The organism is Hassallia byssoidea VB512170 (assembly GCF_000817785.2).
In the GTDB taxonomy this organism is placed as follows: domain Bacteria; phylum Cyanobacteriota; class Cyanobacteriia; order Cyanobacteriales; family Nostocaceae; genus Hassallia; species Hassallia carrinoi.
Map to the genome: position 1 here is coordinate 172344 of NZ_JTCM02000001.1, position 57671 is coordinate 230014.

Here is a 57671-nt window from a genome sequence, read left to right on the forward strand (position 1 = left end):
TAAAGCCGCAGCTTTGACATCTATCGACGCGCCAGTTTTATCAACGCAGTAACGCCCATACACCAGCTTATCAACCAAGCTTACCCCAGGACCCAGGCGCGAGTATTCAAAAATCACGCTGTTGTCTACGGTTGCCCCACTACATACCCAGCAATTCGGACCAATCATCGTCGGTCCGACAATTTTTGCGCCGTCTTCTATCCTGGTCATGCCACCGATGTAAACAGGACCTGTGATATCCACTTTGTCCCAATTTACGGCAACATTTAAGCCAGTGTAGATTCCTGGAGCAACTTCGTGACCGGGAATTTGCACGTTTTTAATTTCGCGTAGCAGCACACCGCGAATCGCTCGCCAATAGTCTGGTACTTTACCAATATCTACCCATTCAAAGTCCATCGGAATGGCGTAGAAGGGGGCAGCTATTTCTACCAATTTGGGAAACAATTCGCCACCGATGTCGTACTCTACGCCGGAGGGGATATAATTAAATACCTCTGGCTCAAAGATGTAAATACCCGTATTGATATTGGTACTCTTAGCTTCTTCTACTGACGGTTTTTCTTGGAATGCTTTGACGCGACCATCTTCATCGGTGACGACCACACCGTAACTAGAAACTTCTTCGAGTGGGACAGATTTGGTAATAATGGTAGCGATCGACCCTTTGGATTTATGCCACTTAACCGCAGCTGATAAATCTAGGTCAATCAAAGCGTCGCCGCACAACACTACAAAGGTATCGTCAAAAAACGGCGAGAAGTCTTGGATACGCCGCATTCCGCCAGCCGAACCAATAGCTTCCCCTACCAGTTTACCTTCGTCATCAATTCGCCCTTCAAAGGAATATGCAATCTGCACGCCAAACCGCTGACCATCACGGAAATAGTTTTCAATTTCTTCAGCCAAATGGCTAACGTTAACCATAATTTGGTCAAAGCCATGCTGACGTAACAGTTCTAGTAAAAATTCCATCACTGGCTTTTGCAGGATGGGAATCATCGGTTTGGGAGTTGTGTAGGTAATCGGACGCACGCGAGTACCTTTACCCGCAGCGAGAATCATCGCCTTCATAAAAGTTTATTCCTCAACCACAAGCCAGTTTACTTTGATCGAATGATACTTAATCATCAGTTTAATTTTGCTCTAAGTCATCCTTAAAAGCACTCGATACACGAATGTTCGCTTTAGGTGTAAGCATAGGCTCTCGCAAGATGACAAGCGATCGGTTATCTTTTCAATTTACTCGGATTTTGGGGTTTGCATTTATCAAAATCTGTAAATCATCTATGTTCCTCCCCTTACACTTGCACCAACTAGTCCTGAAAGAACTGCGTACACCTGTAATTATGAAAATCCCTTCTTCCCAATCATAGGCAGGTGCAGATAGCGCATCACGCGCCAGCTTTTCGCTCTTAAGCTTAAAAGCGAAAACGGTAGAAGTGGAAAATACGCAACGCACTGCCTCCCCTTTCCCCTTTTTCCTTTCCCCTTTCCCCTTTCCCCTTTTTCCTTTCCCCTTCCCCCTTCCCCCTTTCCCCTCTTTCTGCGTCAGGTACATTCGATCAGGTATTGGGAGAATTTGAGAGTAAGCGAATTTTAATTTCCTGGTAGAATTCTTCTTGACATAGCTCTACCTTAGATTGAGCCGACAGCAATAGTAATGCCCAGAAAACGCTGACTAGATGACTGTGTTTTGATTTATGTGCCGAACTGTTGTGATATGGTTTCTTTGTCTGAGTCCACAATTCTACTAACTGTTCCAAATTCAACCAATTTTCTGACAAGCACAATTTTGTGGCTGACAGATGCAATACTTCCTCCAGTTCTTGTGCCACTTCCGTCAGATTTTCCTGGTGAGCTAACTCTAGTGCTGCCCGCATACTTTGGATGCTGGGCTGACGCCGGGGACGGATAGGTTTGCTGACTTTCTGTACAAGTTTGAGTTGATTCTCCATGATCTGCAATTGCTCGATCAACTCTTGCAGAGTCACGCGGCGTTTTGGCGGTGGCATCGCTGCCGGACGACGGCGCAATGCCCGTTCTAATGGCAACCGATGAAGAGAATATACTAACCCCGGATCGTTGTCTTTTTGTACATCATCTAGTACAACGTCTGGTTCATCTGCTGCTGCTTGCATTTGGATCAAGGTGTTTGCCTTGAACAACACCAGCATCGATGCTGACAAAAAAGCCTGCCCGGATTGCGATAAATCAGCTTCATAGCCTATGCGTGTTGTCTCCGGTGCCATTAATTCTAAGTAACGGTCAATTACCTCAATTACCTGCACATCCCAAGGGTCAATTTCCCCTTGTTCGGCTTGGTGAATCAGGTGTGCAATTGTTTCCAATAGCTCGCGTAGATCCATCAACAAGTCCTAAGTAAGTCGGTGTTTTAGTGGATAAATAGTCCCTGTAGACTTATTGGACGTTGCTAGAGCGCGTGTTCGGCACATTCGTCTCTGTTTCTTTTGTTGAGGAATCAGACGAAGGAGGTAGCGCAAGTTGTAAAGATTGAACTTCGGCTTGGTACTGTTCAATTTTCGACTCTAGTTCTTGAATTCGGACATTTTGTTTGCGTTGTGGACTAGACAATAGTTGTCGCTGCAATTGTGTCCACATACTAAATAGCCACGCAAAAACTGCGCCTAAGCCAGTCGCTAGTAGCAACTCAACTGCTATCGGTGCTTGTACCTGTACTCCAGGAACAATATAAATTGTTGCTAGTTTGGTGTTCTCTATAGTAAATAAAGCCAAAGCTAAACAAAAGATAAAAATTATTAAAAAGTTTACTTGTTTCATTTTTGACTGATTTCTACGTAATTAATGAGCTGCTAATACTGCCTTGACATTGGCAATCAATATTATTCTGAATTGTCAGTGGCGATTGTGCAACTTTTGATTGGTGGCATTTTTAATAATTGCTTTCGTTGCACGTCTACAATTTTCTGGGGATACAAATAAATCAGTATAACATGCTATTTTTATACTATTATTTGGAGAAAATGCAGTAACTTAAATAACCTAATTTACTAGTTATAGGTGTTTTTAGCAAGGTAGATAATAAAATACCCACTATACTTAGTTTTATGCGTGAGAGCGCCTCAAGAGAGGAAATTTTACCTTAGGGTAGGTAAAATTGTAGATAAAGTATAAAATATAACTTTTATACGCAGATTGCTTCAAGCGATCGCGCAAGTGCCAGAAAAAATTCTACCAAAAGATAGTAGTTTAGGGAGCGAAAGCAATGATACCTTTAATATGGGCAATATTAGCATTTTTTCAGATTTCGGCTAAATGTTAATAATTTTACAAAGAATATTTCAGCGATAAAAACATTTTCATCGGTAGGGGGCTGGGAACCTCCTTCGTTTATTGCTACTTACTCGGTATTGTTTGCTTGCAATCCTACTCTCAAGTAGACCACATCAGGAAAGAGTAAAACAGGAGTAAACGTAATTAAGCGCGTCTTCTCTTGAGAATTCTTCTTTTTTCTAATGCTCCTGGTATCGGCTTTGTAAAAGAGCGAAAATCAAATCAGATGAATATATAAAGTTTTTGTGTATTTTCTGGTTGATTGAGCGTTATAGATTGTATTGGTGCTTTGTTAATTAAGCTTATGTTTGATAGTCATTCATACAATCATGTTAGAATTACTTACCAATATTAATAAAAGGCTTATTGGGTAGATCTACGATAGTGGATTCATATGAACTTAATAATTCTCTGAGAAACAGACGGGCTATTTAAAGAGTAAATAAAGAATCTATCTAAACATTGGTCATTTTTACAGTATCTTATATTCTAGATATTGAATCCTCCTCCAAAAAGCTAGAACAAAAAAGTGGAGTTATTTTTTTAGATTTATCTAAGAACTAGCATTGTTACTTTTTTGTACATTTTTTAGAAAAAGTTTTGAAAGATGTGCATTTGCCTATAAAGCAAGTTATAGTTTCATGTTTTCCACCTAATTAACATCACCTTTTTGGAGCATAAAGCAAGATTTGGCAAGAGTATTTGGCATTGATAGTCCTATGATGTCAGGTCGGCAATCTACCACTGTATAAGCTCAAAAACATATGACAATTTCGATAATTCCGCCTTTAGAGAATTACTATACTGTGACCAAGCAAGACCAGGATCGTAGTTCATACTGCACACTCCAGTGGCGAAGGGGTCAATTGTTGGTGAAAGCTCCTGGACAAGTTTTGCAGCCATATCTGCCTTCACTGGATAAAGAGCAATCCTTGGTAAAGTGCTTAGAACATTCGCCAGTAAGTTTGGTTCGCATAGATCCAAAGCTGGGTGAGTACTGGCTAAAAGTTTGGGCAAGTGCGTGTGAACAAGCGTCGAAGCCAATATTTTTACGCATACCCTCTGCCGAACAGCTGTCCAAACAAGGTAGTCCGTGGAGATCGTTGCAACGGCTATTTGACTGGATTGTTGCCTTAGTATTTTTGCTTGCAGTCAGTCCCGTAATGCTGATATTAGTTTTGCTGATGCGTGTTTACTCCCCAGGAGCATTTTTTGAGCGTGAGTGGCGCGTAGGAAAACGCGGTAAACTGTTTCGGGCGATCAAGTTTCGCACAACTGCGGTAAACAAAAAAACCCTAGAAGATAAAGCGATGTCTGACTCAAGTCCGCTTTGCGTTTACGCTTGCGCCAACAATTTCTCTCTCACAGAAGATGAGCAAAACGTCACACGCCTAGGGCATTGGATGCGTAAATACAATATAGATAATCTACCACAGTTATTTAATGTTCTCCAGGGCGAAATGAGTTTAGTCGGACCGCGTTGCTGGACTTTGGAAGAAGCTGTGCGGTTAAGTTCGGAAAAACAACGAGAACTCAATAAACTGCCAGGAATTACAGGTTCTTGGGAGGTAGAGACATCAAACAAGTTGCATTTGGATAGTCAAACATCGTGATTTACTTATGATGTAAGACGTTTACGTAGGATACTAGTTATTCAATGTGTAAAGTTTTCAATCCATGCGGGTCGGATCGTAAAGCAAATGTGTCAAAAATTAATTGATGGCAGTTATAGTGGTTGCTTCCACAAATTCACACCCTGCAACTTTATTCTTGTCCTGACATATCCAAAGCTTTCTGTACCAATGTGCGGTAATTGATGACTTCATTTGCCGCGCTATTTCCTAAGCAAGTTTTTTGTATAGTACTGAGATCGCTTTGTCTACCTTGATAAAATATTGTATAAAAAATACTTATGATTTTAAAACTTTCGCAATCATTTCGCAATTTGTTTAAGACTACCAAGTTTTGGGAGAAAAACTATTTAATCTTGCGAGAGTTTAAACACTTTCGTAAAATCACCATTCTGGCTTTAGTTTTTTCATTTTTGGGTGCAACATTTGAGGGTTTTACTATCGGTTTTCTGTTGCAGTTTTTGCAAGGGTTAACGACTCCAAATGCCAAGCCAATTCAGACAGGAGTTGCCTGGTTTGATATCTGGGTTCTGGCTTCTAATGCATCACCGATTCATCGTCTATACCAAATATCTATTTTAATTTTATTGAGTACCTGGATTCGGGCAGGATTCAATTATTTGGCACAGGTATACACTGAGTTAGTACAGTTACATCTGGGCGATCGCTTGCGGAGGCGAATTTTTGAACAGCTGCAATCCTTGCCACTCAGTTACTTTTCTAAAACTCGTACTGGCGAACTTCTTAATACCATTACAACAGAAATTGAGAGGATAAAGCAGTGGTTTAGTGGTGCAGCTTTTCTGCTAACCAGAGCAATAACAGCTACTGTCTACTTTATCTCAATGTTTGTGCTGTCCTGGCAGCTTTCTATTATTTCATTGTTACTATTTACCTTGGTGGGAGTGGGATTGTCAACCCTGAATGCCAGAGCGCGAGAAACAAGTTTTGCAGTTTCGACTGCTAACGGTCAATTTACTTCAACAGCAATGGAATTTATTAACGGTATTCGCACCGTGAATGCATTTGCTACTCAAGAATTTGAGCGCCGGCGCTTCCAGAAAGCTAGTGATAATGTAGTAAGTGCCTCAACGAAAGTTGTATTAACTTTTGCAATGGTGAGACCTCTGGCAGAAGGTATAGCCAGCACGATTCTCATCGGTATGATTATTTTTGCGTTTACTATTTTTGTTGTTAATGGAACACTACAAGTTGCTTCATTACTGACATTCTTCTTTGTATTGTTTCGGATCGTGCCAATCGTCCAGGATTTTAATGGAGTCAGAGCCGGTCTTAGTACACTGCAAGGTTCAGCAGATAATATTAAAGAGCTTTTGAGAACTGACAATAAACATTATTTGCAAAACGGTACAATTCAATTTGCTGGCTTAAAGCATTCCATTGACATAGTATCTGTGGATTTTGGCTACGATCCCAGTCATCTAGTGCTGAACAATGTTACCCTTACCATTGAACAGGGAAAAACCACAGCGTTGGTAGGAGCAACCGGTGCTGGTAAAAGTACGCTGATTGATTTAATTCCCCGATTTTACGATCCTACAGAAGGTCATGTGCTGATTGATGGAGTTGATTTGCGGCAGTTTGAAATCAACTCACTGCGGAGCAAAATGGCTGTGGTCAGTCAGGATACATTTATTTTCAACACTTCTGTCTGGAATAATATTGCTTACGGTACACAAGGGGCAACTCAAGCTGAAATCAAAGAAGCAGCTCGACTAGCAAATGCATTGGAATTTATTGAAGAGATGCGAGAAGGTTTTGAGACACAATTAGGCGATCGCGGAGTTCGATTATCTGGAGGACAACGGCAGCGGATTGCGATCGCTCGTGCTTTATTGCGCGATCCAGAAATTCTGATTTTGGACGAAGCAACCAGTGCCTTAGATTCTATGACCGAGCGCTTGATTCAGGAGTCTTTAGAAAAACTTTCTCTAGGTCGAACAGTAATTGCGATCGCTCACCGTCTCTCCACCATCGCTCAAGCAGATAAAGTCGTAGTACTCGAAGGAGGACGTATAGTAGAGCAAGGCAAATATCAAGAATTACTACAGCGACACGGCAAGCTTTGGGAATATCACAAAACACAATATGAAATGGGTCAAGTAGAGTAGCTACCTTACAGCTCTTTGGGCAGCCTGCCAAATCGAGAAATTGACGTTCTCTAAAATGCAGAACCTTTATCAAACAAGGTTCTGCATTTCCCAAAGTCCTCGTCCCCAAGCGAATAAATTTAAATAATACTTAGATCGCATTCCCCAAAACAGGGTGTTATTATATTTATCAAAAATTAGTAATAATAGTTATGACAAAATCAATTTCTTCTAAAAACAATACTTATTTTACTACATCCAATGTCGCTTCAAAATCGCCACATGCTCAAACACTTTTCTGTATAGCCCATGACCTACCACCCTTGAGGGAACCGATTGCCATCAGAGCAAAAAAATTGTTAACACAATTCCAAAAACATTGGCAAATTAATATATTAACTGGGACAGAAAATGGTTATTTGAATGAAGCAGCTAGCGTCGAATTTGTTAAAAGCTGGTATCCAAAACGTTTAATTGAATTTATCGGCAAGCTGAAACTAGATAAATTATTAATGTTCTTGATATGGCCAGATAGCAAAATTTTTTGGTTTATTCCGGCATTAATAAAAGGGTATCAGTTAATTAAGCGGCAGAAGTGTAGCGCTATTTTTGTATTTATGATGCCTTACTCAGCCGGTTTAGTAGGAATTGCTCTGAAGTGGCTTACAGGTTTGCCTTTAGTGTTGAGCTTGGATGACTCGCTTAGTTGCACTGATATGCATCCAGTTTCTGCTAGTTGGCTGCATCATCAGCTAGAACGATGGTTAGAAAATTTTTATGTGCGTCAAGCTGATGCAATAGTTTACGTTTCCCAATTTAATCTGGAACTTGTCAAAAAACGACAACCGAAATCCCAACAATCAAAGTTTCACTTGATTCGTTGCGGTGCCGATCCGTTAGATTTTTCCACCCCCGTTGATTCGGTAGTTAGCGAATCGTTCAAAATTGTTTATACTGGCGGCATGAATGGCTGGTATGACTTTTATCATCGCCCTGAAGAACACACACTACCTAAAAAACTTTACAGAGCTTGGATGAAGTTAGGCAGCTATGAAAGGATAAAAATCGATTACCGCAGTTCGAGTCCGATTTTTATTGGCAAAGCAGCGCAGCAAGCGATGTCCCAAAATCCTAACTGGGAGAACAAGATTCATGTAAAAATCTACGGAAACAGCTTCCCGGAATCTGTAGTACAAAAGGTATTGCAAAATCAAAATCTGACAGATGTCGTTTCTGTTTTCGGTGCTTTACCCCACTCCCAAGCAATTCAAAATGCCAGACAAGCAGACCTTTTACTGATAACTTTGCCCAATCGAGCAGACGGATCTTCTGGAGGACGGATTTCATGTAAAACTTACGAATATCTGATGAGCGATCGCCCAATTTTAGCAGCAGTACCTAAAGGTGAAAACTGGGATTATTTAAAGGATAAACCAGGAGTTTGGCTAGTTGAACCAACAGATACAGAAGCAATGGCTCAAGTAATTGCCCAAGTAGCCGCAGCAAAATTTTCAGGTAGTCCCCTGACATTCGATCGAACTGCTCTTCAACAAGAACTTAGCTACATAAACTTAGTTGAAAATTACTTCCAAATTTTAGACAAACTTTGCTCAAATTCAACCGTTACTAACTAACTGACAATGTAAAAAGTTAATCATGAAAGTTATTCTCACTTGCAACACAGGCTTAGGTACAGGAGGACAGGGAGTTTGTTTAGCAAATGCAGCAGCAGGTTTTAACGAACTAGCAGATTTAACTGTAATTTGTGCAGATGTTAAAACACCTCAAACCGATTTCTCAGTTTATCCCGTCGGTTATTCTGCATCGAGCAGACGATTGCTTGCCACCCCCCTGCTACGTCGTCGCAATGATTGGGCTGTACTGTTGAGCGATTTATATTTTGACAAACAAGTAAGCAAAAAATTACAACTCCTTCCCTGCGATTTAATTATGGGGGTAGCAGGTCAAACTCATCTAGCTTTTAAAACAGCTAAAGCAAAAGGTGCGAAGGCTTGGCTATATTGCCTCAATAATTATCTTCCCTTCATGCAGGAACAAATTCAGCAAGAACTACAGTTTCTCGGAGAATCTACTGTAGCAACCATGAATCCAAAGATGCTGCAACGATTTTCACAGGAGTGCAAACAAGCTGATTTAATCGTCGTTCTTTCAAAGGTTGCCAAACAAACATTTATTGATGCAGGGTTTTCGGCAGATAAGATTACTGTTCTTCCTCCATTTATTAATACTGAAAGGTTTTATCCCTCTCTTAAAACGGACTCCACTTTTCGCGCACTTTATGTAGGTACTATTGAACCGCGTAAAGGTGTTCAGTATTTAATTCCTGCCTTTTTGCAAGCTAAAATACCTAATTCGGAATTGTTATTAGTTGGAGGTACATCGACTCGTAAAATGCGACTTTTAGTAGAGAAAACACTAAGTCAAAATTCTCATATTAAACAGGAGTTTTGGAATTTTAATAGCCAAGATCCCCAACAAGTCTTTAGTCGGTGTTCAGTATTCATTTTGCCTTCTGTTGAAGATGGTTTTGGATTGGTAGCACTCGAAGCAATGGCGTGCGGACTTCCTGTAATTGTTACTTCTCATTGCGGTGCTGCTGACTTGATTGAAGATGGCGTTAATGGATTTATTGTACCACCCAGAGACGAAAAAGCTATTACCGAAAAACTAGATTTTTTAGCTGCTAACGAATCGATTCGCATAGAAATGAGTAAAGCAGCGAGAAATACTGCCGTTACATATACCCAGGAACTTTACAAACAGAATTTATGTCAAATATTTGACAATTATTTATAGCTAGTGCAAAAAAGTAAGTTTTAGTGAAAAATAAGGAAATATAAGTGCTTAAAAGTGATGGTATTAACTAATAGTGCGGAGCCAAATAAAAAAAAATTGAGCCAGGAAAATTTTGATAAAAATCTAATTTATCAATGCTCTAGTTTTCATGTAGGTGGCAAAGGAGGAGCAGAAACTTATTTAACTTCTCTGATGAATTATCAGATACCTGGTGTGAGCGATCGCGTAATTAAAAACTTAAAAAATATTGACCAGAGTCAGTTCAAATTGCTCCACCTACATAGTCCAGATTTCCTATTAGATCTTACAGGTGAATGTCCCGTTATATTTACAGTTCACAATCACTCTTTCTACTGTCCTAGTGGCACAAAATATTTAGCAGAACAAAACACTATTTGTCAACGAAAATTTTCTTATTTAGGATGTACCTGGGGCAAGCTAATAGACAAATGTGGTAGCCGCAAACCGTCAAGAGTTATTGATGAATTTAAAGAAACTCAGCGTCTACAAAATATTTTAAAAAACATAAAAGTTACTTTCATTGCTAATAGTGATTATGTAAGGCGAGAGTTAATTAAAAATGGTGTGCCAGCCAAGCAAACTGTAACTCTGCGGTGTGGTATACCCATTCCGCAAACTGCCACTGCACCGCTAACTTTAGAAACACATAAAAATCAGAGAATGTTGTTTGTCGGACGCATTGTTCCTGATAAAGGGTTAGAATGGTTGCTGAAAAGTTTAGTACATACAAATCCGCGAATTCAGCTTGATATTGCAGGTGAAGGATGGGATAGACCCCGCTTGGAAAGGTTAGCTGAAAAACTCGGATTAACTAACCGTATCGTTTGGCATGGCTGGTGTGATAGTGACAAATTAAATAGACTGTATCAAGAATGTTTTACGGTAATTTTTCCCAGTGTCTGGCCCGAACCTGCTGGTCTTGTAACTCTTGAAGCTTATGCTCGTTATCGACCTGTAATTGCAGGTGCAGTAGGAGGTATACCAGAACATTTACAAGATGGAAAAACAGGTATTCTTGTGACAGCAAATGATATTAAAAAGCTTTCCGATGCAATTACTGATTTATCTACAAATTATCAAAAGTGCGTTTGTCTAGGCGAACAAGGTCATGCTTTGTTTATGAAAGAATTTACAATGGATGTTCATGTAAAGCATCTGCAAAAAATTTATGAAAATACTATATTGGAGTTCTGATTTGACTTAATTTAATTAGACAATAGAAATCATACCAAATATAGTGCTTTGGTATGTACTAAAATACTTCATTATTAAGTGTATTGCTTTGACTAATTAAAGAAAATTAGGTAAAACATGTTACATACTACCGAAACTTATCAGCCTTTAGTCAGTGTTATTATCCCAACATATAATCGTCCAGAATATCTTAAGCAAGCGATCGCTAGTGCAGTTCAACAAACTTATCAAAATATTGAAATCATTGTTTGTGATAACTGTAGCAGCGTAAATCCCCAACCAATAGTTGATGCTTTTGATGATTCACGAATTCGCTTTTGGCGAAATTCTCAAAACTTAGGAATGGTCGCTAATATTATCAACGGCTTTAAAATGGCACGAGGAAAATATGTTGCCAGTCTGCACGACGATGATATCTGGGAAAAGAACTTTTTAGAAAAGCTTGTTCCTCCTCTAGAAGCTGATTCTAATCTGGCTTTAGCTTTTTGCGATCACTACATGATGAATGCTGATAGCGAAATAGATTATGCTCACACAGAATATTGTTCGCAGGTATTTAAAAGGGACAATTTAAAAGAAGGTGTTTACCAACCTTTTTATGAGCAGGGAATAGTAGATATGTCTGTAGCAAGCGTTGTTGCTGCGGTTATTCGTAAAGATGTTGTGGACTGGGATGCATTTCCAGTTGAGGCTGGGGGTTGCTACGATTTGTATCTAAATTATCTCTGTTGCCGTTCTGGTCTTGGAGCTTACTATTATCCAGAGAGACTGGCGCGATTTCGCACACACGCGCAATCGGATACAAGGACTGACGATGCACAAGTGAGAATTCGCAAAGCAAATAATCAGATATTTTGCTACGAGCAATTTATCAAAGATGCAAGGTTACATGAATTGCATCCATATTTTCACCGCAGATTGTTAGAAGCAAGATACAGTTTGGGGATGAGTTTGCTGCAAGCTAAACAACCAATAGCTGCACGTTCTCATTTTTGGCATGTGATAAAGAATAAAAAACGGAGTCTAAGAAGCATAGGGGCAATGTTATTAACTTTTATGCCACAGTCATTTACAAATCGAGCGCTAGATACAAATAAGATTGAATTATTTGTTTATAAATAAGTGGAATTAATCTATATTAATCGCATTTTAATTATGAACAATTGCTGTGATTATTGAATGTTAAACTTTAAAAAACCATCAACAGTGAAAGCGTTAAAAGCTCATAAAGATACATATAAAGGAAAAAAATAATTCTATCAGATAAATGCAAAATAGGTCACTTGGGTGCAGAATAATAAATTAAATACTGTTTTTAGCAAGAAAAGACCGGGAGTAAATATGTTAAAAGACGAATCCCAACAACCTTTAGTTAGCGTTATTATTCCTACCTATAATCGACCAAATTATCTGAAGCAAGCAGTTGCTAGTGCTATTAAACAAAGTTATCAAAATATTGAAATTATTATTTCTGATAATTGTAGTACGGATAATACTCAAGAAATAGTTCAATCTTTTCGTGACACACGCATTCGATATTGGAGACAACCGGAAAATAAAGGCATGTTTGCTAATCAAATGCACGCATTCAAAATGGCACGAGGAAAATACGTTGCTAGTCTCCACGACGATGATATGTGGAATGAAGACTTTTTAGAAAAGCTTATTCCGCCGTTAGAAGAACATCCAGATTTAATTTTAGCTTTTTGCGATCAATATATTATAGATGCAAATGGCGTAATTGATTATGCTGGTACCCAAGGAAATACACGCAGTTATAAACGTGACCAGCTTGCACAAGGAGTTCATCAAAATTTAGCCAAAATCGGGTTAGTAGATAAAAGTATACCCACTGCCGCAGCTTGTGTGATTCGCAATGATTTTGTTGATTGGGATAGTATTCCTCCTGAAGTTGGCGGTATGTGGGATATATATTTAACATACATCTGCTGTATTTCTGGTCATGGAACTTATTATTATCCAGAACGACTAACTCGTTATCGTGCTCATGAGCAAACTGATACTATGCAAAGTGGTAGTCGAAATGCTCAAGCAAAAATCGGCAAAGCCAAAAATGAAATATTCTGTTACAAACGGTTTATGGAAGATAGCAGGCTAAAAGAGTTTAAGTCATACTTTAAGCAAAAATGGTTAGAAGCTAATACAACTTTGGCTATTGGTTTGATGCGAACTAAACAGGTAGCAGAAGCACGTTCTTATCTTTGGTGTGCAATTAACGAACAAAAGTTTAACTTGCGAACTATAGCAGCACTTACTCTTAGCTTTACTCCGCAACGTTTAGCCAATCAATTATTAGGAGGAGCGAAATAATTAAGTTGATTAGAGTTAGAAATTTCTAACTTGGTGAAAAAAGAACTGCACGGTCATCAATTAATTTTAAAGGAAGGTGGTTTGTGAAACTTTGTATTGTTACGCCATATGTGATTAAAGGTGATGGTCAAGGTCGGGCAAACTATGAGATTGTCTGGGAAGCGATTCGTCGCGGACACCACGTCACTTTAGTAGCAAGAAAAGTAGCTCCGGAACTACAGGAAAATAGCCAGGTTAATTGGGTTTATTTTCCCGTTGAAGGTTTTCCAACGCAACTTGTGCGGGAAATGATGTTTTCTCGGCACAGCGCTGCTTGGTTGCGTAAACATCGCCATGAATTTGATGTAGTACAAGTTTACGGTGCGATTACTTCGGAGAAAGGAGATGTAAATACATCGCAGTTTGTACACAGTTCTTGGTTGCGATCGCCTGTACATACATCACGAGTAAATCGTAATATTTATGGTGTTTACCATTGGCTCTACACAAATTTAAACGCCTATTGGGAAAAAAAGGCATTTCGTCAAGCGAAAGTGTCAGTGGCAGTATCTGAGAAAATCAAAAATGAATTGGTAGAAGACGTTGGAATCTCAAGCGATCGCATTCGCGTGATTTTGAATGGTGTGGATGTGGAAGAGTTTGTTCCAGGTGCTACAGAAAGGCAAAAATTCGGTCTACCAGAAGATGTAACTTTAGCGCTTTTCGCAGGAGATATCCGTACCAATCGCAAAAACTTGGATACAGTATTACATGCCTTAGTACAAGTTCCAGAGGTACACTTGGCAGTTGTCGGTGATACCGCCGGTAGTCCTTATCCTCAACTAGCAGCATCGCTATCCTTAAGTGAGCGAGTACACTTTTTGGGATTTCGGCGCGACATTGCCCAAATTATGCAAACAGCGGATTTATTCGTATTTCCGTCACGTTACGAAGCTTGCACCCTAGTTATGATGGAAGCAATGGCATCAGGACTACCTGTAATTACCGCAACCACAGCAGGGGGTGCAGAAATAGTCACACCAGATTGTGGATTTGTTTTGGCAGACTCCGATGATACCAACGCTTTGGCGCAGGCACTGAGTATTTTAAAAAGCGATCGCCATCTCCGGCAAAAAATGGGTCAAGCTGCCCGCACCATAGCAGAACAAAATACTTGGACTAGTAAAGCTCAAAGCTATGTCGATTTATTTGAGGAGTTAGTAAATGACCAGTATCACCGTTCTCATACCCACCTATCGCCGACCTCTAGACCTGATGCGTTGCCTGGAAGCGCTGAAAAAGCAAACTCGGCAAGCAGATGAAGTATTGGTGACGGTGCGTGATATTGATGCGGAAACTTGGACATTTTTGCAAACCTTTAACTCTGATTCGCTGCCACTACGCACCGTAACCGTGAAAGTTCCGGGAGTAGTAGCAGCGATGAATGCAGGTTTGGATGTAGCGCAGGGAGATATCGTTGCCACAACCGACGACGATGCGGCACCACACGCTGATTGGCTGCAACGTATCGAAGCTTACTTTTTGTCAGATAGCAGCATCGGTGCTGTAGGTGGACGCGACTGGCAGTATATAGGTACTCAAATCAAAGAAGTAGGCGATCGCTTCTGTGTCGGTCGGGTACAGTGGTTTGGACGGGTGATTGGCAATCATCACTTGGGTGTCGGACCAGCCCGCGAGGTAGACGTACTCAAGGGAGTGAATATGAGTTTTCGCTTTTGCGCCCTGAAAAAAATGCGCTATGATGAGCGGATGCTAGGTACTGGTGCCCAAGTACATTTTGAATTAGCATTCACCCTGCCGTTGAGACGAGCGGGGTGGAAAATTATTTTCGATCCGTTAGTCGCAGTAGATCACTATCCCGCACAGCGTTTTGATGAAGACCAGCGAGATAATTTTAATCACATCGCTTGGAGCAATGCCGTACATAATGAAACCTTAGCTTTACTAGAATACTTTTCATCAGTGCAACGTATTGTATTTGTAGTTTGGGCAATATTAATCGGTACGCGAGAAGCGCTCGGTTTTGTACAGTGGTTGCGATTGCTACCCAGTGAAGGAAAATTGGCATCTAAGAAGTGGCTGGCATCTCTACGGGGACGAATTCAGGGTTGGCAGACATGGCAACAGCACTATAATTTGAAAAACTTCTCAACAAACTACCTGCACCCTGGAGATGTACAGTGACTTCCAAGCAGATACTTTTTAATCCTTTTTTGAAACAAAATTATTCTCCAGAAGAGCGATCGCTACAAGGTTGGATAGTAATTTTTGGCTTTTTACTGATTTGTTTAGCGTGCTACGTTGGTCCTACTGCCAGTCTGCGCTTAATCTATCCGATAGCAGCTTTTGTAACAGCCATATTCCTCTATTTGCGGCATCCGATTCTCTATCTAGGCTTTACGTGGTGGATGTGGTTTCTCTCGGCGTTATTTACCCGCTTAGTTGACCTTCAAGTTGGCTGGGACTTTACTCGTCAGATGCTCGTAGCACCTTATTTAGTGGTGTTCGTTTCCATAGCCACCTTATTCCGTTACCTTCCTAGTGCCTATCGTCAAGGTGGCTTACCTTTTATTTTGGCTTTTGCAGGGGTGTTCTATGGCTTTCTCATTGGACTGGTTCACAACCAACCGGTTCCGGTGGCACGCAGCCTTTTGGATTGGCTAACTCCCCTCCTCTTCGGTTTTCACTTATTTATTAACTGGCGAGATTATCCTAGTTATCGCCAAAACATTCAGCGCACATTCCTTTGGTGCGTATTAATTTTAGGAGTTTACGGTATATATCAATTCGTGGTAGCTCCGGAGTGGGACAGGTACTGGCTCGTCAAATCACTACAGACTAGCAGTTCTGGAAACCCTGAACCTTTCGGGATGCGCGTCTGGAGTACAATGCACTCGATTGGTCCGTTTGGTGCGACAATGCAGGCTGGTTTGCTGTTATTGTTCACCAGATCGGGACCTTTAATTTTTCCTGCCTCAGCAGCTGGCTACTTGTCGTTTCTACTTGCACAAACACGTACCAATTGGGGGGGCTGGTTATTCGGAATGATTATGATTATGGGTTCGGTAAAAGCGCGGATTCAAATGCGCTTAATTACCATAATTTTGGTGATGATAGTGTGTGTTGCGCCATTGCTGACTATTGAGCCAATTTCCTCTGTTGTATCAAAACGTGTTGAAACTTTTGTCAATCTTCAAGAAGATGGCAGCTTTCGGGATAGATCGAGCAGCTATGACAGAAACTTGAGTGTAGCCCTTTCTAACACTCTGGGTAATGGGTTTGGAAATACTTGGAAAGTCAACGAAAAAACTGGTCAAATAGAAGTATTTGTCATTGATAGTGGCATTTTAGATATGTTTTTCACCCTAGGCTGGTTTGGAGCCATACCTTATTTGGGTGGGCTAATATTGATAATTTATCAAGTTTTCAAATATACAGAGTCCCGTTTCGACAGTTTTCTGAGTGCTGCCCGCGCCATTGGTTTTACTGCCTTTGCCCAGTTAATTATTGGTAGCGGAATGCTAAGTATAGCAGGGATGATTCTTTGGGGATTTTTGGCTATGGCTATGGCAGCGCATAAGTACTATCAGCATCAAGGAATTACTACGCCGAATCAATCTCAAGGCATGACTGTAATTAATCAGAGGTCAATTACATGAAAGTTGCTATCCTAATGCCACTGGCTGAACAACGCGGCGGAAGTGAAATGACTTTCTGGGACTTGCTGCAACAAGGACGACATGCGGATGTCGAATGGTTGGTAATTTTTAACGAAGACGGTCCGTTGGTAGAGCAAGTGCGATCGCTTGGTATTTCCGCTATAGTTGTGCTTGGTAGTCGCGTGCGCGAATTGCACCGTTTAGTCGCTACCGCAGCCAAGATAGCTTCTATAATCAAGCGCGAAGGTGTAGATGTTATCGTCAGCTGGATGTGGCTATCTCACCTCACGGGAGGGCTGGCAGCGCTGCTGGCTGGCATACCTGCACTGTGGTATCAGCAGGAAATTCCAGATAATAAAAGCTTTTTAAAGCGCCTGGTCAATTTGATGCCAGCGCGTGGTGTAGTCACAATTACTAAAGCTATTCAAGAGGCGCAGTCACAAATCTTACCGAAAACCCCAGTATATTTAGTGCATCCAGGGGTGGCGCTAGACCGTTTCGATCCGGCTGTTCTGCCAACTCCAGCCACGATGCGCTCAAAGCTGGGTTTGCCGTTGTCTGGACCTTTAATTGGAATTGTCGGGCGATTGCAACGCTGGAAGGGAATGCACGTTGTTGTGGAGGCAATGCCGAAAGTCTTGCAGAAGTATCCCGATGCCCATTGCGTGGTAGTTGGGGGTAAGCACGACTTGGAACCGGATTATGGGGAGTTTTTAAAAGAGAAAATCACAGCGTTAAACTTAAGCGATCGCGTTCTGGCAGTCGGGCTACAGCGCAATGTCCCAGAATGGATGCAAGCAATGGACGTATTTGTTCATGCTTCTGATAACGAACCGTTTGGTTTGGTGGTGATCGAGGCGATGGCGTTAGGCAAACCCGTGATTGCTGGCAATGCTGGCGGACCGACTGAGATAATTACCGACGGCTTAAATGGGCTGTTAACGCCTTACGGTGACGCGGATGCATTAGCGATCGCAATTCTCCGTTATCTTGACGACCAAGAATTTGCCCGTAATGCCGCAGTCGCAGCGCGACAACGTGCCCTCGATTTTTCTACCCAACGTTACGCCCAAAACTTTATAAATGCCGTTCATGCGGTGTCAAATGTTTCTGAAGTTAATGCTTTGCCTTTAACTTAGACAAAAAACAAGGCATATTTCCAGACGTTAATAAACAAATTAGACGTGAGAAAAGTATTTCAAATAAATTTCCTACGTCTATTTTTTGTGCGCGTTTCCATATTTTATTTACCGCTAGTGAATGCGCTATTGAAAAATTTATAATTCATAATTTATAATTCATAATTATGTTAACCATGTGGATTTCAAGCCCCCATATAACAGGAAAGCTTATAGAAGGCAGGGGAATTAAACCCTTTTTAATTATGAATTATGAATTAATAATTATTAATTAAGTTAATGCAGTTTTTTTCATAAATGTTAATAGAAACGTAAAAAAATATACGGTAATATATATATATATATTAACTAATGGAGACGCTGATATGCTTACTGTGCGTAACAACAATTTTCGCGAACATGAAGGAATTTTATATTATTTAAACGACGCTATTCTCACAGAAAGCGATCAAAAAGAAATTGTAGCCCATAAGAATTTTGAGGAATTTAGAGCTGTTCAGAATCATAAAGGAGATGACATATTCGATGCGATCGCCTTCAGATCGCCTTCTATTAATACCTTTAGCAAACTTATGTCGCGGCTGCAACTGTCTGGGAATGAAACTGTATTGGAAATGGGAGGTGGCTTCTGTTGGGCAAGTGCCTTAATTAAAAGAGAGTATCCAAATACCTATGTAGTTGGCAGCGACCTGATACTTTCAAATTTGCAATATACAGAAAAATTTGAAAAAATTTTGAATACTCACCTTGATGAAAAGTGGGTTTTTCACTGCTGTGAACTTCCATTTGAAGCAGAGCAATTTGATAGGATTTTCGCCTTTGAAGCATTTCATCACTTTGGCGAAAAAAATGATTTTAGTAAAACTCTTAATGAAATGATAAGGGTGCTAAAACCTCAAGGAAAAATCATATTGCTCCACGAACCAACATCACCCAAGTATTTGTATAACTGGGCTTATAAGCGAGTAAACAGCAATCCTTATGCTGAAGAAGATGTATTGGTACTCTCAAAAATCAAACAGCATGTAACTTCTCAAAAATGCAATTTTTCTGTAGAATTCTATCCAGATTATGAACATCGTGGATTTACAGAATCAATATATTATTACACTCTCTCAAAGCTAGGCATACTACAAAAGTTGCTTCCTTGCAGTGTCAACATATTTATAGAAAAGAATTAAGCGGCAGTAGGGTGGTGTTGTGCAACGCAACGCACCATCAATGATCTTTGGTGCGTTAGGACGTTACGTCCATAACGCACCCTACTAGCGTGACTGCAAAAGTTGCTTCCTTGCAGTGTCAATATATTTATAGAAAAGAATTAAGCGGCAGTAGGGTGGTGTTGTGCAACGCAACGCACCATCAATGATCTTTGGTGCGTTAGATCGCTTGGGAATGTCGCTTATATTCAGCAAAACGCCCGCTTGCAAATATCTACCTATTTTTCCACAGTTCCTTTCAACGCCAATCGTTGTGGCTTTACATAGGGTACATAGGTACTGCTAGAATTAGATACTCCATTTGCGACAACCCCAACCAAGTTTAACTTGCTCAACATCGTTGTAGCCTGTGCCAGTTGAGTTCGAGTTACCCTACCGATACTTGCCACCATGACCACGCTGCGACAAGATGATGCTGTGAGTATAGCATCCACCATGCCCAGAACCGGAGAAGCATCAATGAGTACTAAATCGTAGTTTTCCTCAAATGCTTTCATCAATTGCGTCATGCGCGGGGAACTCAATAAATTAGCTGGATCGCCAGGTGCAGGTCCTGCGGTCAAAATATCAATGTAAGATGAACCTGAAGATTGAATACTAATTTGGTTGGGTAGAGCAACATCACTTGACAGCAGAGATGAAAGCCCCTGTTCATTTGGCAGATTAAGTTGTTTGTGCAGGCTGGGATCGCGTAAGTTTGCATCAATTAGCAATACTCTTTTGTGTAAACGAGCAGCACTCATCGCTAGACCCAACGCAAGAGCGGACTTACCCTCATCCGGCAAAGCCGAAGTGATCATCAAAGATTTGAACGTAGCAACAGTATTTACCAGTTCAATATTTTTATAAATCAAATCTAGCGATTCCCAACGCGGTGGAGATTGCAGTACCTGAATTGTCCAGGGAGCTAGTACTTCTGGCTTGCCAAAAGGCAACTTGATCACCGATTCTCTGGGTTTGGCTGGGGGCAACTTAGGAGTAGTTCCCAACAACGGCAAGGCAACCTGCTTCTCCAACTCAGCAGTAGTATGAACAGAATCATCACCGGCTTCTCGGACAAAGGCAGCAATTCCTCCCAACATTAACCCTACCACTGCACCTAATAAAAGGTTTTGCTGAAGGTTGGGACCCATCCGTTCACCTTTATCGGGTGGTTCCAAAATTTGCCAATTAAATCCACCCTTGTCAAGTTCCTGCCGCAATTCCTGCTCAGATTTCAAAAGATTTTGCAACGTTTCACGGCTAAGTTGTATCTGCGGTTGTAAGCGATTGTACTCAGCCAAGAAAGCTGGGTATTGTTTGAGCTGTTCGCGCAATTGAATCTCTTTTGGTGCCAGAGTTTGATCGCGAGCACTTAAAGTAACTATATTTGTTTGTGTTTCTGCTAGCTGACCAGCAAGGTTGAGGTCAATTTGACCAAGCTGTCCTTGTTGTAATAAAGTATCTCCAACAGCCTTAACAGTAGCACTGCTTCCGCCTAAAGTCCGTCCTACCTCTTGTTGCAATAATTGCTTCTGGCTTTGAAGCTGTTCTATCAGTTTTTGTACGCTGGGAGTCTCATCAGTGAAACGCAAGCGTTCCTGTGCTAAAGCCAGTTCGGTTTTTTGGATTTCGTTCAGTAACCCTTGGTAGCGAGTAGACTGACTCAGACGAGAAGCAACTAAAGCGTTTTGTGGAGTACGCTTTAGTTGTTCTTCTAAAGATTTTTGCCGAGCCAAAGTTTCCTCATAAAGAGAACGGGTTTCGCGTCGTACCTGGACAATCTTGTTCAAATCGTCTTCTAGAGTTTTTGCCTGTTGTTCTGGGTCGATAAAATTCTTAGTACTGCGGAACTGTTGAAGTTTTCTCTCAGATGCTGTCAGATCTTCACGTACCGTTTTTAACTGTTCTCTGACATTTTTCAGACCCTTTTTTAAACGCTCATCCTGCTGTTTTATGTTGTATTCTAGATAAACTTTCTGAATTGCATCTAGAACTTTTTGTGTCTTATCTGGATCTGTACTGGTATAGTCTGCTTGAAATATTTTAGTAGCTACATTATCTTCTTTTGTTCTTAATTGCTCTAAAAGTAAAGAGCCTTTAATTTCACCTACACTTATATCTGGATACTCAGGCTTAAGTTTATTAACCGCTTTTTGAATAAGTCCAGAACTCTTCATCACGTTCAACTGAGTTGCAACGTCTATCTGAACACTAGACTCGGTAAACTTATTTTCTGCTCCAGCTCCTTCTGGTTTACCCTGATAGTTAGGTTCTATCTGCAACTGCATCGTGCTTTTGTAGGTAGGCTGTGTTTTAGAAGTTAAAAAACCTGCAACGCCTACCGAAGCAATAAATACTGCTAAAAACCAAGGAAATCTCCGGATTAAAACTGCAAACAGTTGTCCGTAACCCGGTTCTGTTTCAGCAATTGGATTTACATTGGGATTTAGACTACTAGTTTGAATCACGTTTACTATCCCTTAGCTAACAGTTTAAATGAATGATGGATGTAGGCTACAAGTTTGGTCAATAACTTGCTCTACTTGATTAAAAAATGCCTCTTCCGAAAAATGTGTCACAGCATGATTGCGGATGTCGGCATAATCCCAATTGATTTCCCTGGCTTCTAGTAGTGCGGTTTGTAGAGATTCGGGTGTTTGTCTCTTAAAAAAGACTCCTGTCTTTCCAGGTACCTGAGTATCTAATACCCCACCTGCTCCATAAGCTATGACTGGTGTTCCACTAGCATTAGCCTCTACTGGAACTAATCCGTAATCTTCTAAAGCTGCCACTATAACAGATGTAGCTCTAGAAAACAACTGAGTGCGTTGTGCATCAGTTACATGTCCCAAAAACTCAATATTATCTAATGCTTTGGATTTTAAGCGTTCTTGTTCTGGACCGTTGCCTGATATTAATAACCGCCACCCCAGCCAATTGAAAGCTTCAACTATTATATCAAGGCGCTTATAGCTGATCATCCGGGCTGAGGCTAGATAATATTCATCTTTTATATCTGAATAAATAAACTTTTTTGTATCAATTGGGTAATTAATTACAATAGCTTTTTTGTTGTAAATTTTTTGAATGCGACGAGCTACAATACTCGAATTAGCAATGTAAAGGTCAGGTTCCTGTGCATAAGTCAGGTCTACCTTTCTCATGACATCAAAGACTTGTTCGATTAAAGGTGCAAAATATCGATAGTCTCCATACTCGCGTAAATAAGTTTCTGTATCCCACAAGAAACGGGTAACATTATGACAAAAGCAAATGTGACGGGAATTTGGGTTTTTTCGTACTGCTTTGGCGAAGCTGGTACTACTACTGATGATGAGATCGTAGTCTTGCAGGTCTAAGGCTCGAAAGGCAGGAAAATAAAAAGGTGCCATTAAGCGGAAATACTTGGCTGCACCTGGAATGCTTTGCAAGAAAGTTGTGTTAACTATACGATCGCCTAAATCAATCGTTTGTTGGCGATCGTACAAAGATGTGAAAATGTCAGCTTCTGGGTATCGTTTACACAGCAATTCAAAGACGCGCTCTGCCCCACCGCGCTGGGTTAAGTAATCATGGACTAGAGCAATTTTCATAAATTTTCCCTGAAGTTGATATGAAGTTTATTTAAATGCTCGGCAGTTGGTTCCTAAAAATAATTTTATTGCTTATCAGTAGAACTTACTATGCTATATCTATTTCTTCATAAAAATATTTCCAAAAAGCATTTTTACTTTATGAAAAAAACAATTATCTATATGTAGTAATGCCCAAATGTAACAATGACAGTAGTGAACGTTGTATTTATGATATTGGCATCCAAGGTAATTGATAAACTTCTACTGATTTTTATCGCAGATTGTTGACAATTCCGATCGCCTTACATAAATACTTGTCACTACTGTCTATCAAATCAAGATATTACCCGACTGCTGCCAGGGTTTTTCCAGTAGCGAAGTAAGCATTTTGCTCTGCTCGCAGTTTATCGCCAAGTCTGCCTGATGGCAATTCTACATCATCGTAGGTGAGAACTTGATCCTTGGCAATATCTCGTTTGAGGCGACATCCTTCGGCTAAACCAATTGGTAAGAGGTTTTGCTCTTGGACGATGTTGGAACTCTCACATTGACCGTAGGTCATGTAGTAGCCAATACCATCTAAGATTTCTCCAGCTTTCAGGTCGATTTTCGCGGTGGTGACTACATCCACAAGCGGACCGGCAATTGGAGACATGACAGCATCCTGGAACAAGACAGCACGCGCAACCGATAGTGGAACTTCAAAATGACACAGATGATAAGGAGTATAGAAGCTGTAAAGAGGACCTTCACCTAATTTGTACAAGTTGAGGTAGTGCTGTTGCTTCGGGTCGTCGTGAGTTGCAAATACAAACACACCCGGACCTGGTTTTGCTCCAACTACGTAATCGACAATACCACCCAATTCTTTAAGTTGTTCAACATCATACATGTTGGTCATTTCATCGACATGACCTGCAAAGTCATATCCCAACATTCCCCGCTTGGCGATTGTCATTCCTGTAGCGTTGGCAACGATCGCTTGCTCGAAAGAAATTTTTGTGCCATCTGCAAAGCTAGTTACCATGTGAGCCTTTTGACCCCAGCGTTTGGCAAATGCTTCCTGTGTGGTCGGATTGCGATAAGGGTCTTGCAGTCCTTTGATATTACCGCACAATAAAGGAGTTAAACCAATACTTTTGACAAAGCGGTAAAGGTTCATTTCCACCCCAGGCTGATCCCCGTCGCAAGCGCTGAGAATAACGCCTGCTTTATCGGCGTATACTTTTAAGATTGGACCAATCGTCCCATCAAGTTCGGCGTTCATCATAATTACGTGCTTGCGATGGGCGATCGCTTCCATCACCACAATAGCGCCAAATTCCACTGCCCCTGTGACTTCAATTAAGGCATCGATGCCTTCAGCTTGGCACAGCAACATCGCATCTTCGGTGACTGCATACTCACCACGGGCGATCGCGTCTTCTAATTCAGTTACAGTCGAAACTACTTGAACATTCTCAATTCCTGCTTCCGCATAAGCTCGCTTGGCTGCATCAATTTGACGGTTGAAGATAGCAACTAACTCCATACCTGGAACTGAATTAGCAATTTGATTGGCAATTCCTCGACCCATGAAGCCAGCACCAATCATGGCTACTTTAACCGGTTTGCCTGCCTCGGCGCGTGCTTGTAATGCGCGATCTACAATAATCATTGATTAAACTCCTTGCATCAGATCGTGTTTATTGTTAGCGATTTTTTCGCAAGTTGTTTTTCTTAAAGGGAAACAACCTTAAACCCCGAAAATCTAATCGATGCGAACTTTTATTTTTTTAAGAAAAAATAAAGAGTACCGCTAACACCGCCAAGAAAGATACTTGGAATTTGCACCTCTAATAAAATTAATCAATTTGACTAAGTATTAATGAGGTGCATTGTGGTGAATTGTCAACAATTATACTCTTATCTCGAAGATGTGCCTCCCACGCTCATCATTCTCATCAGAGGCCAATTTAAATCTTTCTCGGAAACTTCGGTAACATCAACGGGCCATTCAATGTTAAAAAATGGGTCATCAAAGCGCAGACCCCGTTCATAGCCAGGTGTATAAAATTCACCCACCTGATAGACAACTTCAGCATCATCTGTAAGTGCTTGATAGCCGTGGGCAAACATTTCCGGAACGTATAAAGCGCGACGGTTATCTGCGCTGAGTTCCACGCCAAAATGTGATAAAAAGGTCGGAGACTCAGGACGCATATCAATAATTACGTCGTAGATAGCACCTTGAGTACAGCGGATTAATTTGGTTTCGGTTGCTGGGGAAACTTGATAGTGCATTCCCCGCAGCGTTCCTTTTTTATAGTTGTAAGATAAGTTGCATTGAGCAACCGTTGGCTTTAAGCCATGTTCTTCAAACTCTTTCGCGCAAAAAGTACGGGCAAAGAAACCACGGTGATCTGGCTTTTGTTCTAAATCAATGACGAAAGCGTCTTTGAGTTCAGTTTCGGTAAAAATCATAGATAACCTCGATTTTATATTTACTACAAAGCAAACTGGGTAATTTCCGAAAATTCTCTGATGATAAAGTATTTTATCAGAGAAAATACTACTACGTGCCCACTTTAACCGAATTAGATTCTTTGCTTAACTCTGGTCTAGCAAAAGTATCATCCCAGTACTGGGTACAAAGTTCTGGTCGCTTGGGGGGGTTAGCGGTGTAAACATAAAACAGCGCTGACCGTTCTTCTGTCCGCAGGGTTCCGTGATGTAAAGCAGTTTTTGGATCTGTAAAAATGACCGTACCCGCTGGTCCCGGACAAGATTTCCAAGCTGATTTGGGGATAATTTCTTTCAATTCATCATCGTTGATACCTATATATCCTGCCTTCCAAAGCTTGTGGTAAATTCGATAATAATTCAAGCTATATAAGGAAGTTAAAGATAAAGGAACATATTCAAAAGGACCGTCTTTTTCTTCGACATCAGTCAAATAAATGATTATTTTGACCATTCTCCGGTCTTCTGAATCTTTATGCCATAGCAGCGTTCCAAATTGATTTTCGTTGGGTAAATCTTTGCGTAAATGTACACCTTGAAAAGCAACGGGAAGCCCGATGTAATTTTCAACTATATTTTGCAGTCTTTGTTCTTGTCCCCAAGTAGAAAATTCAGGTAAATCTGTAACTGTGTAAATTTGGGGAAGCAATTTACCTGCACTGTTGTGGCTAGGTGTTGCCATGCTGGACAATTGACTGTAAGCAGCATTGAGTAGCTGTGGGGTGGAGGTAAATCCTAATTCGTCGAGTGTTGTGACGTAAACGCCTTCTTTTTGGAGAGTGTTAACAATATAGCGATCGCCTGACTCTAATGCAGGCAAATTTTTGGCATGGTTCAGCAGTGCAGTTCTGTAACCTAACTCTGATTTCAGTTCAAATATTTTGTTTGTGATGGTGTCAAGCATGTGCGCGATCGCCTTTTTCATGAATTTGGATTGTTTTGCGGATCAATTTTGAGCTTTCTTATTCATAACTTCTTAATTCTTCAGTAGTAAGCCTTGACTCAGCTATCCTTAAATTTGGAGAAAAAGTTTCTTCAATAGCAGAGAAGCTTACTAAAGTCAAAAAGCTAATTCCTACATTTAAAGCAAATGCAGGCCATCTTCTCAAAGCACCTAAAAACACTTTCAAGTTAACTTCTCTGAAATTCTGCAACATCATTCGGTTGCAAAATTCCTTAGAATATCCAATCTGCTGAAATTTATGAATAATTTCCGGAATGTGTTTGTACTGCATTAAAAGTGCGGATTTTGGCTCTTTCTGCCAATAACTAACACCCACAATACATTCCATATAAGTATCTTTAGTGACGATTACACTGCCATTCGCAGCACAATATCCTGCTAAATATGCTAAGGATATCCAGTTACTTGCCGCATCTTCCCAAATTTCCAAAGCGCTTTTTACCAAGTCGGTTCTGTACACCGTAGCAGTCAGAAAAATGACAGCACCGACACTTTTGGAATAACAATGTTCAAATATCGCTTTGCCGTCACCGTTTCCATCTTCAGTATCAGCATCAAACCAACGATTACCAACTATTGTCGGTGGATGGACAGGTTCGCCGGTGATTTTGTTTCGACCAGAAAAGTTGAGAAACAATAATGATAAATCGTTAGTGTTTTTAATTTTATTTATCGTATAGGCGACTGCTCTTTTTTGAATGGGGTCATCATCACCAATTGCCCAAACAAATTTAGTTTTTGCAGACTTCAGGCAATGAATGATATTTCGCATCACGCCTATATTTTCTGTATTTTTGTGATAAGTAAACGTGACGTGGCTCAGAATATTTTGCCACTTATTGACTACTTCTTGAGTATTGTCTGGTGAACAATTATCAGAAACGAAAATTTCACATTCTGATTCAAAGCCTTTTATAGCTTCGGCAAGCCATGCTAATTGTTTATCAAGCAACTCGGCGCGGTTGTAAGTAGGGATAGCAATGGTGAGTAATTTATTCATATTTTTTTATCCAACGACAGAAAATAAGTTTGAACTTTAATTGGCAAAATTATAAATTATTTAGAATCACTAATGTGGAAATTCATATCACTTATCACAATCAGGAGTAATTTGTTCATAATCTTGTAGTGGATAGAATCATTGAGCCTGAGACTAAATTACAGACTTATTTTTTCTTGCTGAGATGATAAAAAACTTTTGCAAGTCGATACACCTACTAAACTAAAATACGGAGTTAGTATATTTACTGTATAAAAAGGCCATCGTCTTAAAGCACCCAAAATAACATACCAATTAGTTTCTGCAAAGTGCTTGGAAATGAATTTTCTGCAAATTGTTTGGCTATATCCTAACTCCATCAGTTTTACATAAACTTTCGGCAAATCCGAATAACGCATTTTGAACCATAGCTTTGCATCGACAATAGAATTCATTCCACAAGCGTATTGAACATAGACATCTTTAGTAATTTTTACACTTCCTTGAAGGGCACAAAATGCAGTCCAATATATTTGTCCTTCTCGATTATTTGCACTGTCTCTCCACTTTTCTAAAGCTTGCTGTGCTGCTTGGGTTTTATACACTTGAGCAGTCATAAACGCTAGACAACTAAAGTTTTCTTGCAAATAATGTTCAATCAATGCTTTTCCATTAGTATTGACTTCTTCATTTGTAATATCAAAGCAGCGCTCAGAGGCTAATTGTCCTGTTACTACATTCAACCAAGAAAAATTCAAAATCAATAATGCTATCTCCGGGTGTTTTTTCAGGTTATTTACTACATAAGCAAGAGTGATTTCGTGAATAGGATCGTCATCACCAATTACCCAAACATATTTGCTTGTTGCCTTTTCTATACAACAAGCAAGATTAGGCATTAATCCAATGTTCTCAGTGTTTCTATGTGATATAAATGTCGTATTTTTGAAAAAAGGCTGCCATTTTTGAATTATTTCTTGAGTATTGTCTGATGAAAAGTTATCGCAAATAATAACTTCACACTCAGACTCAAATCCTTTAATAGCTTTAGACAACCAATTCAACTGTTCTTCTAAAAATTGGGCACGGTTAAATGTAGGAATAGCAATTGTAAGTAATTTGTTCATTATTAAGTTTTTCTTGAATAAAAGACGGTGGAAGGTTGACTTATCGTGCCAGTAAATATGTGGAATTAATTAGATTTTTCAACCCTGATAATAATCTCGAAAATTCAAATATACACAATATTTGAATTTGCAGCTAAAATATTTGTAAATAAGTTGGAATCAAATTAATTTGATTCAAAAGCTTAAAACAATTTTTAACTGCAAATCAAAAAATCTGACTATTTCTTCGTCCAGAAGAAATCTTGGTCAATTTGCTGGGTGCGAATTAGATATTCTAGCTGCTTCAAACGGGTGAAACCCCTAGATAAGAAAGTTTCTTCAGTCATATCGATTTGGCTGAACAAATCAAACAACTGTTGAGCGCCACGTTGGGCATTCCAATCACACTTAAATCCGGGCAGGATTGTGTTAATTTTCTCAAAAGATACTCGATAGCTGCGGTTGTCTGCACCGCTATCGCCAAAGGATAATTTACAACCTTTGAAAACATCAGCAATAATTTCCGCGATTTCTTTAACTCGATAGTTATTAGTAGTATCGCCGACATTGAAAATTTGATTGTGTACAATATCGCGTGGTGCTTCAACCGCGCAGACAATTGCCTTACAAATATCCAACGCATGAACTAACGGACGCCAAGGTGTACCATCGCTGGTCATTTTAATTTCTTTGGTAGTCCATGCCAAGCCTGCCAAGTTGTTTAAAACGATATCAAACCGCATTCTGGGGGAAGCACCAAAGGCAGTAGCATTTCGCATAAAAGTCGGAGAGAAATCATCATCAGCTAGTGGTGTGACATCTCTTTCTACTAAGGTTTTGCATTCTGCGTAAGCTGTTTGCGGATTTACTGATGATTCTTCGGTGACATCACCTTCTGTGGCTACACCGTAAACACTGCACGAAGACATGTATACGAAGCGACGCACACCCGCTTCTTTGGCTAGTTTGGCAAGGCGAACAGAACCTTTATGGTTGATATCGTAGGTAATAGTAGGTGATAGTTGTCCGGTGGGGTCGTTGGAGAGTTCCGCCATGTGAACGATCGCCTCGACACCTTGCAAATCAACAGCGGTGATATTACGGATATCTTTGTTAAGGGTTTTTGCCGTTACTTCAGTACCGTTGTACAGCCAACCCACTTTATAAAATCCGGTGTCTACACCGATAACTTCGTGTCCGCGTTCGATTAACAAAGGAGGTAATAATGAACCTAAATAACCTTCAGTGCCGGTAACAAGAATTTTCATGGTTTTTATTCCTATAAATTGATGAATTTGATTATTTTGGCAGTTTCGCTCTTGAGAAATAATTCCGAAAAATTACTATCACTATACTTTCACAACTTGGATGTATTTAATGATGTTATTTTCATGAATTTTCTCGCAATTCTTCTCCAGATAGTATCCCGCCAGCCTGACCAATCTGTGACATCCAGATAGTGGAAAAATAAATCTTTTTTAGGATGTGTACATTCACATTTCACTCCCGCGTACCAAGGTTTTGGAGTATTAGTAAAGTGAATAATACAAGGTTGCTCAAGCAGATCCTGGTAAACATCTTCTGGAAAAGGGCTATTTTCCCATGATGGATAATCGTATATCCTAGGCATTTGATTCCATTTGGGATGAAGTTCTCGCCATTTACCTGCAAGAACTGCGTTTAGTCCATCCTGGTCGTTACGAACATATTCTTTGTTTTGTTGAATATATTCAAGAACCTTTGCGCCTATGTTATCAGTTCGCCACTTTTCGAGATTAATTACTAAAAGTCCAGAGTTGAAATATTTAGCATCACCATCAAGTCCGACTTCTTTGTAGTTTCTTAAACCATCAGACATGGATATATACATATCCACGTCGTCTTGAACTGCTAGCGCATAGTCATCGCCAATTTCAATGTTCCATATTTCTCCTAAATCTCCCGTGACTACCATATCGGTATCTAAATAAATTGCTTTATTTAATTCCTGCGGTAAAAATTCGGTAATCAGAAGTCGATAATAGCAGCTTGGTGTCAGATGCCTGGTTAATACCAGATTTGTAAATAGTGCGTTATCTGGTTGCACCCAGGAAATATTTATCTTTTCTGAGTTCAGTGATTTGATAATCTTATTTTTGTTTGATTCAGCAATTCCTCCATCAAGAATAAATAAAGCTATTTTTTGATTAGTTCCTAGATTTTCAAGTGCTGAACGAACTGTGACTGCAAGGGGCATGGCATAGTTATTATCAGCAGCACAAACTAGAACAATCGGCTGATTGGAGCTAATAGACATAACGGAAATCCCTGATACAAAGAGCGCTTATTCTACAACGCTAGAAATAGATGTTTGTGCTATCTAGCGGTTGATTAAAAACTGCCTGCGCTTTCTGGCTAGTGTAGGCGAATTCAGAGTAGATGCAAACTAACTAATCAAAACTTAATTGACTGCTGCTGTTAAAAGATGCGACTGTTCGGGAATTTGGGCGACAATGGCTTTACCAATTTCCAGTGAAGAAGTGGCAGCAGGAGAAGGAGCATTGCAAACATGGACGGAGTTTTGATCTTGAACAATCAAAAAGTCGTCTACTAGTTTACCGTCGTTCATTAAGGCTTGGGCGCGAACTCCTGCATGGCAGGGAACTAAATCCTCCGATCGCACTTCCGGAATTAATTTTTGTAAACTTCTGGTGAAGGCTGCTTTACTAAAAGAGCGAATGATTTCTTGAATGCCTTCGTCAGCGTGTTTTGCTGCTAATTTCCAGAAACCTGGATAAGTCATGACTTCTGCAAAATCACGCAAATCAAAGTCTGTCTTTTTATATCCTTCACGCTTGAGGCTGAGAACTGCATTGGGTCCTGCGTGGACGCTACCATCTATCATCTTGGTAAAGTGAACGCCCAAGAAGGGAAAATCTGGGTTGGGAACGGGGTAAATTAAAGTCTTGACAAGATAGCGCTTTTCGGGGGTGAGTTCGTAGTATTCGCCCCGGAATGGTACTATTTTGGCTTGGGGATTCACTTGAGCTAATTTGGCTAGGCGATCGCTATGCAATCCGGCACAATTAATCACAAAGCGAGTTTCAAAAGTACCGTTATTAGTTTCCAGTACTTGATTTTTACCACTGCGGGAAATTTTCTCAACTTTTGTATTTAGACGCAGTTCGCCACCAAGCTTTGCAATTAACTCTGCGTACTTTAAACAAACTTGCTTGTAATTGGCAATACCAGTTGAATATACGCGGATGCCGGCTACGCAAGTGACATGAGGTTCAATTTCTTTGACTTCTTCGGCACTGATTCGCTTAACTTCTAGACCGTTTTCCAAGCCACGCTTGTAAAGATTTTCTAAGCGCGGTAGCTCTTGTTCATCGGTGGCGACAATTACTTTACCGCAAACTTCATGAGCAATATCATGCTCTTGGCAGAATTCCACCATTGAGCGACTACCATCACGGCAAAATTTAGCTTTGAAACTTCCTGGCTTGTAGTAGATACCAGAATGAATTACGCCGCTGTTATTGCCGGTTTGGTGAAATGCCCATTTGCTCTCTTTTTCTAAAACTAAAATTTTTGCATTGGGATAGCGTTTGCCCAAAGCCATTGCTGTAGAGAGTCCAACTATTCCCCCACCTATTATCGCAAAATCATACATTGGTATTTTTTGCACCTGTAACTACAGTAAATTAATTTTTTATTGAAGCTAAATTCTCTTACCTACCAAACTTTCCAAGGAGCCTTATTATTCTTCCATAGGTCTTCGAGGTAGTTTCTATCGCGCAAAGTATCCATAGGTTGCCAAAAACCGTCATGTCTGTAAGCAGATAGCTGATCCATTTCTGCAAGCTTTTCTAACGGTTGCTGTTCCCAAACGGTGGAATCATCAGCAATCAAGTTGATTACTTCGGGTTCTAGGATAAAATAACCGCCATTAATCCAAGCACCATCACCATCTTGTTTTTCGCGGAAGCTGTTGATTTTAGTTTGGTCGTGTCCTAAGGATATGGCACCAAACCGTCCGGCTGGTTGAACTGCGGTGAGTGTACCTAAAGTTTTTTGTTCTTTGTGAAAGTTAATTAGCTCGGTGATATTCACATTGCTAACACCGTCACCGTAGGTGAAGCAAAAAGTTTCATTACCAACATGGTCTGCGACTCGCTTCAAGCGTCCGCCTGTCATGGTACTATCACCTGTATCTACTAAGGTGATACGCCAGGGTTCAGCATTGCCACGATGCACGTTCATCTGGTTAAAGCGCATATCAAAGGTCACGTCTGACATGTGTAAGAAGTAATTGGCAAAATACTCCTTGATTACGTACCCTTTATAACCGCAACAGATGATAAAGTCATCAATACCGTGTGCAGAATAAGTTTTCATGATGTGCCACAGGATGGGCTTACCACCAATCTCGACCATCGGCTTGGGTTTAATGCTAGTTTCTTCACTCAGACGCGTACCAAGTCCTCCAGCCAAAATCACTGCTTTCATGCAATTACCTCGGAATTTTTAGGTAGATGAGTATTTGGACTTATCTCAACTGAGAACCTATCAACTTAACTTATGAGAAAAAGTTAATTGTCGATTTTCTCAGTAATAAATCTAACCGTATTTTCCGTCTTAAGTATGAAGACAAGGTAAATAAACTTGTTTTATGTGTAAAAAAACGAAAAAGCTTTGTGAATCCTGATGAATAAATGTAAAAACTTGTTTTTCTTTGAATAAAAATAAAAAAGAGATATTATTAGAAAGAGCTAACCTAAGCGTGGGTTAGCTCTTTCTAATTACAAAGTATTTAATTGTTAGTTAGGACGTTTTTCAGTTTTTAGCTACCTTTGACTAAGCCAGTTGTATTGTCAAAGAAAGTGTCACATTTGTTTTCCAAAACAACGCAAATGCTGCTTAATGCTTGTTGGTAATTATCCATATCCTCTTGTTCGAGGAAAATTTTCGCAGATGTCTGCAAATCGGCGATCGCTTGGGTACGATTTGTAGTAGAATTCTTGCCGCCATACTGTGAAAGTTCGTAGCGGACTATACCTCGTTTCAGGTAAACTTTCGCACTTCGAGAATCGATGCGTAATGCTTGGTTAAAGTCGGCGATCGCTTCTTTATATTCTTGATCGAAGTCGCTGCTGTATTGACCAATTTGATAACGAACAAGACCCCGCTGAAAGTAAGCTTCTGACTTGTCTGCATTTAAAGCGATCGCACTATTAAAGTCTCCAATTGCTTTGCGGTAATCTTGTTGAGAATCGCCGCTATATTTAGCAAGTTGGGAACGGACTATACCGCGTCTGATATAAGCTTCAGCTTCATTAGGATTCAGACGCAAGGCATTATTAAAGTCTGATAAAGCTAAATTGTAATCTCTATCGGGATCGCTGCTATATTCGGCTAGCATATAGCGGGCATTGCCCCGATTTACATAAGCGTTTACTTCATTAGGATTGATTTGTATTGCCTGACTGTAGTCGGTAACTGCACCATCATAGTCTTTCAGGTTGTAACGGGTATTGCCACGGTTAATATGTGCTTTGGCATGTGTCGGATTTTTTTTGATTGCTTGGCTAAAATCACTTAGTGCGTGTTCATAGTCTCGCACTTTATAAGAGGCATGACCCTGTTTATAATAATCTGCAAAAGTGAGATTATTTTTGCTTTGCTCTTTGCGAGACATCAAGGTTTGTTGAGCATATTGATTTTGGGAAACTAAGGGACGAGTAAATTTAATCATTACGTCCAAGTACCCCAACATTCCAAAACCCAACAAGCACAAAATCACTGGGTAAAATTTTGATTTTTTGGGAGATTGATAATAATAAAATTTTTGCGGTTGTACTAGTTGCCGATAATTAATTTGGTTTGCTGGAATTGGAGAAACGTTGTTAGCGCGTGTGGGACTTGTGTTGCGTCGAGTTTGTCTGCGCGGTTGTAGATGTTGTTTTGATTGTATTGCCTGCTGTGATGGAAAGGGGTCACGTCCGCCTAAGCGCAAGGTACGTTCGCACCAAGGACACTTGTGCAGGTGGCTGCTATAGCGGTGCTGGGAGTTGACTGTGCAGGTAATCAGGTCATTTTCGATTTCAGCTAGTTCTAACAGCCAAGTTTGAGCGCTGGGACGCATCTGTGGGTTGTTATGACCATGCTCAAAACAGCGGACAAACATTTCTTGCAAGCTGGGAGGAAGAATTTCCCAAGCTGGTGCTATCGGGGTAGGAGTGTAAGGGACGCGGCGCTGTTGACTGTAAGTAAAATGACCATTGGCAATGCGTGCTTCGTAGGTGGGTGGTTCGCCTGCACCTTGATAGATACCAGAAAATGGATGTGTACCTTCCATTAACAGTTGAAATATCAGTACTCCCAACCCAAATAAGTCATGGGCGATCGCGCGATCGTATTGAGCAAATATTTTATTTTGTAGTTCTGGTGGGGTAAACTCTGGTTTACCAACTTGGCAGCGGAAAACTACATTTTGTTTTGCATCGCGCACTTGGAACGAATCTGTATCTACCAGCGTCACTAGTGCTGTGTCGCTGACCATGATATTCGACTCATTCACATCGCCGACGCAGTAACCGCTGTTGTGCAAAGCCGCAAAAGCTGCCGCCAAATTGCGGGCGGTACGCAGCAAATATTGATAATTAAATAATGGACAGTGTTCGCGCCTAGTTCTGGGGTTGTAGAAGTCGATTACAGGACGCATCCCTCGAATGCGCGGCATTAAAAAGCCAACAATGCGATCGCTGGAGTCTGCTGCTTTGAGCGGTTCATAGGGCCAAGCGATAGAAATATGCCCTAAACTAGCTGTAGGGTTTTCTGGTGGGTTGGCAAGCATTGCCAAAAGTTTCCGACCGTGTTGCTCAGTTGGCTTGTGATAAACTTTTGCCACTAAATTGCCATCGCTGGGCACAGCATAAATACAAGCTTCTCCGCCTCGCCCTAAACTAATGGTGAGGTTGAGGATTTCTTGGTTGGTAAGACAACGTAGAACCTGCATGATAGAATTACAATTTACGGGAGTTATTTAAGTTAAAGTCGCACCAATCACGCTTTTAATCGCTTAAGGCAGCAATTATTAGCGTCAAGTCATCATCAGTACGTTGCGTGATTCGATCCGAACGTAAAAACCTCACCAACTGCTCTTTTGCCGCTGCTTTATCCTCGGCATTTGCCGCAAAGTCAAATAGAGGAAAAAAGAACGGTTTATGAGGCGCACCTTCTGCCATGTTTAATGCCAGCATTTGTAACCCGTCGGTAAGAACACCAACGTTGATTATGGCTTCGCGCCATAATCTCATTTGCGCTGTATCTAGGGCATTAGGCGAAGTTAAAAATGTGGTGGCGTTGATGTATTCGCCGTTATCAGGCATAGTTAGAGCAAGTAAGTTGCCCATGCGATCCTTCGCCACTGCCATTCCATCACCGATCTGCACGACTGCGACAAGTTCTGGTGTAGCAATCGTGATAATTAAGGTTGTTGCTAAATCTTGTGGCTGTTTGTCACAAACTATCGCTTCATCCTCAACGGCAATTTTTGCCGCGACGATCGCATCATTTAAAAGATCGCGCACTTCTTCATCTTCATCCAAGCTTCGCCGGGTAAATTGTTTAACAGATATATTTTCGATAGCAGCTTCTACAGCCACCATCGCGCCAACTTTCCCGCTGACTGCACTTCCTGCACCATCTGCTACCGCTGCTATCAAAACGTTATCTGGCAATATTTGCCAATGATGTGCGTCTTGACACAGCTGTTTGTTTTTTAAATGACTCGTACCACCTACAGATGCGGCTACTACCCGCCATTGAGATATCTTGCTTGATGTGTTCATTTTGCCAACAGCTGTGTAAACATAATCAAAGGCGATGCGTCAGCCGCCGCATAAAAGAGCGATCGCGTCCTTAAACAGATCCCCAGCCGATTGGTGGTAGTGCAACCTGTTCGTCTACCTGTGAATGCGAAACCGCTGACATACTCGCCGATAACCAAAGAAACATCTCTATAAAGTTCAGTCCTTGGAGTTTCAGAGGAGTACGTACAGCAATTTTACTTAAGCGTGTCATATTAGCATTTTCCACCCCTACGGTAAAAAAAGCAACACGTTTATTTATTTCATCTGTTTGCAAACGCTGGGACGCTTGCTCTATCGATTGCTCTAATTCGCCTTGCGGTTCTCCATCGGTAATCATAAATACCCAAGGACGATAGTAAGCAATGCCGTTCGTGCGATATTGAACTTTGCGCTCTTGAATCAAATCCAAGGCTTTATTAATTCCCGAACCCATAGTTGTCAATCCTTGTGCTGTCAAAATCGGCGGATTGAATTGATCGGCAGTCACAAAGTCTTGCACTACATTTACGTTGCTGTCAAAAGTAACAATTGCTACTTCTACTCTTCGTGCCGCGAGGGAATTTTTTACTAATTCGTCCTTCAAACTGAGCAAGCCCTGATTTAAAGCCTCAATCGGCTCTCCATGCATCGAACCTGAGGTATCTAGTAATAACACGCAAGGACAACGTGGTTCTGGGTTCTCAGCAAATTCAACTACTTCATCCAGTTTTAATGTATCCTGCATAACTTGTTGTGTTATGTTAAAGTCCAAAGCCTTGTTTCCCTTTTCTCAAAGTATATAATTGAAAGCGCCGAACAAACTACATTTTTGTAGTTGGTGGAGAGAGCGCTCTCTTATTTATTAAACAGATTACTACTAGCAAAATCCCTAAGCATTTAATAAAATCTTAACTTACAACGTAGTTGAGTAAAAGGGAATTTACCAGGGACTCGCATTACCTGTAGCACTGCATATGTTTGAAAATTTATAAATAACCCTTATAGAATATCAAGGATCGCGTGCCCTGCTCATGTTGAATTTTAAAGATTCTATGTAGTCAAGTCAGATTTTAGATGAAAGCAATTCATCATATTTAATCTAATCAGCTTTCTCACTATACTTGTGTAACTATGCACACTTAAAATTAAAATGAAGCAGAAAATATTTTATTTCAATATATAGTGCAAAATGTAACAAATTAAAGATATGGTAATTTTTGCATATATGTAATATAACTACATAGCCAAAGTTCAAAATTTCTTTGTAGACAAAAATTCAATTCTTTCAGGGTGCCTCATTTACCGATACTTCAAATTTACAAGTATTCGGTCTAATTTACCGCAAATTATCCAAAAACATGAATAATTCTGGCACATTTACCAAATTGAGTCCCCTGAGTTTGTTAAGACAGTTATCTAATTGTTCGGAGAGTACTGGTTTACAAGCATCTAGCAACTCAGTTTCCTGGTCGATCTACTTAGAACAGGGTAAAATTACTTATGCTACCGATTCAGTTGAACCTTTTGATCGACTAGAACGGCATTTACGCCGTCTCAGCCGCCAAATTCCCCTGCTAAAGAGCGAAACCCGTGTTCAGTTACGCCTAATGTTTGAAAGTGACTCACACGGTAAGCTGAAACAAATGTACGATTTGACAAACCAGCCGCCTGATTATCAAGCTATTAGCTGGCTTGTCAATCAAAAATATCTAAATTCTACACAAGCCGGAGTGCTAATCCAAGAACTGGTTAAAGAAGTGATTGAATCATTTCTCTTAATCAAGCAAGGTTCATATAATTTAACAGATCCATATTTGCCAAAAATTTGCAACCAGGATGTAGAGAAAGTAATCGAATGCTGTCAAGAAAGATTGCAAAATTGGCATTCTTTAGCGCCGCAAATTTCTTCTCCATTTCAGCGCCCTTATTTGTGCCTTTCTTCGAGAGTTAAACCAGAAAAGCTTCCAGAACTTCAGCCGAATTTAACTCATTGGATGAAAGGTTTTAGCTTGCGTCATCTTGCCGTAATTCTGAATCAAGATGAATTAAAGCTGGCGCAACTTTTACATCCTTATATCTTGGATGGAGCGCTGTTATTACATGAACCAGATCCACCATTTGATAAATTACCCAAGACTTGTGAAGAGTTACCAGTTGATAGCGATATTGCCGAATTAGCTGAGTTCGCAGCGCCCAGCAGCACTACTACCAACGAGAAGCCAAGTATTGCCGAAAATAGAGATACTCGTTTGCGATTACCAGATATATCTTCTGTAAGTGATAATTCTCAGCAATTAGCAACAAAAAATCAAACAAACACTGCTACTTTAACAGAGCGAAAAGTTCACAAAATAGTTTCTGTTGATGATAGTCCGACAATGCTGAAAGAAATTACTCGCTTACTAGAAGATGAAAATTTTTTTGTAGTGACAATTATCGATCCACTAAAAGCGGTAATGTCGATTGTTAGGCACAAACCAGACTTGATATTACTCGATTTGAATATGGCGGGAATTGATGGTTATGAGTTGTGTAGGCTAATACGCAATAATTCAATGTTCAAAGAAACTCCAATCATTTTTGTTACCGGGAGTAAGGGAATTATAGATAAGATAAAAGCACGAATTGTGGGAGCATCGGGGTATTTAACTAAGCCGTTTAGTCGCTCAGAATTGCTGAAAATAGTGTTTATGCATTTGAGTTAGGGACTCTTTACTGGGGATTATCCTCGTCCTCGTTCCCAGGTTCCACCTGGGAATGCAGATCGTTGGGGCTGCTGCCTCTGGTTTAATGTTACTGGAGGCAGAGCCTCCGGTATTTCATTCCCATACAGAGTATGGGAACGAGAAACTGGGAACGAGAAACGAGGGATACGAGGTAAGATTATTCAAGTTAGGGGGTAACTGAGGGGGTGCAAGAGCGATCGCCTCTCTTACAATCTAAAATTGAAGCATTGATACGATTCATAGAATTAGCAAGCACACTCCATGCGTATTTCTCTAAGTTGGCTGCGGGAACTAGTTGAGATAAAAATAAGCCCGGAAGATTTAGCCGAAACCTTGACAATGGCAGGGTTTGAGGTAGAAGATATTGAAGACCGCCGCACTTGGGCTTCGGGTGTTGTTGTTGGCAGAGTGCTTGAAAAACAACCTCACCCCAACGCTGATAAGTTGAGTGTTTGCCAAGTTGATATCGGTGCTTCTGAGACTTTAAATATCGTCTGTGGTGCTGCGAATGTTCGAGCAGATATTTATGTACCAGTAGCAACCACAGGAACTTATTTACCAAATATCGATTTAAAAATCAAGCCGGCGAAACTGCGAGGTGTTCCTTCTCAAGGAATGATTTGTTCTTTGAAGGAACTCGGTTTACCCACTGATGTAGACGGAATTCATATTTTTCCTCAAGAAAATCTCCAACTGGGTAGCGATGTGCGTCCTTTGTTGGGTTTGGATGATGTGATTTTAGATGTCACTGCTACTGCTAATCGCGCTGATGCTTTAAGTATGGTAGGGATAGCGCGGGAAGTAGCAGCGCTGACAGGTGGAAAGTTGACAATTCCTGAACCGGGTGAGGTGTCTGTTCCTCAAAGTAAAGGAAATTTCACTTTAAAAATCGATGAGACACAAGCTTGTCCGGCTTACATCGGTACGCTAATTGAAAAGGTAAAAATTGCGCCTTCTCCTGATTGGTTGCAACAACGTTTGCGGGCTGCGGGAACGCGACCGATAAATAATGTTGTGGATATTACTAATTATGTGTTGTTGGAATGGGGACAACCATTGCACGCATTTGATGGCGATCGCTTGGGTGGCAAAATCCAAGTTGGGGTGCGTTTCGCCAATGCGGGAGAATCGCTGAAAACTCTCGATGGACAAACCCGCAATCTAACTACTCAAAATTTGTTAATCACGGCAAACAATAAACCCGTTGCTTTGGCGGGGGTGATGGGTGGAGAAGAAACCGAAGTTTATGAAGGTACGCAAAATATCTTTTTAGAAGCGGCGTTATTTGACTCTGTGGCAATTCGCCGGTCTTCGCGTAGCATCGGCTTGAGAACAGAAGCTTCTGGAAGATATGAACGAGGTGTAAACCGGGCTGAGTTGGAAAAAGCCACACGCCGCGCTTTATCGATGATGGTGGAGATAGCACAAGGAAATATTGTAAATCAGGAAATTGCCGATACGCGCCCCGATCCTTCTACTTGGAGTCGGGCGATCGCACTGCGTTTAGAACGAGTTAATCAAGTTCTCGGACCAATTGAGATAAGCGAGAAAACCGGAGAACTCCAAGCCCAAGATGTTGAACGCATTCTAACTGCATTGGGATGTCAGCTAACTTATAAAGGTGAAGGTGCTTGGACGGTAACTGTCCCACCCTATCGTTACCGCGACTTAGAACGGGAAATCGATTTAATTGAAGAAATTGCCCGTCTTTATGGTTACGATAACTTTTGCGATACCTTACCAGATAAATCGGAAGCTGGTTATTTGCCTTTAGATCAAGAACTTATACGCAAATTGCGAGCTTATCTACGGGCGGAAGGATTGACAGAACTAATACACTACTCTTTGGTGAAACCACAACAAGAAACGCAGATAGTGCTGTCAAACCCGTTATTTACAGAATATTCGGCGCTGCGAACTGAGTTAATTTCCGGGTTGATTGATGCTTTTCAATATAATATAGAGCAAGGAAACGGTTCGCTGAACGGCTTTGAAATTGGGCGAATTTTTTGGCGAGAAGAAGACGGTTTGCAAGAAGCCGAAGCAATAGCCGGAATTATGGGAGGCGATCGCACTGTCGGTAAATGGTCAAATCGCGAACAACCTTTAACATGGTTTGAAGCCAAAGGCATTTTAGAAAGTGTATTTCAGCAACTTGGTTTGCAGGTAGAATATCAACCAGATAATCAAAATTCCCGCTTGCATCCCGGACGTACCGCGTCTTTGTGGATACGCGGTAATCGACTCGGTACTTTTGGACAGTTACATCCGCAAGTACGACGCGAAAAAGGTTTACCAGATTCAGTTTACGTGTTTCAACTGGATCTAGATGTGCTGTTGGAATCTCTAGAAAGAGATGAAATATTAGTACCGCAATTTAAACCTTATTCTACTTATCCAGCAGCCGATCGCGATATCGCCTTTTTTGCACCGATTAAGGTAACTGTTGCGGAAATTGAAAGAGCGATCGCTTTATCAGGTAAAGATTTATTAAAATCTGTGGAATTATTTGATGAATATCGCGGTGATAATGTACCAAAAGGACAACGCAGTTTGGCGTTTCGTTTAATTTATCAGACAAGCGATCGTACTCTCACTGATGCTGAAGTCGAACCAGTACACAACAAAGTTCGCGAAGCATTAGTTGAGAAATTCGGCGTTAGTTTGAGAAGTTAGGTAGAGACGTTCCACCGGAACGTCTGTACTAAATGGGCGTGATTAAACATAAAATGTAGGTAGTGAGCGGTTTACCGCTCAATTCCCCAAGTTGAAAGGGCTGAAGCCCTTACTACGTTTAAGAGCGTTTATTTAGACTTATTTACTTAATTGAAATCTTTTGTAATTTTGGATGGTGTATCTATGGCAAAATATATAATGTGGGGAAGTTATTGCGAAGACGTTTTAGAAAAACGTGCGCCTCATCGTCAAGCGCATTTAGACGGACTCGCAAAACAAAAAGAATCTGGTGTGTTGATTACGATTGGTCCGACCAAGGATGTAACGAAAGTTTTCGGGATTTACGAAGCCGATGATGAAGCGATTGTGCGCGAGTTGATTGAAAATGACCCCTACTGGCAAAATAATATCTGGACAGAATATTTTGTCAAAGAGTGGATTCAAGCTTTTTGAATCAAAAATCAGATGAATGCAGAAGAATTTTTTCAGCAAGGAATAAATCAGAATTCCCAAGGAGATTATCAAAGCGCGATCGCTTCTTTTAACTCGGCATTGCAAATCAATCCCGATTTTGCCGAAATTTACCAAAACCGGGGTAATGCTTACTTTGCTTTGGGTGATTACGATCAAGCGATCGCCGATTATCAGCAAGCAATCAAAATTAATCCTATCTTAGCTGCTAATATTAATTTGGACTTGGGAATTGCCTACTATAATCAAGCTTTGACGCTTTGCGAACAAGGCGATTATCCAAAAGCAATTGAAAATTTTAACTTAGCTTTGCAGCTCAATCCTAATTTTGCTGAAGCTTACAGCAATCGCGGTAATGTTTGCTATCAATTAAAAGATTATCAAAGTGCGATCGCCGATCAAAGTCTGGCTTTGCGACTAGATCCCAATTTCATAGACGCTTATCATAATCGAGGTAATGCTCATTATGCTCTTGCAGATTATCAGGAAGCGATCGCCGATTACAACCGCGCATTGACAATCAACCCTAATTATGCATCGGCATACTACAATCGCGGTCTGGTTTATACTTCCCTGAAAGACTTTCAAAAAGCGATTGCTGACTTTAATCAAACTTTAAAACTGCATCCTGATGATGTACAAGCATACTACAATCGGGGTCTTGTGCGTGCCACTTTGGGAGATTATCAAGCAGCAATTGAAGATTATAATCGGGCATTACAGCAAAATCCGTATCTAGTTTTAGTTTACGGCTTTCGGGCGAATGCACGCACTCAAGTGGGGGATTTTCAAGGTGCGATCGCCGATTGTAACGAATTATTGCAACTTCATCCGCATCTAGCAGAAGGATATTGCGATCGCGCTACGGCTCATCGTAGTTTAGGAGATTATGAAAAGGCGATCGCCGATTACAATCGCGCATTATCCATTAATTCCGACTTAATAGAAGCTTATTATGGTAGAGCGATCGTCCGCGATGCTTTAAAAGATTACCAAGGTGCAATTGCAGATAACCAAAAAGCAATTCAGCTTAATCCTAACTTTTCTCAAGCATACTGCAATCTAGGTAATGCTCGTCGCAATTTAGGAGACTTTCAAGGCGCGATTGAAGATTATAATTGTGCATTACAACGAAATCCCGATTTGATAGAAGCTTATTACAATCGGGGTTCTACCTACTTTGTTTTAGAAGATTATCGCATAGCGATCGCCGATTACACCAAAGCAATAAAAATTAATCCGCATACCGCTGCATTTTATAGCGATCGCGCTAATGCACGTTATGCTTTAGAAGACTTTCAAGCAGCAATCGAAGATTATGACCGGGCAATAACTATAGACCCCAGCCTTGCCGAAGACTGGTACAATCGAGGTCGCAGCCGTTGTTTGTTGAAAGATTTTCAACGAGCTTTAGAAGACTTAAACCAAGCCTTGTATTTACAACCGCATTTCGCATCAGCTTACATCGTTCGGGCTGATATCCGCCATAATTTAGGAGATATTGAAAGTGCGATCGGCGATTTTCAGAAAGCTGCCGATTTATATCAACAAGAAGGAAATACACAGTATTCTCAACAAATTATTGACATAATTCGCCAACTTCAGCAATAAAAATTTACAAAATCAACGCAGGGTGATTTTCGGTAAAATCACTCTTGTCTAGTATTATTTATTACTATTATAAATAAAGCCAGTAGGGTGCGTTATAACGTAGTTTAACGCACCATTAATGGTACTTGGTGCCGTAATGAATGGCGGCATTCCACCCTCAGGTGGTTTTATATTTAATTCAACATACCTACTTAAGAAGATGAAGAAAACGATTCAGAACATAGTATTTTCTGGTGTCAATATTACATTACTTGCTGTCATACCCTTCTTTATAAAAGCACCATACGCTAACGCACAATCTATAGAATCAGCGGTTGTTATCGACCCGCCATCAAATGTGAGAGTTAAACCGAATGGTGCTATTATTTGTTCGGTCAGATCGCAAACATCTATAGCTATCTATGATTATAAAAATGGATGGTACAAAACAGATGTTTGCGGTCGATCTGGTTATATTCATCAAAGCCAAGTTAGACTGCAACCAGATAGTGAAGTTGTAGAAGCTTATTGTAGTGTAACAGGCATCCAAACAGGACAGTTAGCCCTTCGCTTATCTCCAAATGGAAAATCTAAAGCTGGACTAAATAATGGAAATACAGTACTTCCCATCAAAACTCAAGGTAATTGGTCTTACGTGCGTGTAATATTTGGACCAAACAACAGAGTTAATGGATTAGAAGGCTGGGTAAATTCTAATTATATAGCTTGCCCATAAAAATTGTAGGTTGGGTTTTGCCTTTCAATACCAACCTACAATTTATAAGTTTTGATATAAAATAACTTAAGTGTTCAATAGAAAAAAATGTTTGAGTAAATCATGCAAGAAGTGTCCAACTCTACCCAAGAAGTTTTCAACCGCATTTCACCAATAGTTGAAAAGTTGTTTACAAATAGCAATTTATACATCGAGAGATTAAATAAACAAGAAATGGTAGAAATGTTAGTAAACCTGTTTAGTAAGTTTTCCCCTGAAGAAATGAAGGCTATCCCTGAGAATGAACTGACACGTCGAATCAAAAAAATATTGACATTAGAAGCTGTTTCTGGGACTTTAAATGATTTAACACCCGAACAAATCAAAATCTTTGATGAGGCAGTGCTAGGAAAATAAATCAAGTGGCATTTTTATTAGATACAAATATTGTTACCTATATTTTAAAAAGAAATGTCAATACCAATAATCGTTTAAAAGAAGCGACTCGTTCGGGTGAAGAAGTATTTATAAGTTGTATAACTTATTATGAAGTCAAAAGAGGATTGATATCTATAAATGCTGTCAGACAGCTAGCTGATTTTACTCAGTTATGTACAGATTATGAAGTTTTGTTTTTAGATGATATAAAAATTATTGAAAAAGCTTGTGAAATTCACGCGGATTTAAAAAGAAAAGGTACGCCAATACAGGATGCAGATGTATTAATAGCATCCACAGCTATAATACGTGGTTTAATCTTGGTTACAAACGATCGCGACATGTTGAGAGTAGAAAAGCTGACTGTCGAGAATTGGTTGTAAATATATTATCTCTTCCTTTGCGCCTCTGCGCCTACCCTTCGGGAACGGCTTCGCCGAATGCGTGAGATAAATCCGAATCCTAAATATTTGCTTTAGCTATATATCACGCAAATATTTGCCAATCTCCAAGACTGACACTCATCACAAGAGCGATCGCATAACTTTACATTAAGCTATCATTTACAAGGAAAAAATACAGCATATAGCTGAGGTGAAGAGTGAAAGTAGCAGTCTTCAGTACAAAAGCCTACGATCGCCAGTTTTTAGAAGCTGCAAATCGCAACCAACACGATCTAGTCTTCTTTGAACCCCGTCTCAATCGCGACACCGCCATTTTAGCCGCTGCATTTCCGGCGGCTTGTGTATTTGTACATGACCAAGCTGATGCTGTCACCTTAGAGATTTTAGCATCACGCGGAACTCACTTGTTAGCATTACGTTGTGCCGGCTTCAACAACGTAGATTTAAAAGCCGCAGCCGAGTTAGGAATTACCGTTGTACGTGTTCCCGCTTACTCACCCTACGCAGTCGCAGAACACACCGTTGGACTAATTTTGAGCCTCAATCGCAAGATTCATCGCGCTTATAACCGCATCAAGGAAGGAAATTTTTCCTTAGATGGACTGTTGGGATTTGACTTGCACAAACGCACCGTCGGGATTATCGGTACTGGTAAAATCGGTCAAATTCTCGCCCAAATCATGAAAGGATTTGGCTGTAACCTCCTCGCCTATGACGTGTATCAAAATCCCGAACTTGAAGCATTGGGTGCCAAGTATGTCGAGCTAGAGGAATTATTCGCCAATTCTGATATTATATCATTGCATTGTCCCCTAATGCCGGAAACTCACCACTTAATTAACGACAAGGCAGTAGAACAGATGAAATCCGGCGTGATGCTGATTAACACTAGCCGAGGTGCGCTAATTGATGCGACAGCCGTCACCAAAGGCTTGAAATCAGGTAAAATCGGTTCTTTGGGTATCGATGTATACGAGCAAGAAGCAGACTTGTTTTTTGAGGATTTGTCGAGTGCGATTATTCAGGATGATGTTTTCGAGCGTTTGATAATGTTTCCCAACGTTCTCGTTACCGGACATCAAGCCTTCTTTACGGAAAACGCTGTAAGTAAGATTGCAGAGACGACTATAGCCAATATTGCTGATATTGAACAGAATCGTCCCTGTGCAAATGAGATTCGCGCTGAACCGATCGCGCATTAGATAGGAAAAAGGCGATCGCTTGCTGTTTTTGTAGTGATGCGATCGCTTTCTAGTTTCTAACAACTGTACCATTGTCAAGGATATGAGCGATCGCCTTTATCGACAAAAATCGCCCTTACCCTTCCACTGTGTCGGCTTTTGCAACAAATCCTACAACGCTCTTAATTGCCGCTTTTGCACTCTTTCAGCACTCCCGGTGGGAATCGAAGCAATTAACCTTTGCGTATATTCCTCCTTGGGTTCGCGGTAGATGTTTTCGGCTATACCTTGTTCTACAATTTCACCGCGATTCATTACCAAAATGCGATCGCTCATAAATTTCACCACACTCAAATCGTGGGAAATAAATATATAAGTCAACTTAAAGTCATCTTGCAATTCTTTCAACAAATTCAGCACTTGCGCTTGTACCGAAACATCCAGCGCGGAAACTGATTCATCGCAAATGATAAACTTGGGATTTAACGCCAAAGAACGCGCAATACAAATCCTTTGACGTTGACCACCAGAAAATTGATGCGGATAACGCTTAATCGCATCTGCACTCAATCCCACTCTTTCCAAAAGTTCCGCTACCCGTTCATGTCGTTGTTTGGATGTCTTTCCAACAGAGTGAATTAACAACGGTTCCATAATTGCGTCCCCAACCTTCATCCGGGGGTCAAGCGCACTAAAGGGATTTTGAAAGACTATTTGCATTTCCCGTCGCAGTTTTTGCAACGGTTCTCCTTTGAGGGTAGTGATATCTCGTCCCTCAAAGATAATCTCACCGCTCATTGGCTCGATTAATCGCAGTAAAGTTCTACCTAGAGTGGTTTTTCCACAACCTGATTCTCCCACTAATCCGACTGTTTCCCCTGGTTTCACATCAAAAGAAACGCCGTTAACTGCCATCGTGTAGCGTGTGGTTTTGCCAAATACACCCCGCACCGGAAAACCAACTTTCAAATCGCGGACTTGCAACAGCGGTTTCTGTTCGTTCAGGTTTGCTAATCTTGCAGCAATTTCTTCTCTGCTAACTTCTATCGGAGTTAGCGGTTCTTTCGCTTGAATTACCATTTGTCCGGTTGGTGTTTCTTCTACACTCATGTAGTCGGAAACGGTGAGGAGTTTTTGCGGATGGCTGTTGAGTGTGGGGCGACAAGCTACTAAACCCTTAGTATAGGGATGCTGGGGATTGCTAAAAATTTGCGCTGCTGCTCCATATTCGACAATTTTACCTTTGTACATCACCGCTACAGAGTCGGCAATTTCCGCAATTAATCCTAAGTCGTGGGTGATAAAAATCATTCCCATGTCGCGACGCTGCTGCAATTCGCGCATCAATTCTAAAATTGTCGCTTGGACTGTCACATCTAAAGCTGTAGTCGGTTCGTCTGCAATCAATAGTAAGGGATTGCAGGAAATTGCCATTGCAATCATCACCCGCTGCAACTGACCACCAGAAAGTTGATGCGGGTAACGTTCCAGCATTGCGTCTTTGTGTTGCTTCACCAACTCTGTTAGTTGTCGTTCATCTAAGTTTGATGAGTTAGCAGTTTGTTTCCAGCTTTCGAGATATTGCTGTTTAATTTGGTCATCGCTGGGAAGGAGTTTTACTTCTTGTAAACCTGCGATCGCTTTTTGTTTTGCTTCAGCTTGCGACACTTTCTGATGTCGCATAATTGCTTCGGTTAGCTGAAACCCTATATTATAAACTGGATTGAGCGAACTCATCGGTTCTTGAAAAATCATGGCGATGTCACCACCCCGATAAAGCTGCATTTGCTGTGGGGGTAAATCTACCAAGTTGATTGGTGCGGCATTTTCTTGATGGTGAAAGTAAATTTCACCACCGCTTATCCTTCCTGGAGTCTGCACCAAACCCATCACAGCTAAGGATGTGACTGATTTTCCGCTTCCCGACTCTCCCACTATTCCTAGAGTCTCCCCACGATGCAACTCAAAGGAAATATTATCTACAGCTTTGACGCTGTTGCCATCATCGGAAAATTCAACTTGTAGATTGCGAACCTCTAGGATAGTTTCTCTCATAAAAATCGGGTATTAATCGTGACTTACTAAATTTAAAATTATCTGGATTTTAACAGGGGTTTTGTAACCAGGTGAACTGATTTTTTTGATTGTTACACCTTTGATAAGAAATTTGGCATTATAAATCACAATTTTTGTTAAATTTTAACGGATGTAGCAAATAAGGCTGTGTAACACTAGCCTGACGCTACATCCGTTATCAACAAAGAGGCAGGGGGCAGGGGGCAGGGGGACAGGGGGACAGGGGGACAAGGGGGACAGGGAGACAGGGGGACAACTAACAACTAACAACTAAATTTTGTACAGACGTTCCGCCGGAACGTCTCTACAACTCCTGACTTCTTCATCTCAGATACAATTGCCAAAAAGCACTTTCCGCTTAAAAGGGAATATCATCTATATCTTCGTCCTGTGCTGGTGCGGGATAAGGATTGCGATCGTAATTTTTCGCACTTTGTTTGGGTTCGTCTTGTGCCGGTGCGGGATAAGGATTGCGATCGTAATTTTTCGCGCTTTGTTTGGGTTCAATGTCGAAGTCATCCTCAGCAAGAGTGTCAAAGTCATTCTTAGCTTGGGATGTGGGAACCTGTTCGTAAGTGGTTACAGTTTTTTGGGGAGTTGCCACAGGAGACGACATCGGTGTAGAAGCTTGCCGGTGGTTTGTTGCAGCAGCCACGGGGACTTCTGATTGTCGTTGAGTAGTTTCCATTCTTGGTGAGGAACTAGTATGAACATCGCCTCCCAATGCATGAATGCGTTGCACTGTCAACTCCGCACGTTTTTCTTTGAAACCTTCTCGACGTTCGATGGTATGCATTCCTAAACGTCCTTCGATGAGGACGCGATCGCCTTCGTGGTAGTTTTGCTGAATTTCTTTCGCCATGTTACCCCAGCCTACCACCTTCAGCGTTGCTGGGGGGTCATCCGGACGCACTCCGGGAAACCGCACCAGCATTTCGCTGATTTCTAGGTTATCTGAGGTGTAGCGAAGCTGCGGATTTTCTACGATTTCCGCCATCAAAATACAACTGTTCATTAATTACTCCGTTTGTTGGCAATGGGGCTATATATGTTTTATTTTCGACAATTTTTTTGATTTATTAATAAATTCGTTATTTCTCACGATTGTGCATTTATTAATCTAAAATTTATAGTATAGTACTATTGTACCATATCTCTTTACCAGCTTTAGGTAAGTCCTAGATGGGAAAAAAGGCGTTTGTGGAAGTGGCGATCGCTTAAATATGGCGTTTCTGAAATAGAAGGAACACAAACCCCATTGTTTCATGTCCCCATTTTAAATAACCTCTCTGCCATCTTTGTATCCGCTCAAAAGCTTGCTTTGAGCCATTGTGTAAAGCGGTAAGATACTGTTTTTGAGCATGTTGGCTCTCAAAATCGTCCCACTCATCATCATTACTGCGACACAAGTAAAGTGGAATAAATCCTTGCTCAATTCCTATCTCTACCGTTGTTAAATAGTCGAAGTGGGGATTCTCTTTGTTCATTAAGCTCAAGTACTCTGAGTTTGGCTCTTTTTTCCAGAAGACGGTTCCAATCAGCAATTTTCCACTGTCAATCAGGCTGTTAGAAAGGCATTGCAAAGCTTGACGATAGCCACCAAAAATAAATTCCGAGCCGATGCAGATAATTAAATCAGCCTTTTGGTTTTCCCAAGCAAACGATTTTGCATCTTGGCAGACAAAAGACACATCCTGACTAGGGATTCTCGTTTTTACTTTGTTGTTCGCAACTTCGATAAGGTCTGAGTTTTTGTCAAGCCCAATCCCTACGATTTTATAGCGCTCTGCAACGCGAATGAGAAACTCTCCTTCACCGCAACCCACATCAATAGCGTAAGAATCGGGATTTAAAGCGAGATGTTCTACAAGTCTGTCTGCCTTTTCAGGACTTAATGGACAATTGAACAAATTTGACCTCCAAAAAAGTTGAACAAATATTGGCGATCGCGTTATTGATTCACTCCACAGAAGAAATCAACCAATCTACTACAATATAAACTTTGGTTATCAAGCAGAAGTTGTGGTGACATAATTATAAGTTTTTATTATCAAAATAAAAGCTGTCGTGACTAACGCTAATCGCTTTGTTATGAAAACAGAAGCTGTGGTTACTAGCGTTGAAGCTGTGGTTAGAAATAGAGAAGCTGTCGTTACTAGCGTTGAAGTTGTCGTTACTAATGCTTAAGTTGTCGTTATTTATCAGGTTCAGATTGTAGAAACCCGACTTCTTGTTGAAGAAGTCGGGTTTCTCAGCTTTCGTTAATCAAATCTAAGTTTGCACATGAACCGGAAACACACCCAAAGCAATCAACCGCGTCGGCAAGTCGCGTAAAATGGGTAGACGCAAGAAACCCGGAGGCTGGACAATTTGATCTGAGTTGAGAACACGGGTAAAAATCAGTTTCTGAACTAAAGCTTGAAATGTTTGAATAATGCGTGTGGGTAACTCGCGGAGGCGCTGTACTTTCGCTAAATCGCGTTCATTTACACGCCCAGCTTTCAACGGCTTAGTCAGTACATTTGCGGCGACGACAGCATCTTGAATCGCGTAATTAATACCAACGCCGGCAACTGGAGACATTATATGAGCAGCATCACCGATGAGCAATAGTCCGGGATGATGCCAGCGCTTGACGCGACTGGATTCTACAGAGAGAAAAGCTACTTGTGACCAATCGTGTAAATTTTCGATACGCGAGCTTAACTCTGGTGCTACATTAACGATAGACTTTCTTAATGCTGACAATCCCGCAACTCGTAATTCTTGATAGCCACCTTTGGGAATAACAAAAGCAATTTGCCAAGAATCAGACCTGTCAAGCATGACGAGAATATGACCTCGACCAATGCGTCCCATTCCACCTTCAGCATCTTCTGGTTTTTTCGGTAGACGAAACCATATCACATCCATTGGTGGTGAGGTGTTAATTGATTCAAAGTTGCCTAGTTGTCGCAATCGGGAGTGACGACCGTCTGCACCGACTGTAAGTAAAGCCCGGACTTCGTGCCAGCCACCTTGTCCCCGATAGCGGACACCTTGAATTACGCCATTTTCTTCAATTAACTCCTGTACATTCGCACCCATAACTAAGTGAAAAGTCGGATATTGTTGCGCTTCGGTGATGATGAACTCCAGGAACTTAACCTGCGGAAGCATCGTAATATAGGGGTAGCGAGTTTTGAGGTGACTAAAGTCAGCCAAAGTGACGGTATCATTAGGAGTTTGAATTTGAATTTGGCGCATTTTAGCGTGAGGCAATTGTAATAAGCGATCGCTTAAATTCAATTCCTCCATAATCTGCATCACAGACGGATGAATTGTATCTCCCCGAAAGTCGCGGTCAAAATCTTTATGTGTTTCCAGCAGCATCACTCCTATACCTTGACGCGCTAACAACAAAGCCAGCACCGCACCCGCAGGACCACCACCAACAATGCAACAAGATGTGGTTTGTACGTCTAGAATATCATGAGCAAGATTAACGGTTGGCTCTTGAACAGAATTCGAGGGTATATTAGCAGTCATAAACACACCTCTTAAAAGCCTTTAAATTTAAGGTAGTTCGCTTTTTGTGCTAAAAGCTATTTTTTTAACTTTTCGTATTCACATGTAGCGTGTATTATAAGCGCTAAACATTCCACAAAACAGAGTCAATAGTCCAAAGTCAATAGTCTATAGTCAATAGTCCAAAGTCCAAAGTCCAAAGATTGACCCTTGACCGTTGACCCTTGACCGTTGACCCTTGACCGTTGACCCTTGACCGTTGACCCTTGACCGTTGACCCTTGACCGTTGACTCTTGACCGTTGACTCTTGACCGTTGACTCTTGACCGTTGACCCTTGACCGTTGACCCTTGACCCTTGACTCTTGACCCTTGACCGTTGACCCTTGACCGTTGACCCTTGACCGTTGACCCTTGACCGTTGACCGTTGACCGTTGACCGTTGACCGTTGACCCTTGACCGTTGACCGTTGACCGTTGACCGTTGACCCTTGACCGTTGACCGTTGACCGTTGACCGTTGACCGTTGACCGTTGACCGTTGACCGTTGACCGTTGACCGTTGACCGTTGACCCTTGACCGTTGACCCTTGACCCTTGACTAATAACAATTTCAATAAATAATACTCGTGGCGCAAGTTATTTTAGAAAACGTTTATAAAAGTTTTCCCCCTCGGAAAGGGGAAAGTGTTGTTTCACAAACTCCAAAATTAAGCTTAAAGAGTGACGCAACACCAGAACATTCAGAAAATATCAACGTTCTGCGACGGATTAACCTGACTGTGGCAGATGGCGAGTTTATAGTGCTGGTGGGACCTTCTGGTTGTGGTAAAAGCACCCTGCTGCGCTTAATTGCGGGGTTAGAAGCGATGACTGGCGGTAATATCTGGGTAGGCGATCGCTTAGTTAACGATCTCCCCCCCAAAGAACGAGACATCGCGATGGTGTTTCAAAATTACGCCCTTTATCCGCACATGACAGTGTATGACAATATCGCCTTTGGGTTGCGACGCAGGGGAGGAGGGGGGGAGAGGGGGACAAGGGGACAAGGGGGGGATTTTCCACTCCCTACTCCCCATTCCCCACTCCCTACTCCCTACTCCCCACTCCCTACTCCCCATTCCCCACTCCCTAGCTTTGCAGAAAATCTACTAGTTGGTGTGACGCGAAAGTTACCAAAGGGACTGCGGTATATTTCTGAGAAAGAAAGAGCGGTGAATCAACAGGTGCGTTATGTCGCCAATTTATTACAAATGGAAGGTTTGTTAAATCGCTTACCCAAACAGTTGTCTGGCGGACAAAGACAACGGGTAGCATTAGGAAGAGCGATCGCCCGCAATCCGCAAGTATTCTTAATGGATGAACCGCTTTCTAATTTAGATGCGAAGCTGCGGGCAGAAACTCGCGCTCAAATTGTCAAGTTACAACGTCAGCTGGGTACAACGACAATTTATGTTACGCACGACCAAACCGAAGCGATGACAATGGGCGATCGCATCGCGATTATGAATCAAGGACAAATTCAGCAAGTAGCTCCTCCATTGGAATTATACAACCGTCCGGCGAATCGTTTTGTTGCAGAATTCATCGGTTCGCCGCCGATGAATTTTATAGCTGTAAAATTTCAGGCTCCGCAGGTAATTTCCCATTCTCAGTTTCGTCTCACCTTACCAGAAACTTGGGCAACTGCATTACAAAAATATGACGGGCAAACTTTAATTTTAGGTATTCGCCCAGAACATTTAAGTATAAGTTTACCTGCAACTAAAAATCTGCAAGTCGAAGTGGACTTGGTGGAAAATTTGGGTAACGACACTTATCTTGCTGTCAAACTTGTAGAACCAAATCAAACTACTTCTACAAGCAATTACCTGCAAGTGCGAGTACCACCCGACCGCACTGTGCGTATTGGGGAACAATTGTGGTTATCGCTGACACCAGATAAAATACACTTTTTTGACCCAGAAACTGAAGAAGCGATATTTCCTAAAAATCCATCGTTATCTTTGCCATTTGAAAAATAAAGATTAAAGATTGAAAATTAACAGGACTTATGCACGAACTACGAATTTCCGTCATTGCGACGATAGGAAGCAATCTCAAAGTCTTGTTTTCTGGTTACGAGTGCGTAAGTCCTAATTAAAAAGATTTTTTCCCTTTTTCTGAGTTTCAGACTTTAGACTGAATCTGACTCTCGATAAGGTAGCTATGCTGAAGGCAAGATCGTAAACTTCTGTCCTCTAAAGGCAGCGCTGTGAAAGTGTTTTCACATATGCACCTACCGTGGTTCCCCCCTGCGGCAAACTGCCGTCGTGCCAAGCGCGAACCTTCGATTGGCATCTCATGAAAAATGATAGATATTTTTTGATTAAGTAGAATGTCAGTTTTACTTTCTACCTTTTTTTGTGTGCATTATATGGATGGTTCTATCAGACAAAGGAGATAGTTGGGCAGACAAGCATACCACACAATAAAGGAGAGTAAAGTGTTAAAACATGACATCATTGTGATTGGAGCTTCGGCAGGTGGTTTGGAAGTGATGAGAAAGCTTCTTGCTCAATTGCCTGACAACTTCCCAGGTACGCTCTTCATCGTCTGGCATCTTCCAGCGGAGTCTCCGAGTATATTGCCCCAAATACTCGATCGCGTATGTCCGCTGCCGGTAGCACACGCGATCGACTTTGAGCCGATCCAACCCGGTCGTATTTATGTTGCTCCCCCAGATCGCCACCTTCTTGTCGAACCGGGATATGTCCGGCTAACTCGCGGTCCAAAAGAAAACCGCTTTCGTCCCTCAGTCGATGTCTTGTTCCGCTCCGCAGCTGTTGCTTACGGTTCCCAGGTGATAGGGGTGGTTCTGACCGGCTCCCTTGATGACGGAGCGGCTGGGCTGTATGCGGTGAAGGAGCGAGGAGGTATAGCAATTGTCCAAGACCCGTTTGAAGCGCTTTACCCCTCAATGCCCAAAGCCGCAATGAAAGCAGTAATGGTAGATCACTGCGTCTCGGTGACAGAGATGGGGTCTTTATTGGTTCGTCTGACAAATGAAGTTGTTGTGGAGGAAGCGGTAAATCCGCCGGACGATAACATGGAAATTGAAGTAGGGGTCGCACGGGAAGACAACGCCTTTGAGCAAGGCATTATCAAGCTAGGTACACCCTCTCCTTATACCTGTCCCGAATGTCACGGTACACTTATGAGATTGAAAGAAGGAAACCTTATCCGCTTCCGCTGCCATACGGGGCACGCATATTCCCTGGATTCTCTGCTCGTGGAAGTTACCAAAGGCATTGAAGATACACTTTGGAACACTTTACGCGCGATTCAAGAAAGTGAATTATTAATGAGGCATATGGCTGGGCATCTGCGCGAAACCAACGATACTGAGACGGAGACACTCTTTTTACAGAAAGCCGAGGAAGCGAAGAAACGGGCTGACCTAGTTAGGCAAGCCGTGATGAGCCACGAAACTTTGAGTACAGAAAAGGTTAGTGACGATGCAAAGCATCACTAAGACCATCTTTTTGTGGCGCGTTGACTTTCTTATTGACGAAGCTTTAAGAAAGAAAAATCAAAATTTCCTCTCTTCTTCAAGCCGAAGAAAGGCGATCGCTTTTGTTAAACTTCTCATATCACCACTTTATGACAAATAAATGCAACGCTTCACAAACATATACTTGATCGAAAAACAGCGAAAACGAAAATTATGATTACTTTAATTCAAAGTCCAGTAAGTTCCGATCCAGAAGTCATGGGCGGCACACTAGTATTTAGAAATACGAGAGTCCCAATTCAATCGCTTTTCGAGTATTTAGACGATGACTTTTCTCTAGAAGAGTTTTTAGACAATTTCCCATCTGTTGATCGTGCAGATGCGGTAAATTTATTGAAACTTGCTCGTGAACACGTTCAAGATGAAAATCATTCTGGATGAGAATTTGCCAAGAGCTTTAAAAGTTTATTTGTCTGCTTACGAAGTAACCACCGTTCAAGAGCAGGGATGGGCTGGAGTTAAGAATGGCGAACTGATGGCAAGAATTGATGGTGTATATGATGTTTTTATCACATCAGACAAGAATTTAAAATACCAGCAAAACTTGACTGGACGAACAATAGCAATTATTGAGCTTCCCACCAATCGATTAAAGCTATTGGAAACTATCACCGATAAAATTTTGGCAGAAGTTGAGAGCATTTCTCTAGGAATGTACGTGCAAGTCTCTCTCTAGCTACCAACCACTTGAGAAATAGGGAGTAGGGAATAGGGAGTAGGGAATAGGGAATAGGAATTAGAGATTGCCAAAGCAGGAAATAACAAGATTATTCATTACCTAGTCCAAGCGTCCCCATTCCCCACTCCCCACTCCCCACTCCCCACTCCCCATTCCCTATTCCCTAGTTCCTTACACCTCTACAGGAATTTGCTCCTCTTGTTTTTCCACAAAAGCTTGAACGCGGGTGCGGTATTGTCTTAAGGAATCATCTACCCAATCGCGATCGTTGCTGTTGACGTATAAATGTACCAGTGGTTCGCTGGCATCTGGTAAAACTAACACCCAACTGTCATCGTAGGGTTGACAAATTTTTACCCCATCGATTAATTCCAGGTTTTGTGCTGGATGAGTTTCTACCAAATACCGCATTAATGCACCTTTGACTGTCCAAGGACAGCGGACTGTATAAGTTTTGTGAATTACACGCGGTAATTCTGACCTGGCAGAAGCAAGCGATCGCTCTTGTATTGTTAGCATTTCAATTAGCTTGGCAATACAGAACATCCCATCAAATCCCGGATGCAATTGCGGGATAATAAAGCCAGTGTCCCCACTACCTCCTAATACCACACTTGGGTTTGTTTGACAAGCTTCCATTAATGCGGTAGGATTCGCCTTGGTGCGAATCACTTTACCATCGTGGCGACGAGCGATTTGTTCCACAGCACTAGAAGCATGAACCGGTACTACTACCGTCCCTCTAGGGTTAGAAGTTAAGATTAAGTCCACCATCAGCGCTGTCAACATTTCCCCGCGAATCGGAATCCCCGATTCATCCACCAAAATCATTTGTTCGCCATTTGCCGACACCTGAACGCCAAAGTTAGCTTTTAGTGCTTCCACCACATGACCTAACTGAGTTATCAGTCCTTCACGTTCAGCTGTGGACATAGCGTTTTTATTCAAACTGGCGTTTAACACCACCGCATCAGCGCCAAAGTTATCTAACATTTGTGGCAATACTGCACCAGAGACAGCATAAACGTAGTCAATCACGACTTTTGCCCGACTGTTACGAATTGTGTCAATATTCAATAACTTTTCAAAAGCTGTGCAGTAGCGGTCAATTACTTGACTGGGGTATGCGACATCGCCAACTTCATGAATTTGCGATCGCCGCATATCTTCTTTAAAATAAGCCCCTTCAATTTTCTTTTCCTTTGACTTGGAAATATTGATGCCCTTGCCATCCATAAATTCAATCAGGATATAATCAGGGCGATCGGGATGTACC

The 57671-nt window shown here is 41.2% G+C and carries 46 protein-coding genes (2 of these 46 cut by a window edge); 24 read left to right on the top strand and 22 right to left on the bottom strand.

Annotated features, from left to right (window positions below):
• The 3 genes from PI95_RS00860 to PI95_RS00870 form a co-directional block, all read right to left on the bottom strand.
• On the bottom strand, positions 1–1074 hold the 5' portion of the coding sequence (locus tag PI95_RS00860; RefSeq protein WP_039752972.1) for a nucleotidyltransferase family protein. 96 nt of this gene lie to the left of the window's left edge; only the first 1074 of its 1170 coding nucleotides appear in the window; it begins with the start codon at positions 1072–1074; its stop codon lies beyond the left edge, outside the window.
• Positions 1075–1565: 491 nt separating this feature from the next.
• Complete coding sequence (locus PI95_RS00865; RefSeq protein ID WP_039752969.1) at positions 1566–2369, bottom strand: segregation/condensation protein A; 804 nt, start codon at positions 2367–2369, stop codon at positions 1566–1568.
• Between the two features lie 52 nt (positions 2370–2421).
• Positions 2422–2802, bottom strand: coding sequence for a lipopolysaccharide assembly protein LapA domain-containing protein (locus PI95_RS00870; protein ID WP_039752967.1), 381 nt, complete (start codon positions 2800–2802; stop codon positions 2422–2424).
• Positions 2803–4079: 1277 nt separating this feature from the next.
• Here PI95_RS00870 and hepC point away from each other — a divergent pair.
• The 12 genes from hepC (at position 4080) to PI95_RS00930 (ending at position 19399) form a co-directional block, all read left to right on the top strand.
• Entirely contained in the window at positions 4080–4928 is an 849-nt protein-coding gene (gene hepC, locus PI95_RS00875; RefSeq protein WP_039752966.1) for a heterocyst development glycosyltransferase HepC, read from the top strand.
• 299 nt (positions 4929–5227) lie between these two features.
• A complete protein-coding gene (gene hepA / locus PI95_RS00880; RefSeq protein ID WP_039752965.1) occupies positions 5228–7078 on the top strand; it encodes a heterocyst formation ABC transporter subunit HepA in 1851 nt (616 codons plus the stop codon).
• Positions 7079–7269: 191 nt separating this feature from the next.
• On the top strand, positions 7270–8691 hold the full coding sequence (locus PI95_RS00885; RefSeq protein WP_163518482.1) for a glycosyltransferase: 1422 nt from the start codon (positions 7270–7272) through the stop codon (positions 8689–8691).
• Between the two features lie 22 nt (positions 8692–8713).
• Complete coding sequence (locus PI95_RS00890; RefSeq protein WP_039752963.1) at positions 8714–9874, top strand: glycosyltransferase family 4 protein; 1161 nt, start codon at positions 8714–8716, stop codon at positions 9872–9874.
• Positions 9875–9970: 96 nt separating this feature from the next.
• The gene (locus tag PI95_RS00895) at positions 9971–11089 is read left to right on the top strand and encodes a glycosyltransferase family 4 protein (protein WP_039754044.1); all 1119 of its coding nucleotides are present in this window, start codon (positions 9971–9973) and stop codon (positions 11087–11089) included.
• Positions 11090–11206: 117 nt separating this feature from the next.
• Positions 11207–12211 carry a glycosyltransferase family 2 protein gene (locus PI95_RS00900; protein WP_039752962.1) on the top strand — a complete coding sequence of 335 codons (1005 nt, stop codon included), beginning with the start codon at positions 11207–11209 and terminating at the stop codon, positions 12209–12211.
• A gap of 219 nt (positions 12212–12430) precedes the next feature.
• Positions 12431–13420: a glycosyltransferase family 2 protein gene (locus PI95_RS00905; RefSeq protein WP_039754043.1), complete on the top strand. Its 990-nt coding sequence runs from the start codon at positions 12431–12433 to the stop codon at positions 13418–13420.
• 83 nt (positions 13421–13503) lie between these two features.
• Complete coding sequence (locus tag PI95_RS00910; protein ID WP_039752961.1) at positions 13504–14721, top strand: glycosyltransferase; 1218 nt, start codon at positions 13504–13506, stop codon at positions 14719–14721.
• Positions 14624–15604, top strand: a complete 981-nt coding sequence (locus PI95_RS00915) for a glycosyltransferase family 2 protein (RefSeq protein ID WP_039752960.1) — start codon at positions 14624–14626, stop codon at positions 15602–15604. The genes PI95_RS00910 and PI95_RS00915 overlap by 98 nt, the downstream gene beginning before the upstream one ends.
• Positions 15601–17079: a glucose-6-phosphate isomerase gene (locus PI95_RS00920; protein ID WP_052325775.1), complete on the top strand. Its 1479-nt coding sequence runs from the start codon at positions 15601–15603 to the stop codon at positions 17077–17079. The genes PI95_RS00915 and PI95_RS00920 overlap by 4 nt, the downstream gene beginning before the upstream one ends.
• Entirely contained in the window at positions 17076–18218 is a 1143-nt protein-coding gene (locus PI95_RS00925; protein ID WP_039752958.1) for a glycosyltransferase family 4 protein, read from the top strand. The genes PI95_RS00920 and PI95_RS00925 overlap by 4 nt, the downstream gene beginning before the upstream one ends.
• A 365-nt stretch (positions 18219–18583) precedes the next feature.
• Positions 18584–19399: a class I SAM-dependent methyltransferase gene (locus PI95_RS00930; RefSeq protein ID WP_039752957.1), complete on the top strand. Its 816-nt coding sequence runs from the start codon at positions 18584–18586 to the stop codon at positions 19397–19399.
• A gap of 257 nt (positions 19400–19656) precedes the next feature.
• Here the strand turns inward: PI95_RS00930 and PI95_RS00935 are convergent, their stop codons facing one another.
• The 14 genes from PI95_RS00935 to PI95_RS01000 form a co-directional block, all read right to left on the bottom strand.
• Positions 19657–21888, bottom strand: coding sequence for a polysaccharide biosynthesis tyrosine autokinase (locus PI95_RS00935; protein ID WP_039752956.1), 2232 nt, complete (start codon positions 21886–21888; stop codon positions 19657–19659).
• A 24-nt stretch (positions 21889–21912) separates the two neighbouring features.
• Positions 21913–23013, bottom strand: coding sequence for a glycosyltransferase (locus PI95_RS00940; RefSeq protein ID WP_039752955.1), 1101 nt, complete (start codon positions 23011–23013; stop codon positions 21913–21915).
• Positions 23014–23338: 325 nt separating this feature from the next.
• Positions 23339–24652: an NAD(P)H-dependent oxidoreductase gene (locus PI95_RS00945; RefSeq protein ID WP_039752954.1), complete on the bottom strand. Its 1314-nt coding sequence runs from the start codon at positions 24650–24652 to the stop codon at positions 23339–23341.
• Positions 24653–24900: 248 nt separating this feature from the next.
• Positions 24901–25458: a dTDP-4-dehydrorhamnose 3,5-epimerase gene (rfbC, locus tag PI95_RS00950; RefSeq protein ID WP_039752952.1), complete on the bottom strand. Its 558-nt coding sequence runs from the start codon at positions 25456–25458 to the stop codon at positions 24901–24903.
• 91 nt (positions 25459–25549) lie between these two features.
• Positions 25550–26401: a phytanoyl-CoA dioxygenase family protein gene (locus PI95_RS00955; RefSeq protein WP_039754039.1), complete on the bottom strand. Its 852-nt coding sequence runs from the start codon at positions 26399–26401 to the stop codon at positions 25550–25552.
• A gap of 58 nt (positions 26402–26459) precedes the next feature.
• Positions 26460–27461 carry a glycosyltransferase family 2 protein gene (locus PI95_RS00960; RefSeq protein WP_039752951.1) on the bottom strand — a complete coding sequence of 334 codons (1002 nt, stop codon included), beginning with the start codon at positions 27459–27461 and terminating at the stop codon, positions 26460–26462.
• Between the two features lie 158 nt (positions 27462–27619).
• On the bottom strand, positions 27620–28567 hold the full coding sequence (locus PI95_RS00965; RefSeq protein ID WP_039752950.1) for a glycosyltransferase family 2 protein: 948 nt from the start codon (positions 28565–28567) through the stop codon (positions 27620–27622).
• A 218-nt stretch (positions 28568–28785) separates the two neighbouring features.
• On the bottom strand, positions 28786–29814 hold the full coding sequence (locus tag PI95_RS00970) for an NAD-dependent epimerase/dehydratase family protein (protein ID WP_039752949.1): 1029 nt from the start codon (positions 29812–29814) through the stop codon (positions 28786–28788).
• A gap of 89 nt (positions 29815–29903) precedes the next feature.
• Positions 29904–30842: a glycosyltransferase family 8 protein gene (locus tag PI95_RS00975; RefSeq protein WP_039752948.1), complete on the bottom strand. Its 939-nt coding sequence runs from the start codon at positions 30840–30842 to the stop codon at positions 29904–29906.
• Between the two features lie 144 nt (positions 30843–30986).
• Positions 30987–32201 (bottom strand): L-2-hydroxyglutarate dehydrogenase, encoded by a 1215-nt coding sequence (gene lhgD / locus PI95_RS00980; protein ID WP_039752947.1) that lies wholly within the window; start codon positions 32199–32201, stop codon positions 30987–30989.
• 62 nt (positions 32202–32263) lie between these two features.
• Positions 32264–33037, bottom strand: coding sequence for a glucose-1-phosphate cytidylyltransferase (gene rfbF / locus PI95_RS00985; RefSeq protein ID WP_039752945.1), 774 nt, complete (start codon positions 33035–33037; stop codon positions 32264–32266).
• 334 nt (positions 33038–33371) lie between these two features.
• On the bottom strand, positions 33372–35546 hold the full coding sequence (locus PI95_RS00990; RefSeq protein ID WP_039752944.1) for a tetratricopeptide repeat protein: 2175 nt from the start codon (positions 35544–35546) through the stop codon (positions 33372–33374).
• Between the two features lie 55 nt (positions 35547–35601).
• A complete protein-coding gene (locus PI95_RS00995; protein ID WP_039752942.1) occupies positions 35602–36381 on the bottom strand; it encodes a PP2C family serine/threonine-protein phosphatase in 780 nt (259 codons plus the stop codon).
• A 70-nt stretch (positions 36382–36451) separates the two neighbouring features.
• Complete coding sequence (locus PI95_RS01000; protein WP_039752941.1) at positions 36452–37126, bottom strand: vWA domain-containing protein; 675 nt, start codon at positions 37124–37126, stop codon at positions 36452–36454.
• A 613-nt stretch (positions 37127–37739) separates the two neighbouring features.
• Here PI95_RS01000 and PI95_RS01005 point away from each other — a divergent pair.
• The 8 genes from PI95_RS01005 to PI95_RS01040 all read left to right on the top strand — a co-directional run bounded on the left by PI95_RS01005 (position 37740) and on the right by PI95_RS01040 (position 46603).
• A complete protein-coding gene (locus PI95_RS01005; RefSeq protein WP_039752940.1) occupies positions 37740–39086 on the top strand; it encodes a response regulator in 1347 nt (448 codons plus the stop codon).
• Between the two features lie 282 nt (positions 39087–39368).
• A complete protein-coding gene (gene pheT, locus PI95_RS01010) occupies positions 39369–41783 on the top strand; it encodes a phenylalanine--tRNA ligase subunit beta (protein WP_039752939.1) in 2415 nt (804 codons plus the stop codon).
• A 183-nt stretch (positions 41784–41966) separates the two neighbouring features.
• Positions 41967–42236, top strand: coding sequence for a YciI family protein (locus PI95_RS01015; protein WP_039752938.1), 270 nt, complete (start codon positions 41967–41969; stop codon positions 42234–42236).
• A gap of 12 nt (positions 42237–42248) precedes the next feature.
• Positions 42249–43865, top strand: a complete 1617-nt coding sequence (locus PI95_RS01020; RefSeq protein WP_039752937.1) for a tetratricopeptide repeat protein — start codon at positions 42249–42251, stop codon at positions 43863–43865.
• A gap of 199 nt (positions 43866–44064) precedes the next feature.
• Positions 44065–44580 carry an SH3 domain-containing protein gene (locus tag PI95_RS01025; RefSeq protein ID WP_039754037.1) on the top strand — a complete coding sequence of 172 codons (516 nt, stop codon included), beginning with the start codon at positions 44065–44067 and terminating at the stop codon, positions 44578–44580.
• A 102-nt stretch (positions 44581–44682) separates the two neighbouring features.
• A complete protein-coding gene (locus PI95_RS01030) occupies positions 44683–44976 on the top strand; it encodes a hypothetical protein (protein ID WP_039752935.1) in 294 nt (97 codons plus the stop codon).
• 5 nt (positions 44977–44981) lie between these two features.
• Positions 44982–45380, top strand: a complete 399-nt coding sequence (locus PI95_RS01035) for a PIN domain-containing protein (RefSeq protein ID WP_039752934.1) — start codon at positions 44982–44984, stop codon at positions 45378–45380.
• A gap of 218 nt (positions 45381–45598) precedes the next feature.
• Positions 45599–46603 (top strand): NAD(P)-dependent oxidoreductase, encoded by a 1005-nt coding sequence (locus PI95_RS01040; RefSeq protein WP_039752933.1) that lies wholly within the window; start codon positions 45599–45601, stop codon positions 46601–46603.
• Between the two features lie 150 nt (positions 46604–46753).
• On the opposite strand, the gene PI95_RS01045 is transcribed toward PI95_RS01040, so the two are convergent.
• The 4 genes from PI95_RS01045 to PI95_RS01060 form a co-directional block, all read right to left on the bottom strand.
• On the bottom strand, positions 46754–48637 hold the full coding sequence (locus PI95_RS01045) for an ABC transporter ATP-binding protein (RefSeq protein ID WP_039752932.1): 1884 nt from the start codon (positions 48635–48637) through the stop codon (positions 46754–46756).
• Between the two features lie 379 nt (positions 48638–49016).
• On the bottom strand, positions 49017–49673 hold the full coding sequence (locus tag PI95_RS01050; RefSeq protein WP_039752930.1) for a single-stranded DNA-binding protein: 657 nt from the start codon (positions 49671–49673) through the stop codon (positions 49017–49019).
• A 202-nt stretch (positions 49674–49875) separates the two neighbouring features.
• Positions 49876–50568, bottom strand: coding sequence for an SAM-dependent methyltransferase (locus PI95_RS01055; RefSeq protein ID WP_039752929.1), 693 nt, complete (start codon positions 50566–50568; stop codon positions 49876–49878).
• 361 nt (positions 50569–50929) lie between these two features.
• Entirely contained in the window at positions 50930–52186 is a 1257-nt protein-coding gene (locus PI95_RS01060) for an FAD-dependent oxidoreductase (RefSeq protein WP_039752928.1), read from the bottom strand.
• A 606-nt stretch (positions 52187–52792) separates the two neighbouring features.
• Between PI95_RS01060 and PI95_RS01065 the strand changes: the two genes are divergently transcribed.
• The 4 genes from PI95_RS01065 to PI95_RS01080 all read left to right on the top strand — a co-directional run bounded on the left by PI95_RS01065 (position 52793) and on the right by PI95_RS01080 (position 56392).
• Entirely contained in the window at positions 52793–54187 is a 1395-nt protein-coding gene (locus PI95_RS01065) for an ATP-binding cassette domain-containing protein (protein WP_039752926.1), read from the top strand.
• Positions 54188–54648: 461 nt separating this feature from the next.
• Entirely contained in the window at positions 54649–55677 is a 1029-nt protein-coding gene (locus PI95_RS01070) for a chemotaxis protein CheB (RefSeq protein WP_039752925.1), read from the top strand.
• 192 nt (positions 55678–55869) lie between these two features.
• Positions 55870–56097, top strand: a complete 228-nt coding sequence (locus tag PI95_RS01075; protein ID WP_052325774.1) for a DUF433 domain-containing protein — start codon at positions 55870–55872, stop codon at positions 56095–56097.
• On the top strand, positions 56078–56392 hold the full coding sequence (locus tag PI95_RS01080; protein ID WP_039752923.1) for a DUF5615 family PIN-like protein: 315 nt from the start codon (positions 56078–56080) through the stop codon (positions 56390–56392). The genes PI95_RS01075 and PI95_RS01080 overlap by 20 nt, the downstream gene beginning before the upstream one ends.
• 174 nt (positions 56393–56566) lie before the next feature.
• Here PI95_RS01080 and PI95_RS01085 read toward each other — a convergent pair whose 3' ends face one another.
• Positions 56567–57671, bottom strand: the 3' portion of a protein-coding gene (locus PI95_RS01085) for a mannose-1-phosphate guanyltransferase (RefSeq protein WP_039752922.1). Its footprint extends 1424 nt past the window's final position; only the last 1105 of its 2529 coding nucleotides appear in the window; its start codon lies beyond the right edge, outside the window; the stop codon is at positions 56567–56569.

Excerpts from the sequence above, each read along its gene's own strand:
- PI95_RS01020 (WP_039752937.1), top strand. The coding sequence starts at position 42,249 with ATGAATGCAGAAGAATTTTTTCAGCAAGGAATAAATCAGAATTCCCAA.
- PI95_RS00995 (WP_039752942.1), bottom strand. The coding sequence starts at position 36,381 with ATGAACACATCAAGCAAGATATCTCAATGGCGGGTAGTAGCCGCATCT.
- hepC (WP_039752966.1), top strand. The coding sequence starts at position 4,080 with ATGACAATTTCGATAATTCCGCCTTTAGAGAATTACTATACTGTGACC.
- PI95_RS01030 (WP_039752935.1), top strand. The coding sequence starts at position 44,683 with ATGCAAGAAGTGTCCAACTCTACCCAAGAAGTTTTCAACCGCATTTCA.
- PI95_RS00970 (WP_039752949.1), bottom strand. The coding sequence starts at position 29,814 with ATGAAAATTCTTGTTACCGGCACTGAAGGTTATTTAGGTTCATTATTA.
- PI95_RS00865 (WP_039752969.1), bottom strand. The coding sequence starts at position 2,369 with ATGGATCTACGCGAGCTATTGGAAACAATTGCACACCTGATTCACCAA.
- PI95_RS00940 (WP_039752955.1), bottom strand. The coding sequence starts at position 23,013 with ATGAAAATTGCTCTAGTCCATGATTACTTAACCCAGCGCGGTGGGGCA.
- PI95_RS00965 (WP_039752950.1), bottom strand. The coding sequence starts at position 28,567 with ATGAACAAATTACTTACAATTGCTATTCCTACATTTAACCGTGCCCAA.
- PI95_RS00930 (WP_039752957.1), top strand. The coding sequence starts at position 18,584 with ATGCTTACTGTGCGTAACAACAATTTTCGCGAACATGAAGGAATTTTA.
- PI95_RS00900 (WP_039752962.1), top strand. The coding sequence starts at position 11,207 with ATGTTACATACTACCGAAACTTATCAGCCTTTAGTCAGTGTTATTATC.
- PI95_RS00960 (WP_039752951.1), bottom strand. The coding sequence starts at position 27,461 with ATGAATAAATTACTCACCATTGCTATCCCTACTTACAACCGCGCCGAG.
- PI95_RS01015 (WP_039752938.1), top strand. The coding sequence starts at position 41,967 with ATGGCAAAATATATAATGTGGGGAAGTTATTGCGAAGACGTTTTAGAA.
- PI95_RS01000 (WP_039752941.1), bottom strand. The coding sequence starts at position 37,126 with ATGCAGGATACATTAAAACTGGATGAAGTAGTTGAATTTGCTGAGAAC.
- hepA (WP_039752965.1), top strand. The coding sequence starts at position 5,228 with ATGATTTTAAAACTTTCGCAATCATTTCGCAATTTGTTTAAGACTACC.
- PI95_RS00905 (WP_039754043.1), top strand. The coding sequence starts at position 12,431 with ATGTTAAAAGACGAATCCCAACAACCTTTAGTTAGCGTTATTATTCCT.
- PI95_RS00915 (WP_039752960.1), top strand. The coding sequence starts at position 14,624 with ATGACCAGTATCACCGTTCTCATACCCACCTATCGCCGACCTCTAGAC.
- PI95_RS00870 (WP_039752967.1), bottom strand. The coding sequence starts at position 2,802 with ATGAAACAAGTAAACTTTTTAATAATTTTTATCTTTTGTTTAGCTTTG.
- lhgD (WP_039752947.1), bottom strand. The coding sequence starts at position 32,201 with ATGTATGATTTTGCGATAATAGGTGGGGGAATAGTTGGACTCTCTACA.
- PI95_RS00890 (WP_039752963.1), top strand. The coding sequence starts at position 8,714 with ATGAAAGTTATTCTCACTTGCAACACAGGCTTAGGTACAGGAGGACAG.
- PI95_RS01080 (WP_039752923.1), top strand. The coding sequence starts at position 56,078 with ATGAAAATCATTCTGGATGAGAATTTGCCAAGAGCTTTAAAAGTTTAT.
- PI95_RS01075 (WP_052325774.1), top strand. The coding sequence starts at position 55,870 with ATGATTACTTTAATTCAAAGTCCAGTAAGTTCCGATCCAGAAGTCATG.
- PI95_RS01050 (WP_039752930.1), bottom strand. The coding sequence starts at position 49,673 with ATGAACAGTTGTATTTTGATGGCGGAAATCGTAGAAAATCCGCAGCTT.
- rfbC (WP_039752952.1), bottom strand. The coding sequence starts at position 25,458 with ATGATTTTTACCGAAACTGAACTCAAAGACGCTTTCGTCATTGATTTA.
- PI95_RS00885 (WP_163518482.1), top strand. The coding sequence starts at position 7,270 with ATGACAAAATCAATTTCTTCTAAAAACAATACTTATTTTACTACATCC.
- PI95_RS00945 (WP_039752954.1), bottom strand. The coding sequence starts at position 24,652 with ATGATTATTGTAGATCGCGCATTACAAGCACGCGCCGAGGCAGGCAAA.
- PI95_RS00990 (WP_039752944.1), bottom strand. The coding sequence starts at position 35,546 with ATGCAGGTTCTACGTTGTCTTACCAACCAAGAAATCCTCAACCTCACC.
- PI95_RS01045 (WP_039752932.1), bottom strand. The coding sequence starts at position 48,637 with ATGAGAGAAACTATCCTAGAGGTTCGCAATCTACAAGTTGAATTTTCC.
- PI95_RS00955 (WP_039754039.1), bottom strand. The coding sequence starts at position 26,401 with ATGCTTGACACCATCACAAACAAAATATTTGAACTGAAATCAGAGTTA.
- PI95_RS01025 (WP_039754037.1), top strand. The coding sequence starts at position 44,065 with ATGAAGAAAACGATTCAGAACATAGTATTTTCTGGTGTCAATATTACA.
- PI95_RS00975 (WP_039752948.1), bottom strand. The coding sequence starts at position 30,842 with ATGTCTATTAGCTCCAATCAGCCGATTGTTCTAGTTTGTGCTGCTGAT.
- PI95_RS00925 (WP_039752958.1), top strand. The coding sequence starts at position 17,076 with ATGAAAGTTGCTATCCTAATGCCACTGGCTGAACAACGCGGCGGAAGT.
- PI95_RS01005 (WP_039752940.1), top strand. The coding sequence starts at position 37,740 with ATGAATAATTCTGGCACATTTACCAAATTGAGTCCCCTGAGTTTGTTA.
- pheT (WP_039752939.1), top strand. The coding sequence starts at position 39,369 with ATGCGTATTTCTCTAAGTTGGCTGCGGGAACTAGTTGAGATAAAAATA.
- PI95_RS01060 (WP_039752928.1), bottom strand. The coding sequence starts at position 52,186 with ATGACTGCTAATATACCCTCGAATTCTGTTCAAGAGCCAACCGTTAAT.
- rfbF (WP_039752945.1), bottom strand. The coding sequence starts at position 33,037 with ATGAAAGCAGTGATTTTGGCTGGAGGACTTGGTACGCGTCTGAGTGAA.